Here is a 56,661-nt window from a genome sequence, read left to right on the forward strand (position 1 = left end):
AATAGCTACTTTATCGAGCAGTGGACGCGTGACGGTTTTCCAGAAGAGCGTCAGGCTGAAGTAGAAATCTATCTATCGCGCATGATGGACCAGTTGGGTACCGAACTTCTGTTTATTGCCGCGCAATACCAGGGCCGTGGCTACTACTTTCAGTATCGTGATGGCGAGTTTTTACAGCGTACCCTTGAGCCTACTGGAGGCGCCGACGATTGGTATTATCAGTTCACTGACAACGGGGAACTTTTTGAGCTGAATTTAGACAATGACACGTTCTCGACAGAGGAGGCCTTTGTCTTTTTGAACTTCCGTAGCACTCAAAACGCCGTCAATGGCCGCCCGCTGCTGGTAGCGGGCGCAGGTCTTGATTTGTCACGCCTTGCTCTTCTGATTGAAAACTTCCGTCTGGGAAAAACGGGCCGTGCTGCCCTGCTAAACGCTGAAGGCGAACTGCTGGTGCGTAGCGATGAAACCGATATTGAGGCGCTGCGTAGCCAAACGCCTGAGCAACTGGCACAACAGGGCAATACCTCAACGGTGTACGAGATTGAACGCGACAACCATGTCTATTTGATGAGTACGGTGTGGCTGCCGCAGCTACAGCGCTACTTAAAGGTGGAAGTCTCCAAGTCAGAGTACTTAACAGCCTCCCGTGAGCGCTTTTTAGCTTCAACAGGGATTGGGTTATTAATCCTGTTGATCGGCCTAGTGATCCTCTACCCGCTCACCGGCAGGCTCATTCGACCGCTTATTCACTTTCAGCGTCAGTTAAAGCAAATTACTCATAGCCTGGATCTTTCCCGGCGTGTTGAAACGGACGACCGAGCGGAGCTTGGTGATTTGGCCAACCAAACCAATGCGCTGTTAGAGCGTTTATCACGGGCGATTCTGGCCGTTTCCAATAATGCTCATGCGCTGACGCGAGTAGCTGACCAACTGGCTCAAACGGCCGGATTGTCAGGCGTTCATGGCGGCGACATTACCCATGAAGCCAATCAGACCATGGCCGCCGCCGTTGAAGAAATGGCCTCATCGGTTGCCGAGATCACCTCGACCATGGAAGAGCTTTCCACATCGTCGACCCAAATTGCCGATCATTCCCAGTCGGTGGTAGACGTTGCCAATCACACCCTTGAGCGTAGCCGTAAAGGCAGCACGGCCATGCAGCTGCTGCAGGTAAAAATGCAGAATATACGTAGTGACAGCGAGCATAGCCTGGCGGAAATTGTCGCGTTAGGCGCCAAATCTAAACAGATCAACAAGGTGATGGAGCTGATCAATACACTGGCGGCCCAAACCAAGCTAATTGCGTTTAACGCAGCACTTGAAGCGTCAAGTGCCGGTGAGTCAGGCCGCCGGTTCTCGGTCGTGGCAAGTGAAATTCGCCGCTTAGCAGATAGCGTGACGGACTCCACCCAGGAGATCGAGAGCCACACTGACGATATCCAGAGCGCCATCAACCGTTTGGTGGTGGCCTCTGAGAAAGGCGCCTCTTCTATTGAAGAAGGCGTTGAAGTCAGCATGAGTACCGCGCAGGATCTAGATGCCCTGCTCAAGGCAGCAAGCCAGACCAGCAGCGCGGCTCAGCAGATATCGCTGTCCACGCAGCAGCAAAAAACCGCCAGTAATCAGGTAGTCATTGCGCTGCGCGATATTGATATGGCCAGTTCCCGCAGTGCTCAATCGGTACGCAGTATTACTGAGATCAGCCAAGAGATGATTCAAATGTCAGCGGAACTCAACTCGTTGGTACAAGAGTTTACTCTGGCACAACAAGGAGCAGATAATTCACGCCGCTCATGAGGACGCCACGATGAGAGCCATTCGGGTTGTGATTGCAGATGATAGCCGCGTGGCTCGCGATGTGTTGCGCGCGATTCTCACTCGTGATGGCGATATTGAAATTGTCGGCGAAGCAAGCAACGGCCTTGAAGCCGTCGAGCTTGCCCGACGCTTATCACCACAGCTGATTACCATGGATCTCAACATGCCCGATATGGACGGCATGAGCGCTATCGAAGAGATCATGCACACCAAAGGAGTGCCAATTTTGGTGGTCAGCGATCGCGCGGATGCCCAAACGGCTTATCAAGCGCTTGAGGTGGGCGCGCTTGAGGTCATGCCCAAGCCCATGCTGGAAAGTGACGATGCTGAATGGCTGCTGGCGCGGGTGCGGCTATTATCAGGCGTGGCAGTAATTACTCGGCTGCGCCGCCGCTATACCACCCCACCACCCCCGGTGCGGACTGCCACGACGGCCGTCAATGCAACTGCGTCCCGAGGTTTTCGACGGATTATCGCGATTGCTTGCTCAACGGGCGGTCCTCAAGCCCTGGCGCGTCTGCTTAACCGCTTGCCAGCCACGTTTCCCGCCCCGATCGTGATCGCCCAGCATATCAGCCACGGGTTTATTGAAGGCATGGCGCGGTGGCTAGCAACACTATGCGCCATGCCGGTCAGTGTTGGCCGGCACGGCGAGCGCCTGCTGCCTGGAAGGGTGTACTTATCGCCATCAGAAAGCGATCTCTGCGTTACCTCACAACACCGCTTTCAGCTTCAGGAAAGCCCGGCCAATGCGCTTTATCATCCCTGCGGCGACATACTGCTGACGAGCGTTGCCAACGTATATGGAGCAGATGCGATAGGCCTAATTCTAACGGGCATGGGACGCGATGGGGTAAGCGGCATGCGCTCAATTCAGCTGGCGGGCGGTCAAACGCTTGCTCAGGATGAAGCTAGCTCGGTGATTTATGGCATGAATCAGGAAGCGGTTAACGCAGGCGTCATTCAACATATATTGGCTCTTGAAGATCTGCCTGACCGCTTGCTTTGTGAAGTGCGCGGCAACGAGCCTCTATGGCAAGCACCGTTATGAACACGCTGCCCCTGTTTAAAGCGCTAGTGTTAAAGCGTTGTGGGTTACAGCTGGAAGGTGTCGCAGAAGCCCGGCTAAGCAAAGCCATTGAAATACTCTCCAGTATAACGGGGCTAAGCGATGCAGCTTTAATGATCGCCAAGCTTGAGCTGGATGACGCCCTGTTTGATACGTTTATTAGCCACCTGACGATTAACGAAACGTACTTCTTCCGCGAGCCCAAGGCCCTTAACTGGCTGGTTGACACCTACTTGCCCCAACGTTTGGCCGAGAAAGGCGCGCCGCTTGCTATTCTAAGTGCAGGGTGTTCATCGGGCGAGGAGCCTTATAGCTTGGCAATGGCGCTATTTGAGCGCTACGGCGAACGTGCCACCCAGCTATTCACCCTATCGGGAGGCGATGTAGACCAGCAAGTGCTGGCCAAGGCGCGCCAGGGTATCTATAGCGGCTTGGCGTTTCGCGCACTGCATCCGGCGCTCAAGCAACGCTATTTCAGTCATCATCAAAACCATTATAAGATCTGCGAGTCATTACGCTCCTGGGTAACGTTCCACCCTTTTAATCTACTACAGCCTGAAAGCGTTAATGCGCATGGCCCTTTTGACGTTATTCTTTTTCGTAACGTTTCTATCTATTTCGATGAGCCAACGCGGCGACGTATCCAACAACATTTACATCAGCGGCTTGCCCCTGAAGGCATTCTGCTGTGCGGTGTTACGGAAACGCTGGGTAACGACTTAGGCGTATTAGAACTGGTTCAGACTCAAGGCCTTTTCTATTTTCAGCCTTTCAAAATTTCTGCTCTCCCGTCCAGTGTTGAGCCTCAGATTGAGTCTCGGGTTGAGCCTGAACGGCAAATACTTACCCACACAGCACCGGCTATTACTGTTGTTACAAATAGTCCTGCGGCTTTTGAAGAAGTGCCGTCGCCTTCAGATGCGTCTTTTAGTAACCAGCTCCAACGTGCCCACCAACTGCTTAATCAAAATGCTTTTCAGGAAGCCGCCGACCTACTTGAAGAGCTGTTGGCCCAACACCCCTGGTCTGTGGACACACTGCTTCTGGCTGGGCTTGTGGCGCGGTGGCGAAACGCGTTTGAGGAGGCTTACACGTTTTTCAAACGGGCTATCTATGTCGCCCCTGACTGCTGGCCAGCGCATTTTTATAAAGCCGAGCTTTTTCGTCAGGGCGAACTAACCGATGACCCTATTCAGCGCCAGCAGGGCTATAGCACGGTTGTCCGATTACTCAATGAAACGCCCACTGCAAACGGTAGCCTACAGACCATCGCGTCACCTCTTCCTCCAGGCGATGCGTATTTTTTAGCAAAGCGCTACCTAAACACAATGCTTGCCACACAGGGAGTGGGCTAATGGCACTGGATATCCGGCGATTTATACAACGGTTTATAGAAGAAGCCGCAGATCACCTGCCCCGTCTACGCAAGGGAATTAATGCGTTAGAACAGGGCCAGGCCGACCAGGAGTTGATTAACGAGCTGTTTCGCTCCGCGCATACGCTTAAAGGCTCCTCACGGATGCTTAAGCTTTTTCCGATCACAGCACTTGCGCATAGTACGGAAGAGCTGCTTAGTGCGCTGCGCGATGGCACCCAAACCACCAATGCCCAGGTCATCAGCCTGCTTAACCAAGCGACTGACGGCCTGGCGGACATGATCAATCAGTTAACTCAAGGAGCTGCGCCCGAATCGCTGCCTGAAGCCGATGCAGCGCTCTGTCAGGCGCTTGAACAGGCAGCCAGTAACCGTCAGCCTCTGCCTGAGGGGGCATCTGAAGAGGTTGAGCCACCTCTAGAGATTTCAGCGCCACTGACGGAAGCGCCCGCCCGCTCAACGACACGGGCGAGTTCCAATGCCACGGCTGATTTACGCCTAAGCGATACCGTTCGCGTGCGTCTTGACCGCCTGGACGATGTGATTCGCTTGATGGGCGAAGTACTTTCTGGGCACCATCACCTACACAGCCTAGTGGTCCAGGCGAGTGAATTAAGCGCTACATTACCGGCGGATAAACAGGCTCCGTTTAACGCGTTTAACCGCGAGCTAAAAGATAGCGTTTTAGCCCACGACACCTTGATGAGTGACCTCCACGATCGCGCACTGCAGATGCGAATGCTGCCCCTTAACGTTGTGTTTGACCCACTATCGCAAATGGCCAGAGAGCTTGCCCATTCATTGGGCAAACACGTTGACTGCCGGGTACGAGGTAGTGAAATTGAGCTTGATAGGCAGATGATTGATCGCCTGTCAGATCCGCTCATTCACCTGCTGCGTAACGCACTCGACCATGGCATTGAGTCTCCCCACGAGCGTCAGGCAAAGGGCAAACCGGCGCGTGGCCAGCTGACGCTGGAAGCCTGGCAGGATGGTGGCTGGGTGATCGTTGAAATGCATGATGACGGCGCGGGCATCTGTTTAGAAGCGGTACGCCAAAAAGCGCTTACCAAGCAACTGATCAGCGAAGAAGCGTTAGCGGCACTTAGCGAGCAGGAAACGTTGGATTTGATCTTTCTGCCTGGCTTCTCAACGAAAGCCATGATTACCGATTTCTCGGGCCGTGGTGTAGGCATGGATGTGGTTAAACGCACCGTGGTGGATGAGCTAAGCGGGGATATTCAGTTAAGCAGTGAACCGGGGGACGGCGCTCGTTTCACCCTGCGTCTACCGCTATCGCTTGCCATGATGCGCGTTTTATTAATCAGCGTTGGAGGCCTTACCCTAGGCGTCACCGCGCCTTTTGTAGCAGAACTCGTTAAACGCTCGCCCGAGACGTTTATTGATGCTGCGGGGCAAACCACGCTGATCCTACGCAATGAGTTTGTGCCAGTCATTGCCCTGGCCGACCTGCTCGAGCTTCCCACGCCCCAAGCGCAAGTGCCGGAAGTGCTGTTACTTGTAGTTCACCAACGTCATCAAAAGCTCGCCTTGATGGTCGATGCGCTAGTTGACGAACGTGATATGGTAATTAAACCGTTACCGTTACATTTACGCCATTTACCCCTGGTTTCTGGCATGGTCTCCCAAGGGCGTAACGAGCTGATCAGCCTATTGCATGTACCCGCTCTCATTGAACGCAGTCGACGTTCCACACAGCGCACTGCCTATGAAACAACGCCTTCGCCACAGGCACACCGCATTTTAGTGGTGGATGACTCATTGAATACCCGCGAAATTGAAAAAGACGTGTTAGAGGCCTGGGGTTATCAGGTAACGCTGGCTGAAAACGGCAGAGACGGCCTGTCCAAAGCGCTCGCGGAACCCTTTGATGCCGTACTGACCGATATTGAAATGCCCATCATGGATGGCTTTGCGCTTACCGCCCGACTGCGTGAAAGCGAGCTTTATTCTCATAAGCCAATTATTATTATCACGTCGCGGGAAAAAGAAGCCGACCGTCGGCGCGGTATCGAAGTGGGTGCTGACGCATATATTGTCAAAGGCAGCTTTGACCAAAATAACTTGGTAGATACGCTTAAAGCCTTACTCGGTTAGCGTATTATCTTTCATTTAAATGAGGCATTACATGCATATTCTGGTCGTAGACGACGACCCATTGGCGGGTGAAATTACGGCAGCATACCTTGAAGCGTTAGGCCATGAAGTAGTGATAACCCCCGACGCCATGGAAGCGGTTAGCCAACTGGACAGTACGCCTGATATCGAGCTTATCGTCAGCGATATGCATATGCCGCTGATTGATGGACTCGCCCTTTTAGAGATGCTGCGCGAGCAGGAAGTCACGCTACCGTTTATTTTACTGACCGGAGATGCGCCACCACCCCGCGCCCTGGATAATCCTCATTTAACCGCCTGCTTACAAAAAGATGACAATCTCGATAGCACGTTAGCCCAAGCCATTAATCATGCATTCAGCCATTAGTCGATAACATTTGATATGCTTATGATGTTCGCCCAACTGCTCAGGTAGCCTGATGTCACCACCGGCCCTTTCGCTGCATGAAAAGCTTAACCAACTGCGCCAGCGTTTTATCAACCAACTTCCTGCGCGATTGGAGAAAACCACTGAACAGTGGCAGTTAAGCCTTAAATCAAGCGAGGCAGAGTCACGCCTTGCGCCTGATCTTCATCGCTTTTTCCATAGCCTTAAGGGAACCGGACGGTCATTAGGCTTTGAGCGTATTGCGCTGTTTGCTGAGCAGGCAGAAGAAGCACTGACCACTGACCCTCAAAGGGCCGACATTGATACGCGTATCGTTAATCTTCTTAACCAGTTAAAAGACGAGCTGGTGTACCTGCAAACCCACCAGGGTCAGCAAGCCGCTATGGCAGGTCTCAATAGCGTTGAATTCCCACACCAGCCTGAACAGAAGCGCAGCAAACGCCAACGGCTTATTTATTTATGTGACGATGAACCTGAGCATATTAATTCGCTGATGCACCATTTGCGCTGCTTCGGCCATGAAGTCGTTCACTTTGCCACTACCGAATCATTTTTTAATGCCGTGCTGACCCGCCGCCCCGATGCCGTCATTATGGATGTGCAGTTTCCCCATGGCCAAACGGCGGGTACCGAGACGTTAACCAGTTTAAATAAGCTGACCGGGGAGCAGTTACCATCAATCGTTCTATCCGGCCACGGCGATTTCCATTCACGCCTAAGTGCGGTGCGTGCCGGGTGTGACGGGTATTTCACCAAGCCGGTCAAGCCTCTTGATTTGATGCTCGCAATTGATGAGCTCACCTCCCCCATAAGTGAAGAGCCGCTACGCATTTTAATTGTCGATGATGAGAGCGAGGCGGCCGAATACCATGCGCTGCTGCTTGAAGAAGCTGGCATGGTGGTCCAGCAGGTATATCATCCTAACGATGCGCTCAGTGCACTTGAGCGTTTTTGCCCCGATTTAATGCTGGTGGATGTGTATATGCCGGTTTGCTCGGGCGAAGAGCTGGCGACCATTATTCGCCAGCAGCCCGAACATGTTGGCCTACCGATTATTTATCTTTCCAGCGAAACCGATAGCCAGAAGCAAATGTCGGCGATGACGGCGGGGGTTGAGGCATTTATTACCAAGCCTGTCATACCCGCCGAGCTCGTTTCAGCGGTCCACTTGCGCGCTGAGCGCCTGCGCCTGCTACGCTCGCTCATGACCCAAGATAGTATGACCGGCCTTTACAATCACAGCACGACGACTGATTTAATCAATAAAGCGTTAATCCAGGCGCACCGCAATGGCCGCCAACACGCCATGGCAATGATCGATATCGATCATTTTAAAGAAGTGAACGATACCTATGGTCATCTAGCCGGTGATCAAGTCATTATCACCTTGGCAAGGCTACTGAAAACACGCTTTCGGCTATCTGATATTATTGGCCGGTATGGAGGCGAAGAATTCGTCGTTTTGCTAAAGGACGTAAGCACCGAGCAAGCGGTTAAATTAATGGACAACTTGCGCAATGACTTTGGACAAGTGGATTTTTATGCTGGCGAAGTGAGCTTTCGCTGTACCTTTAGCGTTGGGATCAGTGACTTCCCCGCCCATCCCTCTACCCAGTCACTGCGCTTAGCCGCCGACCAAGCGCTTTACCGCGCAAAACGTCAAGGACGCAACCAGGTAACGACCAGCCAGGAGTTAGATCATGACGCCTCCGCCTGCGAATGAGCCCGGCAGCCTCACGCTTGAGCAGGCGCTTGCCGAGCATGATGAAAACGTATCTATTGTCGATGTAGAAGAACCTAGCCAACAGCTGGTGCTATTTAGAGTAGCCGGTCAACGATTTGCGCTCCCTGGCGGTGTGGTTAAAGAAATTATTAGCCATGATCAACCCGTGTATTTTGTTCCTGGCTTACCCACTACGACAGAAGGCGTGCTGCATCTACGCGGACATATTGAGTCGGTCATTCAACTCAACGTTTTGCTGGGTTTACCCTTACCCAGCGGCACCCAGCCAGGAATGATCTTACTGGTATCGGCAGCAGGCATTTGCAGCGGCGTGCGTATTGAACAGCTAGATGATGTATGCGATGTGCCTACCAGCCTGCTTCAACCGCCACCGGATACGCTTTCAAGTGCGCTGCGCCCGTATGTCAGCGCTCTTTGGCAACTCGACGAAGGCGTCACTGCCGTACTGCTGGATGCTGAAACCTTGTTCAAGGCTTATCAGGACGGGCTGGGATAGCCATGCCTTTGGAGCTGCTTAGTAATAGCGCACCTCAAGGCGCTGTGCCAATGGTGTTGTTCAGCGCAGGGGCATTCCGGGCGGCCTTGGAAGCCCGCCATGTCATGAGTATGTCAGACCAGCCTCGTGCCTCTCGTTATATAGAGGCCGCCGCGCTACTGTTTCAACATACTGCGCCCGCCACTCACTGGCTCACGCTTAACGACACCGAGGGTAGTTGGCAATTAGGCGTTAGTCATCCGGTGACGTTGCACTCATTTGCAGCCAGCGAACTACATCCCTTGCCGCCACTTTTGAAAGCACGCCGCCCTCATGCTGCCTTGTGCGGGGCTACTTTTGAGCAGCAAACGCTTGTACTGCTATTGGATGCACACTTGCTTACACCGCAAGCCACAAACAGTTAACGGTATCGCCTTGCCTGACCTGATCATTAGGCGGAATGACCGCAAAAGCATCGGCCTCAATACACGACGACAGCACACCGGAGTTCTGGTCGGCAAACGCATCGGCCACTAAGCCCACGGGCGTGAAGCGCAGAGAAACGCGCATATAGTGCTGGCGCGGCCCGGTCGATGTATCAAAATTTGCCGTCGCCGTTAGCGCGGGTAACTCAGCAAGCGCGGGACAGGCCATCAGCACTCCCATAAGCGGGCGCAAAAAAAGCCAGGCACCCACAAACCCCGATACCGGATTGCCTGGCAAGCCGATAAACCGAGCTTCACTTCCATCGTCCCGGGGCACGCGGCCTAATGCCAAAGGCTTGCCTGGGCGTATGGCTAGGCGCCATAAATCCATCTGCCCCAACTGCTCAAGCGCTGCTTTAACGTGGTCCTCTTCGCCTACGCTTACGCCCCCGGTACTAACGACCACATCCGCCTCGGCGGCCGCCTGGGTTAATAGCGCCACTGTCTGGGTGTAGTCATCCGGCACGCTCATTACCCGCACAACGTCAGCTCCAAAATTCTCAAGCAGACGCTTTAACATCGGCCGATTAGAGTTATAAATCTGACCCGGCGCCAACGGCGTGCCCGGGTCAACGATCTCATCGCCGGTTGAGAGCAGCGCAACCCGCGGGCGAGAACGCACGCTAACATGGGTGATGCCCTGCCCTGCCAAATGCCCGAGCGCCGCCGCTTCCAAGCGTAGCCCCTTCTTGAGTAGACATTCGCCCTGACGAACATCACGCCCTTGGCGGCGCACGTTGTCATCCACCGGGATATTCGCCGGTATCAAGGCCTTGTCAGCCTCAACGCTGACGCGCTCCTGCATCACCACACAGTCAGCCCCTTCAGGCAGCTCACCGCCGGTAAAAATCCGTGCGCAGCTGCCAGGGGCAAGCGGGGCGGACTTTGCGCCTGCTGCAATACGCTGGCTAATCGGCAGCCACTGGCCGGCATCGCTGGCACGCAGCGCATAGCCATCCATTGCGCTATTATCAAAGGGCGGCACGTTCAACGTCGCCATCACATCGGCGGCAAGTACTCGCCCAGCGGCGGCGTCAAGCGACACGCTTTCAGCCTCAACAGGGTTTACACCGGCCAGCAACGCTTCAAGGGCGGCACTTATCGACTGCAAATCAGCCATGCTGACCTCGGCCAGGGATGACCAGATTGGCAAAGTTACATGGCTTGTGGCGGCTATCCAGCTGTTCCTTCAAAATTTTCTCCCAGCCCGTACGGCAGGCACCGGTTGACCCTGGCAGGCAAAATAGTACGGTCGCGTTGGCTAACCCACCCAGACATCGGCTTTGAATGGTCGAGCTGCCGATCTCATCGCCGCTTAGCTGACGAAAGCGTTCACCAAACCCTTCGATGCGTTTATCCAGCAGCACCGATACGGCTTCCGGCGTGGAATCTCGGCCGGTAAAGCCGGTGCCGCCAGTGGTAATAACGACCTGCACTTCGGCATCGGCAATCCACTGGGCCACGACCGCACGAATCTGATAGATATCGTCTGGCACAATGCGCTTATCGGCAAGCTGATGGCCCGCTGCTGTCAAACACTCGACCAGCAGTTGGCCTGAACGATCGCTCTCTTCAGTACGCGTATCTGAAATGGTCAGTATGGCTATTTTAAGCGCAACCATCGGCTCCATAGGCTTACTCCTGATATTCTTTCTTGGCTTGACGGGCTTCCAGCGCGGCCAGCTGCTCAGGCGTTGCTTTTGCCTGATAGTGCTCTTTCCACTCGCTGTAGGGCATGCCGTAAACGTATTCACGGGCGGCTTCATAATCCAGCGACTTACCGCGCTCTTCCGCCGCGTTTACCATCCACTTTGAAAGGCAGTTACGACAAAAATCCGCCAGGATCATCAGATCGATATTCTGAACATCCTTGTTGTCGTCCAGATGGCGCAGTAAGCGACGAAAGGCGGCAGCCTCAAGCTCGGTGCGGGTACCCTGATCAAGCTCGTTAAAATCTGACATTAGCGTTCTCCGTATGAAAAGTAACTTTCGTGCAGCATACCAAAAGACAACGCTTATCGGCGCTGTTCACTTAGATAACCTAGGCAGGCGAACCCGCTGATTGATATGGGTCATCGTGCTTACCATCAATTATCTAACGCATAGACAAATAAGGTCCCTGCCCGCCATCATAGCGATAAGGGATCTACACTTAGAAGTGGCGCGGCTGATTGACCAATCTTGTTAATCCTCGCCCATTGTTACAGGAGGCATGCCGATGATCACGACCCAGGCGTTAACCGGCATGGTGCTTGCTGGCGGTGAAGGCCGCCGCATGGGCGGGCGCGATAAGGGCCTGGAGCCCTTTGCAGGGCTGCCCCTATTTGCCCATACGGCCGCCAAGCTTGAAGGACAAGTCGCTGAACTGCTGATTAGCGCTAACCGCAATATTGATGCCTACCGCCTATTTGGCCGCGTGATCAGCGATGTAGAAGCCGGCTTTCACGGCCCGTTAATGGGCATTTATAGCGGACTGTGTGCTGCAAGTACGCCGTGGCTTCTAATAGCTCCTTGCGATACGCCTCTGCTTCCAGATAACGTGGTCGCAAGAATGCTGGCAGGCCTCCAAAACGCCGATATCGCAGTGGCGTTCGATGGCCAGCGTCTTCACCCAACCGTTGCCTTAATACGCACAGCGCTTGCTGATGATCTACATATGGCGCTTAAAAGCGGCGAGCGTAAAGTCCAACAGTGGTATAAACGCCATGCACTTAGCCAGGTGGATATGTCTGACTGCCCAAATGCCTTTACCAATCTGAATACGCAAGAAGATAAAATTCGCCTGGAAGCGCAGCTGATGGCGCCCAAGGGGGCATTGTGACGCTCTCCTGCTTTGAGCTTGGCGAACACATGTTAAGTGTGGAAGAGGCTCGCCAAGCGCTGTCCGCGCTGATTGAAAAGTCCCTGCCCAGTGAAGTTATCGATTTAAGTCAGGCCCACGGGCGGCGCTTGGCACAGGACGTTATAGCGCCAATTAACGTCCCGCAAAATACCAATGCCGCGATGGATGGCGTAGCACTTGCCTGGCCCGATACGCCTCAACATCAATGGCCGCTTATCGGCAGCTCGCTCGCCGGGCGCGCTTTTGACACACACGTACCGCCTGGGGCCTGCGTGCATATCACCACCGGTGCCCCACTACCGCTAGGTACCGACACGGTCATCATGGGCGAGCAGCTCACCGAGCATGCCCAGCACCTTACAATTAATACGCCTGAGCGTGTTAAGCGTGGCCAGAACGTGCGCATGGCAGGGGAAGATATTGCGGCAGGCAGCATGGCGCTGGCTAAGGGAAAACGTTTGGATGCCCCCGCGATGGGTCTGCTCGCCTCACTAGGGGTGGCCAGTATCGCGGTCGTCAAGCAGCCAACCGTTGCGCTGTTTTCCACGGGCGATGAGGTCACGGCTCCTGGCGAGCCGCTCGAAAGCGCCAGCATTTATGATGCCAATCGATTTACCCTGATGGGCTTATTAACCGAGCAGAATGCAAAGGTTATCGATCTAGGCATTCTTCCGGATAACCCGCAGGCGATACAGGCGGCACTCTCAGAGGCCGCCCAAGTGAGCGACCTGGTATTGACCAGTGGCGGCGTATCGGCGGGCCAGGCTGATTTTACCCGGGCAGCGCTTGAACAACTGGGGCAGCTGGCTTTCTGGCGGGTAGCGTTACGCCCAGGGCGCCCCCTGGCCTGTGGCTGGCTGGGCGAGTCGCGCACGCCCTTTATGGGCTTGCCCGGTAATCCGGTGGCTGTCATGGTAACCTTTTACCAGTTTGTAGTCCCCCTATTACACCACCTGCAGGCATTGGCCATTACCCCGCCCCCTAGGCTATACGCTGTCGCTGATGAAGTGCTTAAAAGCCGCTACCAGCGCACCGATTTTTTGCGCGGCGTTTATCATAGCGATACACAGGGTGTGCTCCATGTACGCACCACCGGTGCTCAGGGGTCAGGCATTTTAAGTTCGATGGTCGCCGCTAACTGTCTGATCGAACTACCCGCGGATCAGGACGGTGCGCAAGCTGGCGAGATCGTCTGCATTCAACCACTTTTGAGATGGCAATGACCGAGCAACTAATTGATGACTTTGGTCGCCGGGTTAGCTATGTCCGCATCTCGGTGACCGACCGCTGCGATTTCCGCTGCGTGTACTGCATGAGTGAAGAAATGACCTTTCTCCCGCGTGCGCAGGTGCTAACGCTTGAGGAGATCAGCCAGATTGCCCGCGCGTTTACCGAGCTGGGCGTGGAAAAAATCCGCCTGACCGGTGGCGAACCCCTGGTGCGCCGCGGTATCGAGCAGCTTGTGGACGAAATAGGCGCGCTCCCAGGGCTTAACGACTTCACAATGACGACCAATGGCGCCAGCCTTCGCAAACATGCCAGCAGGCTTTATGCCAGCGGGCTGCGTCGCCTCAATATCAGCCTTGACTCGCTTGATCCTGAACGCTTTAAGAAGCTCACCCGCACCGGGGATTTAGCGCGTGTGATTGACGGTATTCACGCCGCTCAGGAAGCCGGATTTACGCGCATCAAGCTGAACGCAGTCATTCTCAAAGGCCGCAATGACGATGAAGTGCTGGATCTGGTCGATTTTGCGCGTAATGAAGGGCTGGATATCAGCTTCATTGAAGAAATGCCGCTGGGCGACGTGTCCGACCACTCCCGGGCGGAAACTTTTTATTCAAGTGATGACGTTCAAGCGCTGATTGAAAAGCGTTACGCCTTAACGCCTACGACTGAAACCACCCCAGGCCCATCGCGCTATTTTAAAATGGCCGATAGCAACAGCCGGGTTGGCTTTATTTCCCCGCACAGCCACAATTTTTGCGACACCTGCAACCGTGTCCGGGTCACCGTTGAAGGCCGCCTTCTGCTCTGTTTAGGCAATGAGCATTCGGTCGATTTGCGCGCAGTAATGCGCCGCTACCCCGGTGATATAGCGCGGCTCAAAGAAGCTATAGTCAACGCGCTACCGCTTAAACCAGAGCGCCACCACTTCACGACCGACGGTGACGTTCAGGTCGTGCGCTTTATGAATATGACCGGAGGTTAACGCGTGGCAGCGTCAAAAAAAGTGCCGGTGCATATCATTACCGGCTTTTTAGGCAGTGGCAAAACCACGCTTATTCACAGCCTGATTGAGCAAAAACCGGCGGATGAAAAGTGGGCCATTCTAGTCAATGAGTTTGGCCAAATTGGCATTGATCAGGCCATGTTTGATCAGCGCGACGATGTCGTTATCAAAGGCCTGCCCGGTGGCTGCCTGTGCTGTCAGCTTGCCTTTGTACTCCAGGCGGCGTTGGTGAATCTGCTCGCACGAAGTAAACCTGACCGCGTGATTATTGAACCCTCGGGGCTCGGTCATCCGGCGGGGTTACTCGACCTGTTACGTGGCGAAGCTTTCCATGATGTGGTCGAGGTACACGATATTATTGCCACGTTAGACCCTCGCCGCCTGGACGACCCGCGTGCACGAACGCACGAAACGTTTCAAGATCAGCTGGCCATAGCGGATGCCGTGGCGCTTACCATGTTTGATCAGTGCACAAGCCAACAGCAACAAGCTGCCCAGCAGTTTGTTGAAGCGCTCTGGCCGCCACGCAAATGGATTGAACAGATCGCTAACGGCAGCCTGCCGCTGGAGCGCTTAACGGGCAGTGGCCAAAGTGATGCACATGAGTTAGCCATGCCTGAAGCGCACCGCACACTTATTGCCCCGCCCAGTCTTGACGGTGGTTTTTTTGATTTTCCACCGGCCAAGGGCGCGCCGCAGCAGGAAACCGGCACTGCTCTTGGCTATATAAGCCTGGGCTTACGCTGGCACCCGAACGAGTGTTTTGATATCGATCACTTAGCGCATTGCCTGGGAGAGTTACCCCGACAGGCGCGGATCAAAGGGGTTTTTCATACCTCTAGCGGCTGGCAGCGGCTTAACCGTGCCGATGGCGCGCTGGAAATAGACAGCAGCACCTGGCGCCAGGACTCTCGCCTGGAAGTGATTATTCCTGAAGCCTTTGGTAACGCCGTGCCGAATATCCAGACACTCGCGACACAGCTTGGCGCCTCGGCAGTGCATCAAGATAGTTAGAACTGCATAAAAATAGTTAGAATTATGCAGCAGCAAGCTGCGCTTCGAATTCTTCAAGCGTAACAGGACGACCAAACAGGTAACCCTGGTAAGCACAGCAGCCATGGGCCAATAGCCATGCCTGCTGTGCTCGGGTTTCTACCCCTTCGGCAATAATCTCCAGATCAAGGCTTTCCGCCAGTACGATAGTACTCTCGACAATCGCCGCGTTAGCGCTACTGGTCAGCACCTGCTGCACAAAAGTTTGGTCGATCTTGAGCTGATCCAATGGCAGCTGCGCCAAATAGGCAAGTGATGAGTAGCCAGTGCCAAAATCGTCCAGTGAGAAGCGCACGCCCAGCGCTTTTAAACTAAGCATTTTATCGTGCGCGTTGTCATCTGGCTCTAAAAAGAGCGACTCCGTCACTTCAAGCTTTAAGCGTTCAAGCGGGGCCTTGGAGCGGTTAAAAATAGCCTTAACATGGGGGATAAATTCAATATCGTGAAACTGCAGCGGGCTAATATTAACCGACATGGTCAAATGACACAGCTGGTCATTCTGCGCCCAAAGCGCCAACTGGTAACAGGCTTTTTCTAGCACCCATGCGCCTACTTCACTGATCAGGCCGGTACTCTCTAACAAAGGAATAAACTCTTCTGGAGAGACGAGACCACGCTCTGGATGCTGCCAACGTAACAGCGCCTCAGCACCAATGGCATTCCCATTGATATCGACCTGGAGTTGGTAGTAAAGCTGCCATTGATGAAGTACTAGCGCTTGGCGTAAATCGCGCTCCAAATGAATTGAGGCCAACAGGGCGGCCTGCATCACGGGGTCAAAAAAGCACAGCGTGTCGCGCCCCTTCGCCTTCGCCTGAAAGAGCGCCATATCAGCCTGCTGAAGGTACTCATCTTGCCCGGTTGGCGAGTGGCTTAAAAGCGTAATGCCTATGCTGGCGCTCACGCTGATGGAGTGATCGATCAGCGTACTGGTACGCCGTATTGTTGCCATCAGCTTATGGGCTATGCGCTCTGCAAGCTGTGCGGCTTTGACCGGGTCGTTATCCAGGGACTGTATCAGTACCGCAAATTCGTCTCCGCCCAATCGCGCCAGTGTATCGCTTTCACGCAGCTGTTGGCTGAGCTGACGCGCGACCCCCTTAAGCAGATGATCACCGATGGGATGGCCCAAAACATCGTTAATTTGCTTAAAATGGTCAATATCGATAAACAGCAGCGCCCCATAGCTGCGGTGGCGAACCACCTCTTTAAGCGCAACCTCCAAGCGGTCCATAAACAGCCGACGGTTCGCAAGTCCCGTGACAGAATCAAAAAATGCCAGCTGATGGATTTCCTGTTCGGCCGCTTTACGCTCACTGATATCTACGATGGTCGCCACGTAATGGGTCAATTGGTTATCAGCATTACTAATTGAACTAATCGCCAACCATTCGGGGAATACATCACCGTTTTTACGCTGACTCCACACTTCACCTTCCCAGCGCCCATATTTTTTTACGCTGCGCCATAACTGATGGTAGAAGCTAGGCCCATGGTGCCTCACGCCAAACATATCGGGATTATGACCAATTACCTCGTCTTCGGCATAGCCGGTAATTTGGGTGAACGTAGGGTTTGCTTTAAGTATCGTGCCTTGGGCATCGGTGATAATAATGCCCAAATGGGCTTGAAACGATGCCGCAGCAATGCTCAGTTCTATTTCGCTCTTTTTCGCTTCCGTGATATCCCGCGCCACCACCAATGTACCCGAGAAGCTGCCATCGGCACGCACCAGAGGGCTTACCACTGCCTGAAAAAACAGTTCTCCATTGAGCACCATCAGCGGATATTCAATAGTGACGGCTTTGCGATGCCACTTTACCTGCTCGAACACAGCATTAAAGCGTTTGGTTAAATCAGGCGAAAGAATCTCGTTATAGTGTTTCCCGATCAAGCCAGTGTCGCCCTTTATTGTCATTTCATTATGCAATACATGCATATAGGTAATCCGATCTTGCGTGTTAAAAACAAAAATCAGATCCTGAATAGAGTCAATAAGTGCCTGAAGATGGGCTTCTCCTGCTTGAGCTCGAGCGCGTGCCTGTTCAAGCTCCTGAAGGCGATACTGTAATAACAAGGCGAGTTTTAGCCGATTGACGTAATGACGTACTCCCCAAGCTCCGAGTACGACAATGCAGGCCCAGATGCCAACTAAAATAGCTAATCGCTGATACCACTGTGCCAGAATCTGTTCCATATCCATGCCGACCACTATCCACAACGGATAACCCTGGACTTTCTGTATCCAAAAAAAACGCTCTCGATTATCCAAAGAAGACCACATGGTGTTTGACCAGAGCAATTGACCGCTATCCACAATACGTTGCACGGTGGGTCCATCTAGCTGCGCCCCTATTTGCGTGTGCTCATCTAGGCCAGGGTTCCTGGCGATTAACCTAAGCGTTGGGTCAATCAAGGCGATACTTTCACCGGCCTCTATTTGCATTTGGTTAATGGTATCTGCAAATATTTGAGGGGCTACGCTCGCCACCGCTACGCCCATAAAGGAGCCCGTTTGATCGGTTAAGCGTCGTGCATGATAAAGTACGTACGCAGGCTCCTCCCCCGTCCATTGAAGCGGAGTGACTACGTCTTCCTGACGACTATTATCAGGATTGCTTAAGATCTTAAAGAAATCACTATCACTTAAATTAATCCCCTCATAACGGTTATTGCCACTGCTGGCAAGTACAGTACCCTGAGTATCAAGCAAACTAATCCCTTGGACTAACGGTGCATAGTGACGCCGATCATTTAGCGCTTTTACCATTTGTCCTGCTGTGGCTTCAATGGGCATCCCCTGAAGATCAGCGAGTTCATCAACACTTAAAAGCGCCTGATTACTTTGTGAGAAGACACTTTTCACCCACTCGCTGATAATGCTTGACCGGGCAGCGCTGTGAGACTCTACGGAATTGAGTTCTTGCAGACGCTGCTCGTAAAGTAACCAAGCAAAGAGGCTGCACAGCAACAGCGAAGCAAGAATATATAAAATGTAAACATTGCGGCGCTGACGACGAAAGGAGGTATAAGATATTCTTTCGCGCCCTTTATCTTCATCATACTGAACCAATGCATTCAAAACGGGCATAGTGCATCGACCTTAGTCAACATTAAAAAGAAGGTATAATTAATATATGGCCACAGCCAGCCATAAACTAACGACACCAGTTCTTATCCTGTTAACTGGTTAATTAAATTATTCATAGGAAAAATAAAAACCATACAGCTCATCACGACTGACAATAATAAAGTGGCTTGATTCATCTGAGTATCGTTTTTTTCCAATAGATATCATTTATTTAAATAAAAATCATCTAATATAACTATTGAGAAGCATTGCTCCTTCCAATAAACACTCTGAATCACATTACGTCAACGCAAAATTTAAAACTTAGATATAACTAAAAACAACCAATAAGTAGCATTTTAAATGTCTCGATATGAGTTTTAAAAACGATAACGCAATAACTCTTAATTATTAAATAACAAAAAAAGACTACCTATAAGCAAGCCCTCGCTAAAAGGCCATATGACTTCGTTAACCCCACCGGCATTAGCTTATTGAGAGTCATCTCATAAAAATAGCGCATCTACCTAACACACCGGCAAGCAAGGCAATCTCCTTTACCCTGGAGTGACACAGGCCTCATTGATTAAAATTAAGCTTTTTATTTTAATTTTTTTATATTCATTTTATTTTTCACTTCAGCGGCGTATCAAATTTCGCAACGCGCTGTTCCTCATGTAGATAAAGACAAAGCAGGGCTTCCTTGAGACTATGAGAACATATCTCATATAAAACATCTTCTCATAAAAGGAATATCCATGAAGTCTCAGGTTCTTGCTGCATCGCTGATTTTCACCGCTGTTAGCTCCATTGCTCATGCTCAGGAGCGTATCGCCACCTTCGATTTAGGCAGCTTGGATACGCTTGATGCACTCGGCGCTAGCGAGCAGGTAGTCGGTATTCCCAAGCAAGTACTGCCTGATTACCTTTCAAAATATAACGCTGATGCTTATACCGACCTTGGCGGCCTGCGCGACCCTAATCTTGAAGCTGTCGCGCAAAGCGAGCCAACCCTTATCCTTTACACTGGCCGCCAGGGTGACTGGGAAGCTGAATTTGAAGAGATTGCACCGCTGATGAATACCAGCTTACAAGGTGACGATTACCTGGCTGCCTTTGATGACAACGTACGTCAGATCGCCAGCAAAGTAGAGGCTGAAGAGCGCGCCGAAGAAGCTCTTGAAGCGCTGCATGCCGATATTGAACGTCAGCGCGAGGCGTTGGATGAAGCATTACGCGTACTGGTTGTGACCCATAACGATGGCAATCTGGGCCTAAATACGCATCCGGTCGTGCACGATGTGCTGGGTATCAAAAAACTGGAAATGCCGGACAGCGTCACCAGCGTACAGCGCGGCAACCGCACATTTACACCACTCACCATGGAAGCCATTGGTGAAATCAATCCCGATGTACTGCTCGTAGTGGATCGTAGCGCAGCCATCGGTAACGATGCTGCCGATACACAAGCGCTAGAGCAGGCGTTATCGGATGCAGGCGCGTCAGAGACTCGCCTGGTAGTGCTAACGCCCGCACTTTGGTACCTGTCGGGTGGTGGTCTGCAAAGCCTGAAACTTCAGATCGACGAGGTCGTCGACGCGCTATAAGTCCTATTACGCTGTGAACGTATGCCCCTGCACCGCTATGCGGCCAGGGGCTTTTTCATTAAGCATTAACGTCCCAGGGTATAGAATTCATCGTTTGCGCGCATATTGGTGACATTGGCCATCCGGTTAGACATACCGAAGAAAGCTGTAATCGCGGCAATATCCCACAGATCCTCTTCATCGAAGCCATGCTCCGCCAAGGCAGTAAAGTCGTCTTCGCCTACGGCGTAGGCTTGATCAGTTACTTTCAGAGCAAAATCCAGCATGGCCTTTTGTCGGGCTGAAATATCCGCTTTGCGGTAATTAAGCGCCACCTGATCCGCCACCAGCGGATTTTTAGCGCGAATACGTAAAATAGCGCCATGCGCAATCACACAGTACTGGCACTGATTGGCAGCGCTGGTCGCAACGACAATCATTTCCCGCTCAGCGAGCGTCAAGTTGCCCGTTTTTTCCATCAACGCATCGTGATACGCAAAAAAAGCCCGAAACTCATCAGGGCGGTGCGCCAGAGTAAGAAAGACGTTGGGAATAAACCCGGCTTTCTCCTGTACGCCTTCAATGCGTTCACGAATATCGGCGGGCAGCTCATTCAGGGCAGGAATGTGAAAGCGGCTGACCGGATGACTTACCCGACGGCTTTCGTTCTGTTGTTTATCGGGCTCACTCATCTCTTTATTTGCTCCAGTCATCATGGGACGCCTCATTGTTGTTATCAGGGAGACACGTCACTAACACTAAAGCGGAAGCTGAAAAGACACAATCACTACGCTTGAGGCAATAGAAGCGCAATGCCCGCTAACGCGGGCACCTGGATTGGCTGACTTGGACAAAGCACGTTAACCTACAACTACACCGTCTAAGGAGCCGATAATGAGCCTATTAACCGCTCGCAGTTTTTTAGCAGAACATGCCCCTGATATCGAAATTATCGAGCTGGAGGAGAGCACGGCGACCGTGTCCCTGGCAGCGAAAGCCCATGGGGTTGAGCCCGGACAAATCGCCAAGACGCTTGCTTTCAAAGTGGGCGAGAACCCCTTTTTGATCGTGGCCGCCGGTAACACCCGTATCGATAACGGCAAAATTCGCAATGTTTTCGATGGCAAAGCCAAAATGTTGGATGCCGATACGGTAATGGAACTCACCAGCCATCCGGTAGGCGGCGTATGCCCGTTTGGTCTGGCGACCAGCGTGCCCGTTTATTGTGATGAGTCGCTTTTGGCGTATGACGAAGTACTGCCCGCCGCAGGTTCCTCTAATAGCGCCGTGCGCCTGTGCCCCAAACGGCTTGCCGAGCTGGTAGATGCCGATTGGGTCGATGTGTGTACGCTTTCAGAACCCCACGAGCAGGTCGATTAAACAACGTGCTCGACAAGGTTTAACCTGGCCTCTAGCTGCGCATTCACAATCGGCGTAAGATAGGTAGGCTGCTATGCAGCAATGTTCTCAGGGCGGGGTGAAAGTCCCCACCGGCGGTGATGGTACCTTTCCTAATGAAAGCGGCCTAAGCCCGCGAGCGCTCTTACTGGCTTGCCAGTGAGAGGTCAGCAGATTCGGTGAGAAACCGAAGCCGACGGTGATAGTCCGGATGAAAGAGAACGGCATCAACTCAACGACGTTATTCCATTCGGAAGGCGTGCGTTTTGCCTATTGGCGGATGCCGAATGCCCTGATTCTGGTACCACTTATCCAAGAGAATGACCATGAATCAGACCTTTCCTTTAGCACTCTCCTCACATACTACATCCCAGCGCATTGCGTTTATTCAGGGCCATTGGCACAACGACATCGTCGGCCAGGCCTATCAGGCATTTATTGAGGAAGTGGAGCGTAACGGCTTATCTGCAGACCAAGTGGATACGTTTACCGTTTCAGGCGCGTATGAAATTCCGCTACAGGCCAAAGTATTGGCTGAAAGCGGCCGCTATGGCGCGATTGTCGGCGCAGGCTTTGTGGTGGATGGCGGCATCTACCGCCACGACTTCGTCGCTCACGCAGTCATCGATGGCATGATGCGCGTTCAACTCGACACCCAAGTGCCGGTGATTTCGGTGGTGCTCACGCCGCACCATTTCCATGAGCACAGCACTCATCACGACTTCTACTTCCAGCACTTCCTGGCCAAAGGCAAAGAAGCCGCCCAGGCGTGCCTGAACACCATGGAAAACCTGCACCGCGCCCGCAAGCTTAGCGACGCGTAAGCACTATCCTGGCCCGGTGAATGCTGGGCCAGGAAATCATATCTATCGATTAGCAGCCGCAGGTATTAACACTCGTTTTTGCCAGGTTGCCTGGCAAGTCACCGGTTTGGACTGGATGCCCATCACGACGCCAAAAATCCAGCCCGCCCAGTAGCTCCTTCACTTTCAGCCCTGCGTTGGCAAGCTTCCACGCGCCTTTGGTGGACCCGTTACAGCCGATTCCATCGCAGTACGTTACATAAACACGCGACGCATCAAGCTCCGCCAATCGCTCGGGTGTCATTTCTCGATGCGGCACGCTTATCGCTCCTGGAATATGCCCGGCGCGGTAGTGTTCAAGGCTGCGCGTATCGATCACGACAATGGCGTCGATGCCGTTGGCCAGGTCTTCGGCCACATCCCAGGCATCGGTATAGTGGCAAAGTTTTGCGTACATTATTTGGGCCATATCGGCTGGCGTAGCGGATGGAAACGCTAATACAGAAGACACCGGTTGTTCGGTCATACGCGCTCCTGGCTTACATCCAGCAGGTAGCTATAAAACGCGGTATTACGCTGCCAGCCAAGTGACTCATAAAGGCGTTGTGCGCGCTCATTCTCTACCTGGGTCATCAATACCAGTCTTGCGACGCCGTGGTCCTGGGCCAAATCGGCGGCGGCGCCCATTAACGCCCGGCCTACGCCTTGGCTGCGGTACTCAGGCAGCACGTAAAGATCGTTCAACGTCCACCGTGCATTCATGCCTACCGTCGATAAGCCGGGAAAAAGCTGCACGAAGCCGCTGATTTTCCCCGATGCGTCTTCACTGACCAGAATGAACGAGTCGCCCAACCCAAAGCGCTGGTTTAAAAAGTAGCGAGCGCCCTTTAGGTCGCTTTGTTGCTGATAAAACTGGCGATAGTCATCCAGCAGCACGCTAAGCGCGTCCAAGTCATCAAGTACGGCAGCCCGAACATTATTCACAGTGGCGGTCCTTAAAAAGAGGTGGGAATAGGCAAGTCTCTCGTTATAGTGGCTCTTGGTGAAGAACCAGTTTATTAAATAGCGAGGGAACCAGTGAAGCAGCGAACGCCGTCGAGTGAATGGCTTATTGATGCCTTGGCGCTACAGATTGGCACCCAAGGAACAACCACGCTGGTACATCAGCTTTACAGCGCGCTGCGCCGTTGGATTCAACACGGCGAACTGGCCGCCGGGAGTCATTTGCCCTCTTCACGGCATCTGGCTCACGGCTTGGGTATCAGCCGTAATACCGTATTAGCAGCAATGGACCGCCTCCTAGCCGAGGGGCTGGTGGTTTCTCGGCGGGGCGCAGGCATGTATGTGGCCAACCTACCTACGCTACCGGCTCATCCCAAGCCGCTTTTGGACGCGGCGTTTAGCTACTCAACACGTGGGCAGGCGCTGATTGATCGTTGCGGTACGCTAAGCCAGCACTATCAAGCGTTTGCGCCCGGCGTGCCGGGGCTGGACCTGTTCCCCCACGCGCAGTGGCAACGCCTGTTAAGGCGCCACTATCGCCAGGCCGATACAGCATGGCTTTCCTATCAAACGCATGGCGGCTTGCCCGCGCTTAAAGAGGCATTGGGTGATTACCTGACGCTTTCCCGCGCAGTGCGCTGCCGCCCGAAGCAGATTGTGATCACGCAAGGCGCGCAGCAAGCATTCGAACTGGTGGCCCAGCTGCTGACCGATAGCGGCGATACGGTGTGGATGGAAGAACCCGGCTACGGCGGCGCGCAAACCTGCTTTTTGGCAGCGGGACTGAACATTGTCCCTGTGCCGGTCGATGAAGACGGGCTGAACCCGTTGTGCTGTCCGGCTAATACGCCTGCGCCGCGTTTGATTTACGTGACTCCCTCCCACCAATACCCGAGCGGCGTTACCATGCCGGTTCCTCGGCGCTTGGCCTTACTCGAACACGCCGCCAGGCACGGCGCCTGGCTCATCGAGGATGACTACGACAGCGAGTTTCGCTACGACACGCCGCCCACGCCGTCGCTTCAGGGCTTGTCGGAACAGGCATCCGTCATCTATATCGGCACATTCAGCAAGGTGCTCTATCCAGGCCTTAGACTGGGCTATATCGTGCTGCCCGAGGCGTTGGCCGATACGTTTCGGTTGGCTCACGCCCGCCTACACCGCGAAGGCAACTATCCCATTCAGTCGGCGCTTGCTGAGTTCATTGCCAAAGGTGACTTTTCACGCCATATCGCCCGAATGCGCATGAGCTATCGCCAGCGCCAGGCCTGCCTGCGTCGTGCACTGGCCCCTGCTACTGACGCCGGGTTAAAGCTCTCCTCAGGCCATGCGGGCATGCACCTGGTCGCCGAGTTGGAGAATTTAAATCAGGAAGCGCGCCTGGTTGAACTGGCCCAACAGGCACGCATTACGCTCTCCCCGCTATCCCGGTATTATCTGGGGCAACCTCAGCGTGCTGGGCTTGTGCTGGGCTATGCGGGCGCGACGGAGGATGAGCTACTACGTGCAGGCCGCTGGCTCAGCCACGCATGGCTAAATCTGACTTCTTTATAAATCCTGACACCTTTATAAATCCTGATATTTTTATAACTAAAACAGGGGAATCACTATGGCGAACGAATTTATCGCCCCCGATGGACAATCACGCTGCTACTGGTGCGGCGGGGCGCCAGAGTTTTTACCCTACCACGATAATGAGTGGGGCTTTCCCGTTGATAACGATCAGCGCCTGTTTGAAAAGCTCTGCCTGGAAAGCTTTCAGTCAGGCTTGAGCTGGCGGACGATTCTCAACAAGCGCGAAAATTTTCGCGCCGCCTTTCATCACTTCGACTTTCATCAGGTCGCACGTTTTGATGAGCGAGACGTGCAGCGCTTACTGCAAGACGCGGGCATTATTCGCCATCGCGGCAAAATTGAGGCGGCGATCAATAACGCGCAACGGGCACAGGAATTAGTCGAACAGGAGGGTTCACTGGCAGCCTTTTTCTGGCGTTTTGAGCCAGCACACGATGCGTTAAAAGCGCCGCAAACCCAAACCGTCTCGCCTGAATCTATCGCGCTCTCCAAAGCGCTGAAGAAACGCGGCTGGAAATTTATTGGCCCCACTACGGCCTTTGCGTTGATGCAGGCGATGGGGCTACTTAATGACCACTCACTTACCTGCGTAACGCGTGAACGCGCCGAGCAGGCACGCCTGCAGTTTCAGCGGCCCGTTTAGGGCTTATACATACGTTAGGACTCTTACTATCGCCTAGCGGATAACACGATAAACGGCCATGCTAAGAGTATCTCAACGGCCTGCGTGTTCTCGGTGCGCCTTCTTGTAGTAGTGTATTGACTGACACGCTCATCCATACACCAAACAGCAGCAGAACATGACGTTCTCAACGGGGTTTAATGTGGCTCAACCGCTCTCTTCGCAAGCAGACTCCCACGCATCGCGATGCAAGGCATGGAGCGTACATGCTCTCACCGCTAGCGGCGTACTGCTGGGCGTCATGGCGCTATTGGCCCTGATCGATGACAACCCGGTGGCTTGTCTGCTTTGGCTGGGGGCGGCGATGATGGTCGATGGCTTCGACGGCACGTTGGCACGCAAGTACGAAGTGAAAACCATCCTGCCGCACTTCGATGGCTCAACGCTGGATATGGTCATTGATTATCTTACCTGGGCGTTTATTCCCGCCCTGTTTATCTACTACTTTATCGATTTGCCGGCCGGTTTCTCACTGCTGGCGGTGTTTATTATCCTGCTCTCGTCGATGTTCTGTTTCTGTAACACCAATATGAAAAGCCAGGACAACTACTTTGTCGGCTTTCCCGCGGCGTGGAATATCGCCGCCGCTTATTTTTATATTCTCGATTTCCCACCCTGGATCACGTTTACCGCGATTATCGGCCTGGCCATTCTCACCGTTACGCGCATGAAGTTCCTTCACCCTTTCCGGGTACGCAAGTTCATGCCGCTCAACATCGCCATTACGCTTGTGTGGTGCCTCTGCGCAACATTTCTCATCCTCTCGAGCCCCGAGCATGCCGTTTGGGCTCTATGGGGATGGGGTCTTACATCCGTCTATTTTTTCGGCATGTGCTTATGGCGCACGGCTCAGGAATGGTTTGACTAAACCAAGCGATGGGAACCAACAAGGAGGTTGAACAATGTCACTGACCCCGGCTCAGGAGAAAAAATTCAGAGCGCTGGCGGCCGAGATAGAAGGAATCGATGTCGAGGTCTACGAGCGCTTCGAGCGCGACCCGCTCGAGCCCATCATCGGCCTTGGCAAGCCGAACCTGCGCATCGGCTTTTTCGGGCGCGACCCGGGCCGTGAGGAAGTCCGCTACCAGGAGCCCTTTATCGGCGCTGGCGGACAGTTGGTGAGAAAGGCGCTTCATGAACGACTATATGGCGAGAAGATGCCGGACTTCGAGGCCTCCCGCGCCGTGGGCGAGCACTTTTTCTGGATCAATACCGTGCCCTACAAGCCGGTAGGCAACAAGGCGTGGTCGATGAAGGTGAAGCGCCATTTTCACGACCTGATGAACGAGGTGCTGATCTCGAGCTGGGAGGGCAAGCACCTGATCACGCTGGGACGCGAGGCTTTCCTGTGGTTTGGCATTGGCCGCTCAAAAGAAGAACGCGACCGCCTGGAGGCGTTCTGGAAAAGTGACGAGCGCTTTGAAAGCAGCATCGAGGTAACGCTCGAAGATGCCCAAGGCGAGGCGCGCAATTTTACGCTCTACCCGCTCCCCCACCCCTCGCCGCTCAACCAGACCTGGTACGCCCGCTTCCCAGAGCTTTTGAAAAGTCGTCTGGAACAGCTGGATGTACGCCAGGGAAATCTGACGCTATAGACCTTGATTCGAACACAGGCCGTCGCGCTTTTTAATGAACGCCCGATCCGGACCAGTGGGTCGGGCGCGTGTCGGTTTTTTTACGGCCGCCACCGGGCTATGATCATCACCAGTACCACAGCAAAACCTAGCCTTGCAGCTAATATGATAAAAATATCCGCCCCAAGCATTACAAACAACAGCGTATCTTCGATAACGCTATGACAAAGACTTAGAAAACAGAGCGCCAGCACGCTATCGCGTTTGCTTAAAATACCGTTTTTGACATCCCGAATTAATAACCCCGCGCCGTAGCTAAGGCCCAATGTGAAGCCAATGACCGTGATACTGGCAGCTTGCGGCCCGATACCTAACAGCTTGAGCAAAGGGTTCAGGCCGCGGTGTATCCAACGTTCTACACCCCAGCGTTTCAGCACATCAAGCAGCGCCACCAGCGCAATGATCACCACCCAAATAGCAGCTAGTGTTTGAAGCTGTGAGACCGTCCACACAAGAATGTCAGGTTCTACCGTTGTCGAGGGCCGCCAGCCAAGCGACGCTGGGCCTTGTAAAACGTTGGCGTAGCGACAAAAAACATGGACTAGCCAGGCAAACAAGAGTGCGCCGCCCACGCGTAGCAACAGCGTCGCACGCCACGAAACGCCGGCGTATTTAGCAACGGCGCCTTCAACCGGGAGCGAATGGCCGATGAGTAAAAGGCTTCCCATTACAGATATCTGCGCCACGCTTAGCGGCGTATCGCCTACCGTTTGATAAAAAATAGCAATCGCTGTGTAAAGGTTGGTCATTAGCGCCGCGGCCCACACCAATCCCATGAAATCCGGCAAGCCCAGAAGCCCCATCAAGGGCGCAAGCGCCCCACCTATCCACTGGACCAGGCCCAGTTGCTGAAGAATCTTTACGACCACCAGTGCAGGCACCAGGATTTTTAACAGCCTGACGTAAACCTGCCACGACTGGTGGCTAATACTTCTAGCCCAATCAACTATCCGATAATTTTGGTGCTGCATGTCTCCCCCATTGCCATTGTTTTAACAACGGTTATAGTAATTGGAGCTATGCAGAATCTTCGTTCCAAGATGGCCAAATAAATCAATATTTGTTCTTAATCGACCAGGATTTTAAATTAAATTTCATGGATAGCCTTGATCGCCGCATTCTCAATCAGCTTCAGTTAGATGCTGGCATGACTAATCAAGCGTTGGCTGACGCGATAGGGCTTTCACCCTCGGCCTGTCTTAAAAGAGTCAATCGACTGCGCGCGGCGGGAATCATTGATCGTGAAGTAGCGCTTTTAAACCCTAATGCCTTGGGTCAGTGTCTGCATATGGTGGTAGAGGTCACCATGGAACGGGATAATAAAGCGCTCTATCAGCGGTTTTTAAACTCGGCGCTCAGTGCCCCAGAAGTAAAGCAGTGCTACCAGGTTACCGGCGAGTCCGATTTCATCTTGATCATGATCGTGAAAGACCTGGACGAATATGACCGCTTTTGTGACCAGGTACTTTACAGCGACGACAACATGCGTAAATTTCGCACCTTGCTTTCACGTAAGCGGCACAAGTTTGATATTTCCCTGCCACTTGGCGACTAGCTAAGCTAGGCCAGCAGGAAAACTTGAAACACATGCATGATGCCATCACCCGTTTCTAATCTTGATATGGCGTGTGAAAGCACGGTTTTATCCGGCGTAAAAATGCTCGCTTTTATCAAAAGCGAGCATTCAAGGCTTCTAAGTCGGCCCTAAATATGCCGATGCATCAAGAATCACTCAGCTTCGAAAACCACGGGAAACTCGCTGGCCTCGTCTTCACACGCCTCGACAGCGCGATACTCGGTCAGCCGGAAATTGCCGTCCTGCCACTGCCAGGTGCGCTCGCCGCCGCAGCCACCGGCGCCCCGGTCCTTGTACTGGTCGGTCAGTACGCCAGTTTCGGGGTCGAATTCAGGGTTGAAAAGTAACTCGGTGCCGGTCCAGCTGCCATCACGCCACAGGGCGAACAGCAACTTGCGCGGTTCGGCATCTTCGGGTTGATAAATCGCCTCATAAGAAATCTGGTAAGCACCTGCATTACACGGCACGAGCCACAGGTCGCCGCCTATCTCATCGTCGATCGCATAGTGCTGGGGCGCAATACCCAGCGATTCATCAATAGAGGCACAGGTAGCGCTCACTTGCGCGGCGACCGCTTCCGGCATTGTTGACGCCTCTTCGCTCGCTGGCTCCGCGCCGGCATGGGCGCTGGCGAAACCGATCGACAGGCCCATGGCCGCCGCCGTCATCCAACCCAGTGAACGTAACATCATGACCACCTCCTTCGTACGGTTCGCGCGACGTGTTTTCCACTCGCCACGACTTGAAAATGCGCGCTTGAAAACATCGCTACTTGATACTCCGATTTCGCCCAGGCCGCCATCCCCAAGCCGCCTGTTGCACCGTCGTTTCTCATTTCATACCCGTTAAGGTAACCGCGTGTTCGCACACCTGCGCGACTTTCTCGGTGGCCAGCGCGCTTGCGGGGAATGGCGCGCCTGGGCTCGGCTGGCAGAAAGAAATATCGGTTCATCCCCGCGCCTGCGGGGAACGGGAGATTGCCGAAGCGCTGGGCAACAACCCCAACGGTTCATCCCCGCGTCTCCGGGGAACGGGATGCTACGCCTGCCAGCCTATGGACTGGCCCCGGTTTATCCCCGCGCCTGCGGGGAACGGCTCCTGCCGGTCAGCCTACCCTTTCCCATCCTCGGTTCATCCCCGCGCCTGCGGGGAACGGCGGTCGAGCGCTTGCGTACCATGGCCCATGCACGGTTCATCCCCGCGCCTGCGGGGAACGGGATTCGCGGTTTGTTCGTCACCATCACAGCCCCGGTTCATCCCCGCGCCTGCGGGGAACGGCAGTGGCGACTACGTCTTCCCAGAGCACTACGCGGTTCATCCCCGCGCCTGCGGGGAACGGGCAGCGCGCTATTGATCTGCTCGAGCAGCATGGCGGTTCATCCCCGCGCCTGCGGGGAACGGCGTCTATCGAAGGCGTCGCCCATGTAATGGCTCGGTTCATCCCCGCGCCTGCGGGGAACGGCTCGCTCAATCTGGCGCACTACAGGTTCATTGCGGTTCATCCCCGCGCCTGCGGGGAACGGGAGGACTGAATTGTCCTGTTCATGGCCGTAGGCGGTTCATCCCCGCGCCTGCGGGGAACGGGGGCTACCGCGAAGGCTGGACGATGTACCAGGCGGTTCATCCCCGCGCCTGCGGGGAACGGGTACAGTGGACAGGCCAGCGTCACATTGCTGCCGGTTCATCCCCGCGCCTGCGGGGAACGGCCATTTCCTCTCCCCTTCTCTGCGTATAGTGACGGTTCATCCCCGCGCCTGCGGGGAACGGGGCTACTGTCAGTTTGTCACGCAGGCGGAACACGGTTCATCCCCGCGCCTGCGGGGAACGGGTGGCGTATCGCAACGACGAGAACGAAGTGCAGCGGTTCATCCCCGCGCCTGCGGGGAACGGTCTAATTGTAGTCAATTGTTTTCAAAAAGAAAAATCGCCAGTGGAAAATCCACCGGCGATTTTGGTCATTTTTTGAACAGCTCTATATTATTAAAGAGCATTAAAAACAGCTACTTATCCATGGGTGGCAAAAAACGCACCAAGCGTAGTCCGTCATGGTCGATGGGAACGCGGCGGTTATCGCCGAAGGTCTGAAACTCGAAGCCGGATTCGTGATTACTGGCCCAGGCCATGGCGACGTTGCCGCCCTCCTCGGCCAAGACCTCGATCTGCTCCCAGATCATTTCGCGGATACGCTTACTGACATCCCCCACATAGACACCGGCGCGAATCTCCAGCAACCAGACGGCGAGCCGCCCACGCAAGCGGGGTGGCACTGCTTCGGTGACGACGACGAGCATGGCCATGTTAATGACTCCTGTGGCCGCTATCGCCTATTGATGTCGGCTCGGGGATGGCAGGCGGCACGGCATCGGCCGGTGGTGGTGGCGGTTCGACCTCGCCTGCCGCCAGCACCTCTTCGATCATGGGAATAATGCGCTGGAGCAGCCGGGTCTGCTTGAAGGCATCGCGGCAAGCAATGCGTACCTCGCGCTCCGGCATGGGCGGGTTCTTGGCCGCGATGCGAAACGCCGCCGGGACCACGGTTTCGAATTTGACGATATCGGCGATGTCATAGACGAAGCTCAACGGCTTGCCGGTATGTAAAAAGCCGATGGCCGGGGCGTAGCCCGCGGCTAGAATCGCCGCTTCGGTAATCCCATAGAGGCAGGCAGTGGCCGCCGAGAGGCACTGGTTGGCCACGTCCGAGGCGTCCCACTGCTTCGGATCATAACGCCGCCCCTGCCATTTCAGGCCGTACTGCTTGGCAAGCATCTGGTAGGTCTTGCGTACCCGTGCGCCTTCGATGCCACGTAGCTGTTCGACGCTGCGCCGGGAAGGCGGCTCCTCGCCAAAGCGCAGCTCGAACATCTTGCGCACGACCTTGAGCCGCAAGCTTTCATCCAGCGCCAGCTGGGCCTGATAGAGCAGCTTATCGGAACGCGCGCCGCCGGGCTGGCCGGCGCTGTAGAGCCGCACGCCCGCATCGCCCACCCAAATTAGCAGCGTGCCTACCACCGCTGCCAGCTTGACCGCCGCATGAGAGACCCGCGTGCCGGGTTCGAGCAGTAAACACGCCACCGAGCCCACGGGAATGTGCATGCGCTCGCCGTTGACCTCGTCGATGACGACGAACGCGCCGTCGCGCACGTCGATCTGGCCCATGCCGACGAAGATCATCGACATGCGATCCTTGAGGGGGATGGGCTTGAGGGGAATGAAGCTCATGGGTCACTCCGGTACGCGGCGCAGCAACAGCATTCCACAACCAAACGCCTTGGCACGGCCAATGCCGTGTTGCAGCGCTTCATTGAGCAGCGCGGGGTCGGTCACTTCCAGCAGGCCTTCGTAGTCCACACTGGAGTAGCGGATAGGTTGCCCGCCCTCTTTCTTGCTCAGCGCGTGCTGGCGGTAAGCACCTACTTCTGGCCTGACCGGCAGCGTGAAACCGAAGCTTTCAGCACGGCTTTTAAGCCACTGGCGCGCCGCCGCGTCCATTGCCTCGATGCAGGCCTGGCTCGTCCGCTCCCCTTTTGGGAAGGGGTAGCGCGCATCCATCAACACATCGGCGCGGCAAGAGCGACGGCCCTCGCCCGCCGGTTTCGCGATGGTGGGGTTAACACGCAGACGAAAGGCCAGTCGTTCACCTTTAACGAGCTGAGGCGAGAACGCCTTGCACTGCACCTCAAACCCATCCATGGCTTCCGGAGCCTGGGTCGAGTAGACATAGAATCGCGGCAACCCGGCGCTTTTACCGTTGGCGTCTTCTTCCATTTCCTGGCGAAAGATAAACGGCCGCTCGCCTTTGGGTACCTCGGGAAATAGCTGCCAGAGCAACTGGTGAGCGGTATAAGCGCCGCCTTCCAGTACATCAAACAGCTCGGCGCGGGTGAGGCTATTGAGATCCAGCCTGACACTTGAAAGATACATTAGCGCTCTCCTTCCACTTTCTCGGTGCGCCGGTGTTCAAGGCGGGGGCCGAACTGCCAGCGCCGGCGGTGCAGCGGCTCGTCCCACACCTCGCTAGATTCGTTGGCTGTATCGCTGCCATCGAGTGCATCGGCATCGCCTTCCCAGGCGTAAAGCACTTGCTCGGGCAGGCGTAATAGTTGCTGGTCCTTCTTCTCGTTACCGATCATCGCAAGCCAGGTGCGCTCCGGGTCCAATGCGCTTTCAAAGCGGTGATCCAGCGCCTGGCGCCAATGGCTGGCCTCAACCACTGTGGGTAACAAAGGCGCGGCCAGAGGGCACGCCTTGCGGCCGAGATAGAGCGGAAAACGGGGCTTTTCCAGCGCCGCCTTTAATTCCCCCAGCGACCAGGAGGCATGCGCGGTAAGCCGCACCGCCACGCTCCATAACCCGTCGCAGCGGTAGTCTCTTGAGGAGAGAATGGTATTGAGCGCTTCTTTAGGCACCGCCAACTCCTCGCGGCGGGTGCGGTGGGTTACCTTTGATTGCGAAGAAGGCATCTGCACGGTGTGATAATCGCGCATTAAAAGCCCCGGAGAGCGCTGCTTGACCGCGACCTGAAGGCCTTCGCGCAGGCGGCGCTGACCGTCATCGTCGTCGCGTTTGATACCCAGCGCCGCCCCGATCAGCCCCAGAATGGCGCTACGGCTTGGGTAGGTGGCCGTCGGCCGCGTCTCGCCAACGGCGGCCTCGCCCCAGCTCGCCATGGGCGCATAGAGGCGAAAAACCAGATGGTGTGGCATATCGCCTCCGCTTAGTCGTCGCCCTTGAGGAAGGTCAGCAACGCTTGCAGGTTGCCGCGCTGAATGTCGCCTTTCAGGGCTGGCGTTTCGTACTCGGGCGTTGCCGAGAGAATAAAGCGCCGATCCGCGCCTGCGCCGTAAGCGTCATCAAATGCCTGGGCCTGGGTTTCCAGTTTTCTAATCGCTTCGACGCCCTGACCTTCGCTCATGACAGGCTGCAGAAACGATGCCGACAGCGAACGCGGCTGCTGATCGCCCTTTTCCGCCAAGACGTAGCTGGCGTGGGCACGAGAGCCGTAGCTGTTCTGCTTACCCTTGGGGGAGATCTTGACGGCAGATTCCACCAGCGCGCCAATGGCACGGTCGGCCAGATCGGTATTTCCCTGGAGGTTCGCGATCAGAAGATCCCGATCAATACAGAGGTAGAGGTAGAACAGACCGGCGGCGAACCCGGCTTCGCCAATATGTGCCGCACCGCGGTCTTCATCGCCGCTGTTGAGGTCATCGACGGCGGTGAAATAGTCGTCCTCTACCTCGGCGGCGTGCACGGTAATGGCGTGGGCAACCTGGCAGGCCGCTTCGACGTTATAGCTCGGCGCGCCAGCAAGCATCCGCCCAAACAGCGCCACATCGACGGCGGTGGGCCGCCGGGCAAGCAGGGCCTTAAGCTCTTCGTCGGTCGGCTCACGTTTCTCTGCGGCCAGGGTATCGGCAAGCGCTTCCAGCGCAGCCACTTCTTCCGGGCCGACGTGGACCAGTTGCTCGATTTCGTACTCGTGCTTTTCGCCCTTGTCGACCTTGCGCAGCTTGCCGAAGACGCCGGCGATCTTCTCCGCACTGTTACCCGCCAGCTTTTCGTCGGCGCCAGCAGCTCTCATACGCTTGAAAACCTCTCCCCCCAAGCGCTTGGTGCGCGTGCCCTTGTGACTATCGACCGCCGCTTCAAACAGATCAGAAGTGCGCCAGTTGCGTTTGAGGCTTTGCGAGGAGACACGCAACCGTCGGGCGCCGCCCATGAACGCCGTCTTGGGGCGGCCCAGGTCGTCGCGGTTGAGGTTGGAAGGCGGGTAAGAGGTCAGAAGGTGAAGCTGGATAAAGTGGCTCATGATGGGATTCCTGAATAAAAAATGTGCCGAATGCCGAAACAGTGGTTGTTGATAAGTGACCGTTGCCGTTCAGTCGCCCGTGGTCGGCTTTAACGCTCGCGCCTGGAAATAGGCATCGCTCATGACGAAGGCGAAGCGTTGGGTGGCCTCGGCGCGGTACTGCCCGCGCTGCTCGCGATCCCAGAGCGCGACCATATCGGCCAGACGCACCACGCTGACGCCGGCGTTATCCGCGAGCTTGAGCGCCCGTCGAAAACGGCGAATCAGTTCCTCAGAGGCATGGCAATCGAGCAGCTGCTGAAAGCGCAGATCACTCATTCGCGGGGTATCACCGGTATTGGGGCGCTTCTCGCCCAGGCGTTTGCCCAGAGGAGCATCGAACGTTTCGGCGCGCAGCTCACTCGCGACGGCGGCAATAGTCGCCCATACCTCAAGACGCTGAGCACGCTGTCGGTTTGATCTCCCCGTTGGCGTCTCTTTCCATGCCTTCGACTCAAGCGCCTGCCAGAGATGACGGAATGCTTCGGTCAGCATGACCGACTCGATGGTGTCGCAGCGGCGCAACGCGGCGCGTACGCCTCGCAGATAGCCGGGTGCCTCGGTGATCTTTTTCAACGCAGGAGGGTCGAGCGTCAGCCGCTGCCACCAGCGACGCAGCATATATGCCTCATCAGGGGTAAGCGCGTAGCAGTAATCTTCTACCGCATCGCCCTTTGTGGCCTTTTCATCCGGCGCTTGCGGCGGCGTTTTTTCTACCTCACTCATGCAGGGCTCTCCTCATTGCGTTCAATCCTGGGCGCCTTCAGATCAAAATCGCCGATCTCGGCAAATGTCTGCACCGTCTTGCCAACCTTTTTGCCACTGCCGTTCAGATACGCCAGCAGATAGCGCCGCGCGCTGGTGATGCGCTCGAGCTGCTGCATCTTCATGCCTTCCAGCGGACCGCTGATGGCCTGGGCATCGAACAGCGCCACTGTTTCACGCTTGAGCGCCAGGTACCACTGGCGATGAGTCTCGGGCGAGAGCATCGGCGTTTCATCGAGTAGCGCCTCCCCCATCTCGCGCAGCGCGCTGAAAAATGCCAGCTGAGTCGCCTCGAAAAACTGGGCGTCGATCTGGCTCATATCACCCTTGGCATCTTCAGGGCGTTTGAACCAGGCGCGCTTGAGCTGATTGCGCAGCGTCCAGCTGATCTCCGAGGCCAAGTCGACGAAGCGCTTGGCCCAGCCGCGCAGCGTTTCCTGCTGCCCCTCGGGCACGCCCACCAGCGGCATTTCCACGCTGTACCAGCCGCGCGGCTTCATGTTGTCCATGTCATAACCGAACACCCAGAGCCGGGTACGCTTGAACAGCGCTTCGAACGCTTCGCCATCGTCGCGCGCGGCCTCCACCTGGCGATACTTTTGCAGATGGTGAGTGACCACGCGGGCGGGCAGCGCGCCGCTAACGGCTTCATCTTCCAGCACCAGCCCCGGCCAGTGGCGGTAGCCAAGCCCCCCGGGCTGGCCCTTGCTGGAAAGCGGTAGCTCATCGAGCTTTTTAGGATTAAGGCGGCGATAAGGTGTGAGCGGGTGGCGCCAGGGGCCGTCGTAGTTGGCGCCCTGCTTCTTGGCGCGCAGGCGGCGCACCGGGTGTGTCGCCTCGCGGCCGCAAAGGTCGCACTCGCCCGGCGTCTCGTCGAATAGCAGCCTATAGCGCCTGGGCATCGACCAAAAAGCGTGCAAGGGGTGCACCTGCTCGGGCAAAACCTCGGTGCCTTTCTTGTCGCTGACACGGGTATCCTTCATCCAGAAGAACAGATCGCTATCGCAGGCTTCAGGCGCGCGCCATGTCTGCCCCGGCTGGCCCACCGCATCCGCGGGCATGACGTTGGGCCAGAGGCGCGCCCACAGTGGTTTGCTGTCGTCTTCCGGCAGAATCAGCGTGGTCAGCGGCCCGCCGCCGCGCAGGCCAACGCGAATGCCCGCGCCACCGGCGGGCGCGTTGATCTGCATGGTATAAAGCGCCAGCGCCGCGCACTCGGGGCAAGCAGTTTCCACCCGGCCGCGCTTGACGAAGAAATCGGTATTGTTCTTGATGCCGTTGGCGCCGGGCGAGTCGATCAAAAGGCCGGCAACCGGCGCGTCCTTGACGTCGTCCAACGGGTCCAGGTCCTGCATGAATCGCGGGCCGTCGCCATCCAGCTCGAAGGCAGAGGCAAAGGGCGCTAACAGATCATCGAGCTTTGCCATGCTGGGCGGCGTCTGATAATAATCCAGCCAGGCGTCGGTATTTTTGGGCGTCATCGCCGTCTGCAGCAGCGCGATCAAAAACTGCCAGGCCGCGCCCTGGAAATCGGCGCGAGGAAGTGCGAGGTCGAGCACATTCGGGTCGGCGAGGGCCGAGGGTGGGCGGTAGGCGATTCGGCCATCGCCATCGCGATACCGAAAGGGCAACCAGGGGTCTGTGAGTAGATTCATCGGCACCTCACGTGCGTTAATTTTGGCGTTAAGCGTTCTTTTGATTACCTTGTATCACTTGTCTTTCAGTGAAATGGCAACGTCTATTTTTGTTCAAAACTCACACCCCACTGTGCGTCGTAACCACAAGTATCCTCCTCCTCAGGCAGCCACGGCTGCACGAAGCGCAGCCCGCGGTGGCGCTGCTGTAGCGTTTCCCACTGCTCGGTATAGCGCTCCGGCAGTTGAGCTAGTTTCCTGGCCTGGCTTTCCGTCAGGCGACATCGGCTCAGTCGGTCGGCGTGGCGGTGATCTTCTACCCAGAGCACCAGCTCATCTTCCCGACGCTTGAGTAGCACGACCTCGACACTTTGCTCGTCGCTGAGCCGAGTGCCCATCTCGCGCTCCTCCTGCCACGGGTCAAAATCGCCATTGAGGCGGTAGCCATCTTCCAGATTCAGGGCGTTATGGGTGGCCACCGAGACCGCGTATTTATCCATACCGGTGCGCTCGAAGTGCGCCAGGTCAAACGCTTCCGGGAGGTCCTCCGTCGAGGCGGCGTAAACGCCCTCGATCAAGCTGCGCGCCTCACCCGGCATGGTGATGGCGCCCTGCTCGCGCAGCACGCGCTGGGTCAGCCAGATCAACGAGGTGTCTTTATAAACCGCCTGGGTGCCGCGGTGCGCTTGGCTCAACCAGTCCACATCGGGGGTATCGCTCCACGCGGGCGCGAGTACCTGCAGCACGGGCGCGGAACGTTCGCCGCGCTGGTGGCGCTGCAACCGACCGGCGCGCTGGATCAAGAGGTCAATGGGCGCGATGTCACTGACCATCTGGTCAGCATCACAGTCCAAGCTCTCTTGGAAAACCTGCGTTGTAACAATCACTTGCCCACGCCTCAGTGACGGCGTGGACTCCTTGCCGAAGCGACGAATCACCTCGGACTCGATCCGCTGGCGGTCTAGCATCGCAAAGCGTGCGTGGAAAAGCAGGCAGCGTTCGGGCTCGGGGTGGTGCTCACGCAGTTGCTGGAAGGCGCGGATGGCGTCGTCGACGGTGTTGCGCACCCAAACGATGCACTCGCCCGCTTCTACGGCGGCCAGTACACGCTCGATAGCCTCGTCTTCGCTTTCCAGCCAGTCGACTGCCACACGGCGTGCGACTTCCGGACGTGTCTTGACGGGCACTTCGTGGGTAGCGCTCCTTCCGCAATGGGTTAGCAGAGGGTAGTCGTGTGCTTCAAGTGGGCTGGTTTCAACCCCAAGACCGTGGCGCCACGCCGCCGTAAGCGACTCGCGCATGGCGTGTGGCAGCGTGGCCGTCAACAGGATAACGCTACCGCCCTGGCGGGCGTGGTGGGCCAGTAGCTGATGCAGCAGGGTTTGCATGTAGTGGTCGAAGGCGTGGACTTCGTCGATGATCAGCACCTTGCGCGCCAGCCCCAGCAAGCGCATCGACTGGTGGCGAAACGGTAAGCCGCCCATCAGCGCCTGGTCGATAGTGCCCACCCCCACATCGGCCAACAGCGCCTTCTTGTTGGAGTCCGCCAGCCAACGATTGCACTGGGTCGAGGCGCTTGCATCAAGAGCATCGTAATCGTCGTTTTCTGGCTGGGTGGCCGTCACCGCGCGCTCGAAATCCTCATTGAGCTCGCGCGCCCCGTGGGCAAGCACCAACGAAGGCTTTGATGCGCTGCTGTAAAAGTGATGATGAAGATTGCCCAGGCGGGCGTACATGGCGTTGGAGGTGGCCATGGTGGGCAAGGCAAAATAGAGGCCCTCGCCGTGGCCCGCGGCCAGCAGGCGCTGGGCTAGAATGCAGGCGGCTTCGGTCTTGCCTGCGCCGGTCACGTCTTCAAGGATGAACAGCTGCGGTCCGGCCTGGAGCGGCAGATCTTCTGCCTTCTTCTGCAGCGGGGTCGGTGTCACCTTGCCTGCAAACCACTGATCGAGGCCTGCGTAGGGGGTCGGCGTGGGCGGGCGACCAAACCCGGTGGCCCTCAGCACCGCCTCGGCCTGGAAAAGCGCTTTAGGCCAGTAATCGCCCAGCGCCATCGCCTTTTGGCAGTAGGGAAAGTAGTCGCGGTGCGAGCCCAGCCAGTCGCTAAGCGTCGCCCAGCCGGCTATTGTCCAGCTCAAAGTCTTGAAACGCGCCAGCCACTCTTCATCCAGCAGTTTTTCAACCGGCCAGTCGGGCTCGACCAATGCGGCCCAGTCGGCGACGAAACTGCCTGCAGCCACAGCATCGTCAAGCTCGCCGTCGTTGACGAAAAAGTCCGCAAACGCCAGTTGACCGGTGGCTACAGGGCGACCATGGTGGCCGAAAAACGGTGCCATCAAACTATCTATTGGTTCCAACAACTTTCTGGCAGGCGCCTCCCTTTCTGGCCAGTGCAATACACCCTCCTTGCGCCACGCTTTCCAGCAAGCATCCCAGAGCAACACACCCAAACGGTCGTGACGCTGCTGATAGGGCTTGCCTTGCGGCGGCGCCATACCGTCGAGCGAGAGTTTCAGCACCTCCTGAAAGGCGCGGGAGAACTTGCCCAGGTCGTGAAGCCCCAATAAAAAAACCATCAGCTGCCGTAATGGCTCGGGCTCGATGCCCAGCTGCGCGGCCAGCTGCTTCGTCAAGGGGCGCTCAGGCGCAAGTAGCTGCCAACCAACGGCCGCTACATCCAGGCTATGCCAGGCCAGCAGATGGCAAGCATCTCCCGCCTGCCCCGGCAGGGCCTTGCCGGCATAGCGGTGATAGACCGGCAAACGTGAAGATCGAGTCGGCATGGCCAGAACATTCTCCCTTGATCAGGATGACAGCCACGCTCGCTCAGTAAAATTAGCGAACTGACCAAAACCGACGATAGCGTGTCTACAAGTTGAAGGGAAGGTCCAAAACGACCGTTGGGTGAACGCGTTGCGTCATCATGAAAAAACCCGCTCTCGGTCGAGAGCGGGTTTTCCATTTGGCCTGCGGCTTCAGCGTCGCCACATCAATACGCCTGCCTCATTGAGTCAGGCTATTCGTTACGCGTGGGTCAGCTTTTCCAATGCCGCCGAGGCAATGAACGCAGAGCGGCTTTTAATACCGTGCGTAGTAACGTATTTGTCGATCTGGCGGATGACATGACCTGGCAGCGTCACATTCACCTTTTTGGTTTTACCCAGGTAGGGAGAGATATCAATATCGATAATCCCCCAGCCATACCCCTCAAACTCTGGATTCTTACGATGCTCCGCAATGCTGCGGGGCATGGGGATATCTTTATTTTCGTTGGCTAATTCTTCCAGCTGGATATGGGCCACTTCCACCGCCATTTCATAGGCGTGTTCGGTCGTGTCAACCGCGGTCACGGCCCCGGGAATATCCGGATATGACGATACCGGTGGCGGTGTGCTCATCACCCCATTCGATAGCAATCGGATATTGCATGGTTTACTTCCTGAACGACCGGGCTACCTGAGTCGCCATCCATGCCGGAGGGCGACCCATGAAGAGCGGTTCATCCCCACGTCTGTGAGGAACGGATTATCTATAACCCTCTTCTTCCAGTCGTTCTCTTTCTTCTGCCATGACTTTGGCTAGTGAATAGGCATCATACGCTATCTGCCCATGGTCGAAATCGATTGCAAGTTCATTGTCGGTATCAGGAATTGCTGCATTGCCAAACCTGCAAAATAGTCGAGCCTATCAACGTTCATATAGCCTCCATTATCTAGTTCCCAAGCAAAAAAAGCCCAACGGCACGATCCGTTGAGCTTTAAACTGGTGAATTAGTAACTTACTAATTCAAACAGCAGCGATTCTTTCAATATGATTTTGCTCTTTATGCTCGGCTTGCCATAGGTCGTAGTTGGTCTGCATGGTCATCCAGTGCTTAGCGTTACCAATACCGCCATGCTCAAGCCTAACCGCAAAATCAGGGGAAATGCTGGCATGCTCATGCAAAACGCGGGATACCGCTGTGCGGGACATACCTAGTTTCTTGGAAAAATCAGTGACATTCAGCCCCAGCGCGGGCACGATCCGGCGGCGTAACAAGCTGCCTGGGTGCGGCGGATTCATCATTGTCATCACGTTATCCTCATCATCATCATGCACAATATTTTTAATCTGTATATTTAGAGGCTGTGCAATCGTGGCTACCGCTCAAGTGGCGAAACCATCCCATTCGGTGGACCTTGATAACCGTATCGTATCGGTTATCAAGGAGCGCCGCCGTCAGTGGTAGTCTAAATAGTCAACAAGGTGTGCATCTTCCCCATCAAACGTAAATATCACTACCCAATTACCGTTTACATGCACTGAAAAAAAGCCCTTCTTATCACCTTTCAAGCCATGGAAATCAAAACCTGGTAAATCCATATCGTTTGGCTTGGTTGCGGCATCCAGTGCTGCCAGTATGTCTCTTAAATCGTCTACATGGTTAGGCTGTACTCCTTGGGGCTCCCCCCGCTCATAAAGCCGTTTCAGGCCTTTGTGCTTGATTTTCTTTATCATCGCATCGCTTTGCCTCCCTTGCCGCCGAGCCTGCATAAATTGTAGCGCGTAACGCCACACGCATCAATAATGAATAGGCATTATGTGTACACCCTTATACCCCTTCTTTTTATATATACGGTTCATCCCCACGCCTGTGGGGAACGGGGTCATGCGAAGCCGCTCCAGCTATATCCTTGCGGTTCATCCCCACGCCTGTGGGGAACGGACTCGGGGTGAGCTGTGAAATTATCATTCCTGCGGTTCATCCCCACGCCTGTGGGGAACGGTCTAATTGTAGATAACTGTTCTGCAAGATAAAAATAGACAGCAGAAAATCTACCAGCGATTCAGGTCAATTTTTGACCAAAAGAATATTATTAAAGAACAGTAAAATCAGAACGTTGCAGGAAGCTATAAAAATCGCACCAAGCAGCGTTTTTTAAGAAGCGTGGCCTCTCTTATAGCATACGCATTCGTCAACGGCGGATTACTCGCGAAGGGCGCTCATCTGGTGTGCTTGCTGGCTGATTCCGTCGCTTTCAGACAAGCGACGCCCGCGACTCTTCCACCATCTTGCCGGCTAATTCCCCTACCGTGCGTACCGCGGTTTCAATTGCAGGCGTCAGGGTAAAGGCATAGTTAAGGCGCAGACACTGGCGAAACTTGCCGGAAGCGGAAAACAGCGAGCCGGGGGCGACGTGCACGTCATGCTGCGCCAGGAGCTCGTTGAGGCGCACGCAGTCCACCGCAGCGGGCAGCTCCACCCACAGCAGAAAGCTGCCTTGCGGGTAGCTGATGCCCGAGCCTTCCGGAAAGTAGCGTTGCACCCAGTCGATCATCACATCGCGCTGGCGCTGATACTGGCGAATGGCCACGCGCAGATGGCGCTCGTAGTGCCCTTTGGTAACGAACTCGGCCACTGCCAGTTGGGGCAGCGTGGCCGACGCTCCGGTGGAGACGTACTTCATGTGCAGCGCCTGATCCCGGTAGCGCCCCGGCGCCATCCACCCGACCCGCAGCCCCGGCCCCAACGTTTTGGAAAAGCCGCTGCACAGCAGTACGCGCCCGTCGTCATCGAACGATTTAATGGTGGGCGGCCGGGGCTGAGTAAACGACAGGTCGCCATAGATATCGTCTTCGATAATCGCTACGTCAAAACGCTGGGCAAGCTGGAACAGCGCGCGTTTGCGCGCCGGCGGCATGGTGTAGCCCAGCGGATTGTTGAAAGTCGGCGTTACCTGAATGGCGCGGATCGGCCACTGCTCCAGCGCAAGCTCGAGCGCTTCCAGGCTGATGCCGGTTTGCGGGTCGGTGGGAATCTCCAGCGCCTTCAGGCCGCTGGCTTTCAATATCTGCATGGTGCCGTAGAAACTCGGCGAATCAACCGCAACCACATCGCCCGGCTGGGTCAGGGTGCGCAGCGCAATGGAAAGTGCTTCCTGACAGCCCGTGGTGATCAAAATATCATCCGGGTGAAGCAAGCAGCCTGATGCCACGGCAAGCTTGGCCACCTGCTGGCGAAGCTCGGGGCTGCCGCTTAGTTTGTCGTAGTTGAAGCCATGCAGATCGACACTTCTGTGCAACCCACCCAGAATTTTGGACAGTGGCCTGAGCGACGCATACTCAAGATTGGGCACACCGCGCCCGAGCAAAAGCCGGTTGTCGTCACGCTGGGTGGCGACGAGTTCCAGCACCTGGTCCCACTGCGACACATCCAGCGGCCGCTGAGCCGGGCGGGATATCGAAGGCAGTACCGACGGCGCCCGGCCAGGTAGCACGAAGTAGCCCGACTTGGGCCGCGACTCGATCAGCGTTGCATCCATTAGCTGACGATACGCCTCTTGCGCGGTCGAGATGCTCACCTCCATTTCAAGGCAGACGGCGCGAATGGAGGGCAGGCGGTCCCCCGGGCGGTAGATGCCGTGCTCGATACGCTCGCGCAATACAGCGCCGACCTCTTCATAGCGCGTCATGGCTTTTCCTCTCTTGACGCCATACAGTTGATGGCTAAAACAAGCATACAGCGGCACAACATAGGCTATCTGTATCCCTGAAATACATAATCCTATATCTGTATCATGAATCACTTACTGAGTAACCTGAAATGGCCAACCATCGGAGAGATCACCATGCCCCGTTTCAGTCTCGCTCAGCTTCGCTACCGGCTGCGCTGTTACCGTGAATGTCGCCGCAGCCGCCGCCAGTTACTGACACTCGATGACCGCTTGCTCAAGGATATCGGCATCAGCCGCGCCCAGGCCCATCAAGAGGGCCGGAGAACCTTCTGGCAACACACAACGTTCAACAAGGAGCGTTCATGAACCGCGCCGAGTACTACCTTCTGGATGTGTTTACCGATACACCGTTTGCAGGCAATCAGCTAGCGGTCTTTCTGGAAGCCGACAGCCTTGAAACCGCGACCATGCAGGCCGTGGCCCGTGAGCTTAATCTGGCGGAAACGGTATTTCTTGGCGCGGCAAGCGCGGCCAACCACTACCCGATGCGCATCTTCACGCCAACGCAGGAGCTCGATTTTGCCGGCCACCCCACCGTAGGCACCGCGCAACTGCTGGCCGAGCTTGGCCTGGTAAACCGCGAGCAGACGCTGATTCTACAACCGCCGGTCGGCGAGCTGCTCGTCAGCTTTTCGGACCGTAAAGCCACTTTCACCACTGCCCGGCCCGCCAGTATCAGCTCAAGTCCACTGGACCAATCCAGCGCCGCGGCCCTACTCGGCCTGCAACGCCATCAGGTCGTCGGCACACCCGTCATTTCTTCCTGTGGGTTGGCTTTTCACTTGGTTGAGCTTGGCGATCTCACGGCTCTGCAAAACATACACATATCTGGGGCCGAGTGGGCCAACACGGTGACGCCCAGCGGTGCCGAGCAGGTATACCTGTATGTGGCCGAGTCATCGGGCGGTGCAGAAACCGTGCTTCGCAGCCGCATGTTCTCAAGAGAGCATGGCCTTTGCGAAGACCCGGCGACCGGGAGCGCGGCGGCGGCGCTGAGCGGTTACCTGGCAACCACAGGTGAAGCCAAGCGCTGGATGATTCATCAGGGAGTGGAAATGGGTCGGCCCAGCGTGATTGAAACCGCCATGGATGGCGAGCGGGTTCAGGTGGGCGGCAACGCCGTGCTGGTGGGTAAGGGGGAGATTTACCTAAGGGATTGATACTCGTTTGCCCACCCGCCAAGCCGCTTTCAGCGGTCGACGAGGCTAAGCTATCTACTTTCAATCCAACCCCGCATGTTCGCGACCTCGGCCATGAAGCACTACCTACCTACCTACCTACCTACCTACCGCGGAGGACACCACTCAATAGAGGATTGATCTGCCCTCGCGCCAGCTCAGCAAACTGCTTGCGCGAGGGTTTGAACCCCACGCCCTCAGGCCAGGCAAGCCAAGCATCCGGCACCATGAAGCCGGGTAGCGCTTCGCGTACCCAGGCACCTAGCGTGCGTTCCGACACGGGTTCATGGTGCCAATCGATAAACGCCACCGGTCGCTCGCCCCACTCACTATGGGGCACCGGCACCACTAATGCCTGAGCGATACCAGGGTGATCGACCAGACGCTGTTCAATAGCTTCCGGCTGGATATTTTCACCACCGGAAATAAAGGCGTTATCGAGCCGCCCTTCCACTACCAGCGCGCCTTGCGGAGTAAAATGACCCTTGTCGCGGGTGGCAAACCAGCCTTCATCGTTGAGGGCCGAATCAACCACGCCGTTATTCAGATAGCCGCTGAACAGGGTGTCACCCCGCACCTGTATCTCTCCTTCATCCACTCTCACCTCGCGACCCGGTAGCGGCGCGCCCACAACGCCAGGTGCTGCCGGGATACCGGTGCAGACCTGGCTGGCCATCTCGGACAGCCCATAGCTGACCTTCGGTGTCAGCCCCAGCGCGGTCATTTTGGCCACCAGCGGCGCAGGAATCGCCGCGCCGCCCAGCAGCAATTCGCGCAGCTGTGTGCGCTGGGGTGTAAAACCCGCTTGCAGCAACCGCCAAAGCTGGGTGGGCACCAGTGACAGATGGGTGATCGACTGCTGCTCAAGACGCGCAGACAACGTATGCGGCGCATCATCGAGAATCACCCGCCCGCCGGCGAGAAAGACGCGAAACGCGATAGCGTAGCCACCGATATGAAATAACGGCAGCGAGAGCAGCCAGCCACTGTCCTGATCGACGGGGATAAACGACGCCGAGCCACGCGCCGACGCCAGGTGATTGCCCACACGATGGAGCACCGCCTTGGGCGTACCGCTGGAGCCGGAGGTAAAGATCGTGTTGCACAGCTGATTGCCATCAAGCACCGGCGACGAGCTCACCTCGGTTTCTGAGAGAAAATCGAGAATGACCGGCACAAGCTCCGAGGGATAAGCATGGTCACTCTCCGGTTGGCAGACGCGATCAGCCTGAAGTCGCTTGGCCAGACCCAACTGCTGGGTTACGGGAAACGCGGGATTGAGCGGACAGAAAATCAGCCCGGCGCGTAGGCAAGCCCAGGCGAGCAGCAAGGAATCAAGCGAGCCTTTGGCGGGAACCACTAGTCGATCCCCGGCCACGAACCCTTGCCGCGCCAGCTGCTGTGCTAACGACGCTACGCGGCGATCGAGCGTGCGATAATCAAGGCATACAGAGCCAGCCTCTATGGCGATTTTCTCAGGGGTCTCTTTAGCCCAAAAGTGTATGGGGCAGGTATCGATCACGCTGAGTGCTCCTGTTGATGGCTATGAGGGTTTATATCGACGAGGCCCGATAGAGGCAGCGCAGTGAGTGTGTCATTACTTCTCCCGAGACATGGGTAACCCGCGCCGTCAGCCAGTGGCCTGTGTCCAGCCCCGGCGGTTCATTGGGCGCCCACTGGCTGGCTAACCGGCCCAGCAGTCCAAGGCCCAGATCGGATTCAAAGCTCGAGGAAATCACCACACGCAGGTTGCCTTCGCTTGCTCGCTGAACGAGTGCTTCGCAGGCATTTAGCGAGCCGATTAACGTAGGCTTGATGACCAGCGCTTTTAGCTGCGGGTGGCAGTGCCACGCGGCTCCGCGGGAAAGCGTTTCATCCAGCGCCACGCCCACCCCCGTGGCTTCCGCGACCGCGATCGTGTCAGCAAAGCTAGCACAAGGCTCTTCCAGGTAGTCAATCTGTTCCAGCGTCAGGCGCTCGCAGAAGCGCTGGGCGTCTGCCCGTGTCCAGCCTCCGTTGGCATCCAGAATCAGTTGGGTGGTGGGGAAGTGCTTGCCAAGCTGTTCGATCAGCGCCAGTTCCTCTGCCATGGCGTAGCGTGCCACCTTGAGCTTGAGTCTTTTCGGCGGCGACGCCTGCCAATGGGAGGCTGAAAGCGACGGCATCAGAGACGCGGGCGTGCCCTGAAGCAGCGGATAGGCTGGCAAAGGGTCAGGAAGATCAGCGGGCCACGCGCGCTGGGCGCAGTCGAACCCGAACTGCACCGACGGTAGCGCCGGGCAGGTGGTGTCGCCGCGCTTTAATGCAGCCAGGCAGGCAAGGCTTTCCGCTTCTGCTTCCGCCAGGGTTTCCATCGAGAAGCCAGGCAGCGGCGCGACCTCGCCCCATTGCCCATTGATGGAAACCAGCAGCCCTTCCCGGTTCTTGAGCCTATGCCCTTTAAACATCAGCGGCTGGCGCAACGGGAGGGAGTAGCGGTAAAGCGACAGCTGCATCAGGGGTTACGCGGATAGCGAGAGAAATCCGGGCGGCGTTTTTCGTTGAACGCGTTACGCCCCTCCTGGCCCTCTTCGGTCATGTAGTAGAGCATGGTGGCGTTACCGGCCAGCTCCTGAAGCCCGGCCTGGCCGTCGCAGTCGGCATTGAGCGAGGCTTTCAGGCAGCGCAGCGCCATAGGGCTGTGCTGGAGCATCTCGCGGCACCAGCGAACACTCTCTTTTTCGAGCTCGGCAAGCGGTACGACGTGGTTGACCAACCCCATGTCGAGGGCCTGGGCGGCGCTATACTGACGGCACAGAAACCAGATTTCCCGGGCCTTTTTCTGACCGACAATACGGGCCAGGTACGAGGCGCCGTAGCCACCATCAAACGAGCCAACCTTGGGGCCGGTCTGGCCAAATACCGCGTTATCGGCGGCAATGGTCAAGTCACACATCAGGTGCAGCACGTGGCCACCGCCGATGGCGTAGCCCGCCACCATGGCGACGACTGGCTTGGGGCAGGTACGAATATCACGCTGGAAATCCAGCACGTTGAGGTGATGGGTACCCTCTTCGTCCTGGTAGCCGCCATAGTCACCGCGAATGCGCTGGTCGCCGCCGGAGCAGAACGCTTTATCACCGGCGCCGGTGAGTAGAATGGCGCCGATAGCGCTGTCGTGGCGGGCGCGGTTGAGTGCCTGGGCCATTTCATTGACCGTTTGCGGGCGAAAGGCGTTGCGCACCTCGGGGCGGTTGATGGTGATACGAGCCACGCCCTCGCTCGAGGTGTGATACAGAATATCCTGGTAGTCTGCGGAGTCGTCCTGCCACGCGATGGGGGCATAGAGTTCTGATTCAGTCAGTCCGTCAATCATGTCAGTCTCTTTTAATCGGTTAAGGCGTTCTGCGTCCCGGTCAGCTCAGCATACCGGCCACCACCAGGCCTAATGCCAGCATACTCAGCAGCGCAGCCGCGCCGTACATCAGTTTCTTGTTGAAGCCGTCGCGGCCCACGCTTATATCGAACAGGCCATGGCGCAGCCGGTGAGCGGCATGAAAGAGCGGCAGGCACACCACTGCGCCGACAAACAAAAAGCCCGGTACGCTGAACAGTAGCGCCGTGGCCCGCTCGTAGCTTAGCGCGTCGGCGGGCAGCAGCCCAAGCGGCAACAAAACGCCAATAAACAGGATGACGGCGGGCAAAAGGACCGCAAAACAGACGCCGCCCGCGCTGAAAAGCCCCCACCAAAGCGGCTCATCGAAGGCTTGTTGGTGGGATGCCGCCTGTGGGCTGCCGGGTTTACTCATGGCTTGCTTGCTCATATTCAGGCCCTCCCCAATAACCAGAAGAACAGCAGCGCGACGACCACCACGCCTGCCCACTGCCCCGCCACGATCATGTTGTCAGGCAGGCTGCGGCCAGCGATGCGCAGCGGCATGACCCGTGGAAACAGCACAAAGAACGTGGCGGCGTGATAAAGGCTGGCGGCAAGCGCCAGAAGGTTCAGCGCCAGCACCACCGGCGAGCCCATGAAGCCCACCCAGCCCTGCCAGCTATCCGCCCCCTGAACGAGCGCCACCATTCCCGCCATCAAACAAAGCAGAAAAAACACCAGCGGCAAAACCGTGGCTTCGCGCAGCATATAAAGTTTGAAAAACCGATGCTTTAGCCACCAGTTGCGTTTCAGTGGCGGCAAGCGTTGCGATGATGTTTTATTCATGCGCCTTCCCCTCGCCGTTCATCTCATCGCCTTTGAACAAGGCGATCAAGGTATGCTTGGCCGCTTCGACCTTGCCCTGGTTCACCGCCGCAGCGGGGTCGACGTGCTTCGGGCACACCTTCGAGCAAAAGCCGACAAAGGTGCAGCTCCACACGCCCTCGTGGCGGTTAAGCTCCGCCATACGCTGCTTTTTGCCGTGGTCGCGGCTGTCCTGGTTGTAACGGTGGGCCAGCGCGATCGCCGCCGGGCCCCGAAACTCCGGGTTGAGCCCGAACTGCGGGCACGCCGAGTAGCAGAGCCCGCAGTTGATGCAGTTGGCGAACTGCTTGTAGCGGGCCAACTGCGCCGGCGACTGGCGATAGGTTTCCGGCGCTTGGGGGTCGAAGGGTTTGACCGGGTCGTCATCGATTAGATAGGGCTTCACCGCCGCCAGGTGCTCGAGAAAGATCTCCATGTCCACGACCAGGTCGCGCTGTACCGGAAAGTGGGCGAGCGGCTCGATACGGATCTCGCCGTCATAATCGCGCAAAAAGGTTTTGCAGCCGAGCTTGGGAATGCCGTTCACCATCACCCCACAGGAGCCGCAGATCGCCATGCGACACGACCAGCGGTAGCTCAGCGTGCTATCCAACTGCTCTTTTATATGGTTGAGGGCGTCCAGTAGCGACGTGCTGTCATCAACCGGCAGCTCAAAGGCCTGCCAGTAGGACTCCGCCGCGTTATCGGGTACGTAGCGCTTAACGCTGATGGTCTTGTTCATACCTTGTCCCCTTTACCGGCGTCCCCATAGGCCCGTTCTGCCGGGGCGGAAAAGCGTACATCGACCTCCTGCCAGTGCAGCCTGGCAGGCGCCTCGCCTTGATAAAATACCTGGCTGTGCTTGAGGTAGTTAACGTCGTCCCGCGTTTGCATCCCTTCGTCCAGACGCTGGTGGGCACCGCGGGATTCACGCCGCTCCAGGGCACCAAGGCACGAGGCTTCGGCGATATCCAGTCCACACCCAAGCTCGAGGCACTCCAAAAGCTCGGTATTGAATATCTTGCTGGCATCGTTGACGCGAATCTCGCGGTAGCGCGCGCGCAGCTTTCGAATTTGTGCCAACGCCTGGGCCATGCTTTCCTCGGTGCGGTAGATACCACAGCCGCTTTCCATGGCCTGCACCATGGCGTGCTTGAGATCCACCCAGTTCTCGCCGCTGCGGTTGCCATCGCAAAGGCGCGCAAGCGTGGCCTGTTGGCGCTCGGCCTGGGCGTGTAGAAGAGCGCTATCGGCCCACTCGGTGTGTGCCGCACGCCGGCTTGCCTGTTCACCGGCCAGGCGGCCAAACACCAGCAGTTCGGTGAGCGAGTTGGAGCCCAGCCGATTGGCGCCATGCAAGCCGACCGAGGCACACTCCCCTGCGGCATAGAGCCCAGTGATCGAGGTTTCGCACTGCGGGTTGGTTTCGATCCCGCCCATGGTGTAGTGAACGGCGGGGCGAATGGGGATGGGTTCCTTCACCGGGTCGACGTTGATATAGGATTTGGCCAGCTCGCAGATGAACGGCAGGCGCTCGAGGATGGTTTTCTCACCCAGGTGGCGAAGGTCGAGATACACCACGTCGCTGTCGCCGAACTTGCCGGTGCGCCCGGCCTGCTGCTCCTGCCAAAACGCCTGGGAAAGCTTGTCCCGCGGGCCCAGCTCCATGTACTTGTTTTCCGGTTGGCCCAGCGGTGTTTCCGGGCCCAGGCCGTAATCCTGCAAGTAACGGTAGCCGTCCTTATTAAGAAGAATCCCGCCTTCGCCGCGGCACGCTTCGGTAATCAGAATGCCGGAACCGGGCAACCCGGTAGGGTGGTACTGCACGAACTCCATATCGCGCAGCGCCACGCCGTGGCGGTAGGCCATCGCCATGCCGTCGCCGGTGACGATGCCCGCATTGGTATTGAAGCGAAACAGGCGCCCGGCGCCGCCGGTGGCCAGAATCACTGCCTTGGCGCGCAGCAGGGTCAGCTCGCCGGTCGCGATTTGCAGCGCAATGACGCCGATGACCGCGCCTTCGTGAACGGCCAGGTCGAGCACGAAATACTCATCAAAGCGCTCGATCTCCGGGTATTTGAGCGAGGTCTGAAAGAGCGTATGCAGCATGTGAAAGCCGGTTTTATCCGCGGCAAACCAGGTGCGGGCGGTTTTCATGCCACCAAAACGGCGCACCTGCACTTGGCCGTCGTCCTTACGACTCCAGGGGCAGCCCCAGCGCTCCATCTGCACCAGCTCCTGGTAGGCATGATGAACGAAATAGTCCACCACGCCCTGCTCGACCAGCCAGTCGCCGCCGGAGACGGTGTCATCGAAGTGTGCCTGGTGAGTGTCGTCGCTGCTGGTAACCGCCGCCGCGCCACCTTCGGCGGCTACGGTATGCGAGCGCATGGGATAGACCTTGGAAAGCATTGCGATGCGCTGCGAGGCGCCCTGCTCTTTGGCAGCCTCGGCCGCGCCTATCGCAGCGCGCAACCCCGCACCGCCGCCCCCTACGATGACAATATCGAAATCCTGCTGGCGCATGGCACCCTCCCGCTGGTCAGGTTAAAAGACTACCGATACAACGCCCTCTTCTGGTTTGAAATTACCATACCCCTGAAAGGCAAAGTATTGATCTCGCACCAATCTAAAGAACTATTGACACACATCAAACAACGGGCAGCGACACACGTATTACAGTCATATCTCCACCCATCGAGACGTTGCGCCGGCGTCTTTCAGGCAGCGCACAAGGAGGCCACTCACCCCCACTTTTTCCTCCCGTGAATGATTTACGGGTAATTTTCTGACCTGACCCGCTATAAGAGAGGGCAACATGACCAGCCGTGCTCAACCCGTGCCGTTATGGAAGTTGTTAGCACCCGTTTTCGTCGCCATCGTCGTTGCCTTGATACCCGCGCCATCGGGACTGGCACCGCATGCGTGGTACTTTTTTGCCATTTTTCTGGGCTGTGTGGTCGGGCTGATACTCGAGCCCCTGCCCGGTGCAGTCATTGGCCTACTCGGGGTGACGCTGGCCGCGCTACTTTCGCAATGGGTACTGTTTTCGCCGGAGCAGATGGCAGTGGAAGGCTTCAATGCGGCCAATCAGGCCTTCGCCTGGGCGGTCTCGGGCTTCACCAACTCGACCGTTTGGCTGATTTTTGGCGCCTTCATGTTTGCCCTTGGCTATGAGAAAACCGGCCTGGGGCGGCGCATCTCGCTTTGGCTGGTGAAATCCATGGGCAAACGCACCCTAACGCTGGGTTACGCGGTCATGATCGCGGATGCGATTCTGGCGCCGTTTACCCCTTCCAACACCGCGCGCAGCGGCGGCACCATCTACCCGGTGATTCGTAACCTGCCGCCGCTTTATGATTCCCACCCCAACGACCCCAGCATGAAGCGCATGGGCAGCTTTTTGATGTGGACGGCCATCGTGTCCACCTGTGTCACAAGCTCCCTGTTTCTGACCGCACTGGCCCCCAACCTGCTGGCCATCGCGCTGACCGAAAGCGCCACCGGCCTGCATATCCACTGGGGGCAGTGGTTCATGGCGGTCGCGCCGGTGGGTATTTTCCTGCTACTCCTGGTGCCCTTGCTGTGCTACTGGCTGTGCGCCCCAGAGGTAAAAGCGGGTAATGAAATTTCCGACTGGGCCGGCCAGGAACTGGCCAAGCTGGGACGCTTGACCCGCCATGAAATCCTTTTGGTCGTCATGGTGGCCACGGCCTTGCTGCTGTGGATCTTCGGCGGCGATATCATTTCGGCGTCCCTGGTGGGCCTGGTGGTCATTTGTGCCATGCTGCTGACCGGCATCATCGACTGGAACGATATTCTCGATAACCGCGCGGCCTGGAATACCTTTGTCTGGTTTGCCACCCTGGTGGCCCTGGCCGGCGGGCTTAGCCAGGTCGGGTTCGTCAACTGGTTCGGTGGCGTGGTCGGCGGGCAGATCAGCGGCTTCAACCCCGTGATGGCCATGGTCGCGCTCACCGTGATTTTCTATCTGCTCCACTACCTGTTTGCCAGCGTCACCGCCCACGTGACGGCTTTACTGCCGGTCATGCTGGCGGCGGCTTCGGGCATCGCGGGGCTGGATATGGAGCTGTTCGTTTTGCTGCTGCTCCCCACGCTCGGTTTCATGGGCATTCTGACTCCTTACGGCACCGGCCCAAGCCCGGTCTACTACGGCAGCGGCTACCTGCCGAGCGGCCTTTGGTGGCGGCTGGGGGCGGTCTTTGGTCTGCTGTTTCTGGTGGTCTGGCTGGCGGTCGGGCTTCCGTGGCTGCTGCTGATCCACTGAGCAAGGGGCCCTTAAAGGAGCGCGCGATACCAGCTTTCCAGCTGCCGCGCGACCTGGCCGGGCTGCTCGGAATGCAGATTGTGCCCCCCTTCGAGGGGGGCATGCGCTATATGGGGCGCCGCCGCTGCCAGGCGTGTCGCCAGGCCGCTGAATTTGGCGTCGTGAAGGCCGGACAGATAGCCGACCGGCAACGAGGTATTCGCCAGCCACGGCCACTGAGAGGGCTGATGCCCCAGCGACGTGGCCCGCAACATGCAAGCTACGGACTTACCAATATTGTGCCCCCGGCGCTTGCACTGCTGGCTGCGCGCCGCGGTGGAGAGATCGGCAAATACGGGCTGCTGGTACCAGTTGGCGAGCACGTTTTGAAGCGGTTCCTGCTCGAAGCGTATTGCCCAGCGTTCATCATGCGCAAGACGCCCCGGCCGCTCGCTTTCGGGTAGCCCGGGGTGGGCACTCTCCAGCCATAGCGCCTGAAGCCCCGGCGGTTGGCGGCTGGCGTGATAAAGCGCCAGCCGCCCGCCCAGAGAATACCCTAGCAAGCAGTAGCGGTCGATGCCCCGGGCGTTCAAGGTATCGCCCAACCAGTGATGAAACGCGTCGAAAGAGCTTACCTGCACGCCGTGGTTCTCGCCGTGGCCGGGCAGGTCCAGTGCCAGCGTCGGGATACCCTTCCCCTCCAACTGGTCACGGACCTTTATCCAGTCGTGCCGGTCGCCTAACAGGCCATGCAGCATTATCAGGATCGGGTTGGAAAAATGGCTGGAAGGATGGTTGGAAGAGTCGCTCACGTCAGGCCTCTCGAATCGCTACGCCCAGGGCCGCCAGCTCATCCGCTACCTGCTGATGAGGCAAGCTGATTTCGATCAGCGTAACGCCGACCTCGAGGGCCTGCTGGTAGGCTGCGGTAAAGGCATCGAGCGAATCCGGCGCGGCGTACGCAAGCCCGAACATCAACGCCGCATGTTCAAAGTTCAGCCCGTGGGGCTGGCGAAAATAGCGCTCCAGCTGCTCGCCTTCTTTGGGCACCGGCAGCATATGAAAAATGCTGCCGCCATCGTTATTGAGAATGACCACCACCAAGGGGTGCGCCGCCTGTTTCAGCAGCGCCAGGCTGTTGAGGTCGTGCAGGGCGCTGGTGTCCCCCAGCACGAGGGTGGTGGGCCCTGGATGGGTACAACTGAGGCCGTAGGCCGTGGCCGTCAGACCATCGATGCCGGAAGCGCCGCGATTGGTGAATACCCGCAGGGGCATTTCGCGGTAGGTGCCCAGCATATTCATCAGCCGCGCCACCAGGCTATTGCCGACCACCAGCTGCCCTTTCGCCTGTTGCGCTAATTGGTGGCACACCCCCAGTTCGGAAAACGCAGCACATCGCGCCTCGACACACTGGCGGGTGCGCCGCTGAAGGCGATCCAGCCGGTGCCAGGGCGGCCGCTCGGCGGGCGTGGGCAACGCTTCAATGAACGCGTCGGGCGGGCTGACCCAGCGGCGCTTGATAACGTAATCGGGGTCGAGCCGGTGCGGCAGCGGATCGACCAGCCAGGTGTCCTGCCAGGGCTTTTGCGCGATAAAGCCGGTCAACCGCTTGGAAATCAGCCGCCCGCCGAACTGCAGCAGCACCTCGGCCTGGGCAAGCTCTTCGTAAAACTGCGGGTCATGAAGGGCCAGGTCGAAATACACCAGGTTCTGCGGATCGAAGCGAATCTGGCTTTGCAGGTCCGCCAATAAAGGCCAGCCCAACTGTTTGGAGAGCTCGACGATTTTCGCTACCTGATGGGGGGCATGCGCGCTTCCCTCGATATTGCCCACGACAATCACGCCCTGCTTTCGAGAAAATACCTCCCACTCGCTATCGCACGCGCTCGTGTGTGAAGGGGTTTCCACCGGCGCCTGCCAATCACTCCAGGGGGCGGGGCCTGCCTGCCAGCGGCCTAGCGGGGCAAGGTAGTGGGTGGCATCGAGTAAGTCGCGGCCTGGGTAGAGCGGTTCGCGATACCGGCAGTTAATGTGGATAGGCCCAGGCGTGCGGCGCTGTCGATCGACACAGTGGTCAATGGTACTCAGCAAAAAAGCCGCTTGCATCTCTGCGGCTGGCGGCGGCAAATCCCGGTGCTCGACCGTGTGGCGGGCGAAAATATCCCGCTGATCGATCGCCTGGTTGCTGCCGTTATCCAATAGCTCGATCGGCCGGTCGGCGGAGAGCACCACCAGCGGCACGCCGGTCAATTTGGCTTCCACGATCGCCGGATAGAGATTGGCGACCGCCGTCCCCGAGGTCGTGATGATCACGACCGGCCGATGGCTGCCTCGGGCCATGCCGAGTGCGAGAAAGCCAAGCCCGCGTTCGTCGAAATGGCAGTGGCAGTTTAACCCCGCATGTTCGCTGGCCGCCGCCGTCAACGGGGCCGAGCGCGAACCCGGCGCCAGCACGACATCGCGCACTCCCAGGCGATAAAGCTCCTCCAGCATCAGAGCGGCCCAGAGGTGATTGAAGGTAGCGTGATGCGTTGCAAAGCCAGGCATTGAAGCAGGCGCGGTCATGTCTTACCCCATTCCCAAAAGCGTCATGATATCGGCAATTTTACTATCCAGCTCGCGCCACTCCGCGTCTGGTTCAGAACCTTTCACGATCCCCGCACCGGCGTAGAGCCGAATCGAGTCTTTACCGACATGGGCACAGCGAATGGCCACTGCCAGGTCACTGCTGGCGTGGCTGATTCGACCAAAGACACCCGCGTACCAGCCGCGCCGGTGGTGCTCATGCTGGCGGATGAAGGCCAACGCCGCCTGGCGGGGTACGCCTCCGACGGCTGGCGTTGGAGGCAAGGTTTCGAGCAGTTGCCGGTCGCTCACTTCAGGGTGTAGCTTGGCGTGAATCAGGCGGCGAATGTGCAGCACCGAGCGCAGCGTGACAATATGTGCCTCGCCCATGTCGATCCGATGCGAAAGCGGTTCAAGCTGGCTCAGCAGCTGTTGATACACGCACCGATTTTCCAGGCCGTTCTTGGTATCTGAAAGCAGCCTGATGGCAAGTTCACCATCTTGCTGGGCTGTGCGCCCGCGAGGCGTCGTCCCAGCCAGTGCCTCGCTAGCCAAGTGAGAACCTTTGCGCCTGTAAAGCCGCTCCGGAGGGCAGCCAATAAACGCTTCATGGGGTGTGAATTGGATACCCAACTGGAAACAGTCAGCAGCCCCTGCCTGCCAGTGTGACAGTAGCGCCCAAGGGCTGGGTATTTCAGCACTGCGTAGGCATGTTTCCCGCGAAAGAACCACCTTGGGGGT

Annotated in this window: 54 protein-coding genes, 1 CRISPR repeat array and 1 riboswitch (1 of these 56 only partly in view); of the genes, 23 read left to right on the top strand and 31 right to left on the bottom strand. The window is 56.8% G+C overall.

Going from position 1 to position 56,661, the window contains the following annotated elements:
* From ACT3XD_RS03235 to ACT3XD_RS03270, 8 genes are all read left to right on the top strand, one after another.
* A partial coding sequence (locus ACT3XD_RS03235) for a methyl-accepting chemotaxis protein (protein WP_444280540.1) occupies positions 1–1,800 on the top strand: 1,800 nt, incomplete at its 5' end.
* Between the two features lie 10 nt (positions 1,801–1,810).
* Positions 1,811–2,872 carry a chemotaxis-specific protein-glutamate methyltransferase CheB gene (gene cheB, locus ACT3XD_RS03240; protein WP_192536562.1) on the top strand — a complete coding sequence of 354 codons (1,062 nt, stop codon included), beginning with the start codon at positions 1,811–1,813 and terminating at the stop codon, positions 2,870–2,872.
* Entirely contained in the window at positions 2,869–4,245 is a 1,377-nt protein-coding gene (locus tag ACT3XD_RS03245; protein ID WP_192536714.1) for a CheR family methyltransferase, read from the top strand. The genes cheB and ACT3XD_RS03245 overlap by 4 nt, the downstream gene beginning before the upstream one ends.
* The gene (locus tag ACT3XD_RS03250; RefSeq protein WP_192536563.1) at positions 4,245–6,383 is read left to right on the top strand and encodes a hybrid sensor histidine kinase/response regulator; all 2,139 of its coding nucleotides are present in this window, start codon (positions 4,245–4,247) and stop codon (positions 6,381–6,383) included. Before ACT3XD_RS03245 ends, ACT3XD_RS03250 begins: the two co-directional genes overlap by 1 nt.
* Positions 6,384–6,414: 31 nt before the next feature.
* Positions 6,415–6,771: a response regulator gene (locus ACT3XD_RS03255; RefSeq protein WP_192536564.1), complete on the top strand. Its 357-nt coding sequence runs from the start codon at positions 6,415–6,417 to the stop codon at positions 6,769–6,771.
* A 52-nt stretch (positions 6,772–6,823) separates the two neighbouring features.
* Complete coding sequence (locus ACT3XD_RS03260; RefSeq protein ID WP_192536565.1) at positions 6,824–8,515, top strand: diguanylate cyclase; 1,692 nt, start codon at positions 6,824–6,826, stop codon at positions 8,513–8,515.
* On the top strand, positions 8,493–9,032 hold the full coding sequence (locus ACT3XD_RS03265) for a chemotaxis protein CheW (protein WP_192536566.1): 540 nt from the start codon (positions 8,493–8,495) through the stop codon (positions 9,030–9,032). The genes ACT3XD_RS03260 and ACT3XD_RS03265 overlap by 23 nt, the downstream gene beginning before the upstream one ends.
* 50 nt (positions 9,033–9,082) lie before the next feature.
* Entirely contained in the window at positions 9,083–9,436 is a 354-nt protein-coding gene (locus tag ACT3XD_RS03270) for a hypothetical protein (protein ID WP_225735995.1), read from the top strand.
* Here ACT3XD_RS03270 and ACT3XD_RS03275 read toward each other — a convergent pair.
* The 3 genes from ACT3XD_RS03275 to ACT3XD_RS03285 are packed head-to-tail and all read right to left on the bottom strand — an operon-like array spanning position 9,411 to position 11,458.
* Positions 9,411–10,616 carry a molybdopterin molybdotransferase MoeA gene (locus ACT3XD_RS03275; protein WP_192536568.1) on the bottom strand — a complete coding sequence of 402 codons (1,206 nt, stop codon included), beginning with the start codon at positions 10,614–10,616 and terminating at the stop codon, positions 9,411–9,413. The two genes, ACT3XD_RS03270 and ACT3XD_RS03275, sit on opposite strands and share 26 nt — an antisense overlap.
* Entirely contained in the window at positions 10,609–11,127 is a 519-nt protein-coding gene (moaB, locus tag ACT3XD_RS03280) for a molybdenum cofactor biosynthesis protein B (RefSeq protein WP_192536569.1), read from the bottom strand. Before moaB ends, ACT3XD_RS03275 begins: the two co-directional genes overlap by 8 nt.
* Before the next feature lie 4 nt (positions 11,128–11,131).
* Positions 11,132–11,458, bottom strand: a complete 327-nt coding sequence (locus tag ACT3XD_RS03285; RefSeq protein WP_192536570.1) for a DUF1244 domain-containing protein — start codon at positions 11,456–11,458, stop codon at positions 11,132–11,134.
* A 256-nt stretch (positions 11,459–11,714) separates the two neighbouring features.
* Here ACT3XD_RS03285 and mobA point away from each other — a divergent pair, with 256 nt between their 5' ends.
* From mobA to ACT3XD_RS03305, 4 genes are read left to right on the top strand one after another with little or no spacing between them, the layout of a single operon-like run.
* Positions 11,715–12,317, top strand: a complete 603-nt coding sequence (mobA, locus tag ACT3XD_RS03290) for a molybdenum cofactor guanylyltransferase MobA (RefSeq protein WP_192536571.1) — start codon at positions 11,715–11,717, stop codon at positions 12,315–12,317.
* Positions 12,314–13,561 (top strand): molybdopterin molybdotransferase MoeA, encoded by a 1,248-nt coding sequence (moeA, locus tag ACT3XD_RS03295; RefSeq protein WP_192536572.1) that lies wholly within the window; start codon positions 12,314–12,316, stop codon positions 13,559–13,561. The genes mobA and moeA overlap by 4 nt, the downstream gene beginning before the upstream one ends.
* Complete coding sequence (moaA, locus tag ACT3XD_RS03300; RefSeq protein WP_192536573.1) at positions 13,558–14,550, top strand: GTP 3',8-cyclase MoaA; 993 nt, start codon at positions 13,558–13,560, stop codon at positions 14,548–14,550. Before moeA ends, moaA begins: the two co-directional genes overlap by 4 nt.
* 3 nt (positions 14,551–14,553) lie before the next feature.
* Positions 14,554–15,585, top strand: a complete 1,032-nt coding sequence (locus ACT3XD_RS03305) for a CobW family GTP-binding protein (RefSeq protein ID WP_192536574.1) — start codon at positions 14,554–14,556, stop codon at positions 15,583–15,585.
* A gap of 22 nt (positions 15,586–15,607) precedes the next feature.
* Here ACT3XD_RS03305 and ACT3XD_RS03310 read toward each other — a convergent pair whose 3' ends face one another.
* Entirely contained in the window at positions 15,608–18,715 is a 3,108-nt protein-coding gene (locus tag ACT3XD_RS03310) for an EAL domain-containing protein (protein ID WP_192536575.1), read from the bottom strand.
* Positions 18,716–19,452: 737 nt separating this feature from the next.
* Here ACT3XD_RS03310 and ACT3XD_RS03315 point away from each other — a divergent pair.
* Positions 19,453–20,301 (top strand): ABC transporter substrate-binding protein, encoded by an 849-nt coding sequence (locus ACT3XD_RS03315; RefSeq protein ID WP_192536576.1) that lies wholly within the window; start codon positions 19,453–19,455, stop codon positions 20,299–20,301.
* A gap of 65 nt (positions 20,302–20,366) precedes the next feature.
* On the opposite strand, the gene ACT3XD_RS03320 is transcribed toward ACT3XD_RS03315, so the two are convergent.
* A complete protein-coding gene (locus tag ACT3XD_RS03320) occupies positions 20,367–20,996 on the bottom strand; it encodes a peroxidase-related enzyme (protein ID WP_407648047.1) in 630 nt (209 codons plus the stop codon).
* Positions 20,997–21,174: 178 nt separating this feature from the next.
* Between ACT3XD_RS03320 and ACT3XD_RS03325 the strand changes: the two genes are divergently transcribed.
* Both ACT3XD_RS03325 and ACT3XD_RS03330 read left to right on the top strand, forming a co-directional pair.
* Entirely contained in the window at positions 21,175–21,660 is a 486-nt protein-coding gene (locus ACT3XD_RS03325) for a YbaK/EbsC family protein (RefSeq protein WP_192536577.1), read from the top strand.
* Positions 21,661–21,739: 79 nt separating this feature from the next.
* A riboswitch (FMN riboswitch) is annotated at positions 21,740–21,905 on the top strand.
* Positions 21,906–22,004: 99 nt separating this feature from the next.
* Positions 22,005–22,502 carry a 6,7-dimethyl-8-ribityllumazine synthase gene (locus ACT3XD_RS03330; RefSeq protein ID WP_018917075.1) on the top strand — a complete coding sequence of 166 codons (498 nt, stop codon included), beginning with the start codon at positions 22,005–22,007 and terminating at the stop codon, positions 22,500–22,502.
* Between the two features lie 49 nt (positions 22,503–22,551).
* Here the strand turns inward: ACT3XD_RS03330 and ACT3XD_RS03335 are convergent, their stop codons facing one another.
* On the bottom strand, positions 22,552–23,007 hold the full coding sequence (locus tag ACT3XD_RS03335) for a rhodanese-like domain-containing protein (protein ID WP_192536578.1): 456 nt from the start codon (positions 23,005–23,007) through the stop codon (positions 22,552–22,554).
* Positions 23,004–23,465, bottom strand: coding sequence for a GNAT family N-acetyltransferase (locus ACT3XD_RS03340; protein WP_192536579.1), 462 nt, complete (start codon positions 23,463–23,465; stop codon positions 23,004–23,006). Before ACT3XD_RS03340 ends, ACT3XD_RS03335 begins: the two co-directional genes overlap by 4 nt.
* A gap of 93 nt (positions 23,466–23,558) precedes the next feature.
* On the opposite strand from ACT3XD_RS03340, the gene pdxR reads away from it, so the two are divergent.
* From pdxR to ACT3XD_RS03360, 4 genes are all read left to right on the top strand, one after another.
* Entirely contained in the window at positions 23,559–25,037 is a 1,479-nt protein-coding gene (pdxR, locus tag ACT3XD_RS03345) for a MocR-like pyridoxine biosynthesis transcription factor PdxR (RefSeq protein WP_192536580.1), read from the top strand.
* A 55-nt stretch (positions 25,038–25,092) separates the two neighbouring features.
* On the top strand, positions 25,093–25,701 hold the full coding sequence (locus ACT3XD_RS03350; RefSeq protein WP_018917071.1) for a DNA-3-methyladenine glycosylase I: 609 nt from the start codon (positions 25,093–25,095) through the stop codon (positions 25,699–25,701).
* A gap of 157 nt (positions 25,702–25,858) precedes the next feature.
* Positions 25,859–26,608, top strand: coding sequence for a phosphatidylcholine synthase (gene pcsA, locus ACT3XD_RS03355; RefSeq protein WP_018917070.1), 750 nt, complete (start codon positions 25,859–25,861; stop codon positions 26,606–26,608).
* A gap of 34 nt (positions 26,609–26,642) precedes the next feature.
* The gene (locus tag ACT3XD_RS03360) at positions 26,643–27,335 is read left to right on the top strand and encodes a uracil-DNA glycosylase family protein (RefSeq protein ID WP_192536581.1); all 693 of its coding nucleotides are present in this window, start codon (positions 26,643–26,645) and stop codon (positions 27,333–27,335) included.
* Between the two features lie 80 nt (positions 27,336–27,415).
* On the opposite strand, the gene ACT3XD_RS03365 is transcribed toward ACT3XD_RS03360, so the two are convergent.
* The gene (locus ACT3XD_RS03365; RefSeq protein ID WP_192536582.1) at positions 27,416–28,345 is read right to left on the bottom strand and encodes a nucleoside recognition domain-containing protein; all 930 of its coding nucleotides are present in this window, start codon (positions 28,343–28,345) and stop codon (positions 27,416–27,418) included.
* Between the two features lie 125 nt (positions 28,346–28,470).
* Between ACT3XD_RS03365 and ACT3XD_RS03370 the strand changes: the two genes are divergently transcribed.
* Entirely contained in the window at positions 28,471–28,929 is a 459-nt protein-coding gene (locus ACT3XD_RS03370) for an Lrp/AsnC family transcriptional regulator (protein WP_192536583.1), read from the top strand.
* A 173-nt stretch (positions 28,930–29,102) separates the two neighbouring features.
* Here the strand turns inward: ACT3XD_RS03370 and ACT3XD_RS03375 are convergent, their stop codons facing one another.
* The 13 genes from ACT3XD_RS03375 to ACT3XD_RS03435 all read right to left on the bottom strand — a co-directional run bounded on the left by ACT3XD_RS03375 (position 29,103) and on the right by ACT3XD_RS03435 (position 43,649).
* The gene (locus ACT3XD_RS03375; RefSeq protein ID WP_192536584.1) at positions 29,103–29,642 is read right to left on the bottom strand and encodes a DUF1176 domain-containing protein; all 540 of its coding nucleotides are present in this window, start codon (positions 29,640–29,642) and stop codon (positions 29,103–29,105) included.
* A 252-nt stretch (positions 29,643–29,894) separates the two neighbouring features.
* A CRISPR array of direct repeats spans positions 29,895–30,840; the repeat unit is 29 nt; unit sequence CGGTTCATCCCCGCGCCTGCGGGGAACGG.
* Between the two features lie 110 nt (positions 30,841–30,950).
* Complete coding sequence (cas2e, locus tag ACT3XD_RS03380; protein ID WP_106375122.1) at positions 30,951–31,247, bottom strand: type I-E CRISPR-associated endoribonuclease Cas2e; 297 nt, start codon at positions 31,245–31,247, stop codon at positions 30,951–30,953.
* A gap of 1 nt (position 31,248) precedes the next feature.
* Positions 31,249–32,169, bottom strand: a complete 921-nt coding sequence (gene cas1e / locus ACT3XD_RS03385) for a type I-E CRISPR-associated endonuclease Cas1e (protein ID WP_192536585.1) — start codon at positions 32,167–32,169, stop codon at positions 31,249–31,251.
* A gap of 3 nt (positions 32,170–32,172) precedes the next feature.
* Positions 32,173–32,871, bottom strand: a complete 699-nt coding sequence (gene cas6e, locus ACT3XD_RS03390) for a type I-E CRISPR-associated protein Cas6/Cse3/CasE (protein ID WP_192536586.1) — start codon at positions 32,869–32,871, stop codon at positions 32,173–32,175.
* Positions 32,871–33,653: a type I-E CRISPR-associated protein Cas5/CasD gene (gene cas5e / locus ACT3XD_RS03395; protein WP_192536587.1), complete on the bottom strand. Its 783-nt coding sequence runs from the start codon at positions 33,651–33,653 to the stop codon at positions 32,871–32,873. Before cas5e ends, cas6e begins: the two co-directional genes overlap by 1 nt.
* A gap of 11 nt (positions 33,654–33,664) precedes the next feature.
* Positions 33,665–34,759: a type I-E CRISPR-associated protein Cas7/Cse4/CasC gene (cas7e, locus tag ACT3XD_RS03400; RefSeq protein ID WP_192536588.1), complete on the bottom strand. Its 1,095-nt coding sequence runs from the start codon at positions 34,757–34,759 to the stop codon at positions 33,665–33,667.
* Between the two features lie 69 nt (positions 34,760–34,828).
* The gene (gene casB / locus ACT3XD_RS03405) at positions 34,829–35,524 is read right to left on the bottom strand and encodes a type I-E CRISPR-associated protein Cse2/CasB (protein WP_192536589.1); all 696 of its coding nucleotides are present in this window, start codon (positions 35,522–35,524) and stop codon (positions 34,829–34,831) included.
* On the bottom strand, positions 35,521–37,218 hold the full coding sequence (gene casA / locus ACT3XD_RS03410; protein ID WP_192536590.1) for a type I-E CRISPR-associated protein Cse1/CasA: 1,698 nt from the start codon (positions 37,216–37,218) through the stop codon (positions 35,521–35,523). Before casA ends, casB begins: the two co-directional genes overlap by 4 nt.
* A gap of 83 nt (positions 37,219–37,301) precedes the next feature.
* Positions 37,302–39,980 (bottom strand): CRISPR-associated helicase Cas3', encoded by a 2,679-nt coding sequence (gene cas3 / locus ACT3XD_RS03415; protein ID WP_192536591.1) that lies wholly within the window; start codon positions 39,978–39,980, stop codon positions 37,302–37,304.
* A 240-nt stretch (positions 39,981–40,220) separates the two neighbouring features.
* A complete protein-coding gene (locus ACT3XD_RS03420) occupies positions 40,221–40,595 on the bottom strand; it encodes a type II toxin-antitoxin system HicB family antitoxin (protein WP_225735996.1) in 375 nt (124 codons plus the stop codon).
* A gap of 388 nt (positions 40,596–40,983) precedes the next feature.
* Positions 40,984–41,268 (bottom strand): HigA family addiction module antitoxin, encoded by a 285-nt coding sequence (locus tag ACT3XD_RS03425; protein ID WP_225735997.1) that lies wholly within the window; start codon positions 41,266–41,268, stop codon positions 40,984–40,986.
* Positions 41,269–41,415: 147 nt separating this feature from the next.
* A complete protein-coding gene (locus ACT3XD_RS03430; RefSeq protein WP_192528222.1) occupies positions 41,416–41,694 on the bottom strand; it encodes a type II toxin-antitoxin system RelE/ParE family toxin in 279 nt (92 codons plus the stop codon).
* Positions 41,695–42,215: 521 nt separating this feature from the next.
* Positions 42,216–43,649: an aminotransferase-like domain-containing protein gene (locus ACT3XD_RS03435; RefSeq protein WP_192536592.1), complete on the bottom strand. Its 1,434-nt coding sequence runs from the start codon at positions 43,647–43,649 to the stop codon at positions 42,216–42,218.
* Between the two features lie 156 nt (positions 43,650–43,805).
* On the opposite strand from ACT3XD_RS03435, the gene ACT3XD_RS03440 reads away from it, so the two are divergent.
* Together ACT3XD_RS03440 and ACT3XD_RS03445 are read left to right on the top strand one after the other, a co-directional pair.
* Positions 43,806–43,997, top strand: coding sequence for a DUF1127 domain-containing protein (locus ACT3XD_RS03440; protein ID WP_192536593.1), 192 nt, complete (start codon positions 43,806–43,808; stop codon positions 43,995–43,997).
* Complete coding sequence (locus ACT3XD_RS03445; protein WP_192536594.1) at positions 43,994–44,851, top strand: PhzF family phenazine biosynthesis protein; 858 nt, start codon at positions 43,994–43,996, stop codon at positions 44,849–44,851. Before ACT3XD_RS03440 ends, ACT3XD_RS03445 begins: the two co-directional genes overlap by 4 nt.
* 121 nt (positions 44,852–44,972) lie before the next feature.
* Here ACT3XD_RS03445 and menE read toward each other — a convergent pair whose 3' ends face one another.
* The 7 genes from menE to frdA are packed head-to-tail and all read right to left on the bottom strand — an operon-like array spanning position 44,973 to position 51,614.
* Positions 44,973–46,391 carry an o-succinylbenzoate--CoA ligase gene (gene menE / locus ACT3XD_RS03450; RefSeq protein ID WP_192536595.1) on the bottom strand — a complete coding sequence of 473 codons (1,419 nt, stop codon included), beginning with the start codon at positions 46,389–46,391 and terminating at the stop codon, positions 44,973–44,975.
* A gap of 31 nt (positions 46,392–46,422) precedes the next feature.
* Positions 46,423–47,364, bottom strand: coding sequence for an o-succinylbenzoate synthase (gene menC / locus ACT3XD_RS03455; protein ID WP_192536596.1), 942 nt, complete (start codon positions 47,362–47,364; stop codon positions 46,423–46,425).
* Entirely contained in the window at positions 47,364–48,224 is an 861-nt protein-coding gene (gene menB / locus ACT3XD_RS03460) for a 1,4-dihydroxy-2-naphthoyl-CoA synthase (RefSeq protein WP_192536597.1), read from the bottom strand. The genes menC and menB overlap by 1 nt, the downstream gene beginning before the upstream one ends.
* Positions 48,225–48,264: 40 nt before the next feature.
* Positions 48,265–48,672 (bottom strand): fumarate reductase subunit FrdD, encoded by a 408-nt coding sequence (gene frdD, locus ACT3XD_RS03465; RefSeq protein ID WP_192536598.1) that lies wholly within the window; start codon positions 48,670–48,672, stop codon positions 48,265–48,267.
* A 2-nt stretch (positions 48,673–48,674) separates the two neighbouring features.
* The gene (locus tag ACT3XD_RS03470; protein ID WP_192536599.1) at positions 48,675–49,070 is read right to left on the bottom strand and encodes a fumarate reductase subunit C; all 396 of its coding nucleotides are present in this window, start codon (positions 49,068–49,070) and stop codon (positions 48,675–48,677) included.
* Positions 49,063–49,830 (bottom strand): succinate dehydrogenase/fumarate reductase iron-sulfur subunit, encoded by a 768-nt coding sequence (locus tag ACT3XD_RS03475; protein WP_192536600.1) that lies wholly within the window; start codon positions 49,828–49,830, stop codon positions 49,063–49,065. Before ACT3XD_RS03475 ends, ACT3XD_RS03470 begins: the two co-directional genes overlap by 8 nt.
* Positions 49,827–51,614, bottom strand: a complete 1,788-nt coding sequence (frdA, locus tag ACT3XD_RS03480) for a fumarate reductase (quinol) flavoprotein subunit (RefSeq protein WP_192536601.1) — start codon at positions 51,612–51,614, stop codon at positions 49,827–49,829. Before frdA ends, ACT3XD_RS03475 begins: the two co-directional genes overlap by 4 nt.
* Before the next feature lie 292 nt (positions 51,615–51,906).
* Between frdA and ACT3XD_RS03485 the strand changes: the two genes are divergently transcribed.
* The gene (locus ACT3XD_RS03485) at positions 51,907–53,376 is read left to right on the top strand and encodes an anion permease (protein ID WP_192536602.1); all 1,470 of its coding nucleotides are present in this window, start codon (positions 51,907–51,909) and stop codon (positions 53,374–53,376) included.
* An 11-nt stretch (positions 53,377–53,387) separates the two neighbouring features.
* On the opposite strand, the gene menH is transcribed toward ACT3XD_RS03485, so the two are convergent.
* The 3 genes in view from menH to ACT3XD_RS03500 are tightly spaced (at most 3 nt apart) and all read right to left on the bottom strand, a layout consistent with a single transcriptional unit that may run on beyond the window.
* Positions 53,388–54,167 carry a 2-succinyl-6-hydroxy-2,4-cyclohexadiene-1-carboxylate synthase gene (gene menH / locus ACT3XD_RS03490; RefSeq protein WP_318782728.1) on the bottom strand — a complete coding sequence of 260 codons (780 nt, stop codon included), beginning with the start codon at positions 54,165–54,167 and terminating at the stop codon, positions 53,388–53,390.
* 1 nt (position 54,168) lies between these two features.
* Entirely contained in the window at positions 54,169–55,920 is a 1,752-nt protein-coding gene (gene menD / locus ACT3XD_RS03495) for a 2-succinyl-5-enolpyruvyl-6-hydroxy-3-cyclohexene-1-carboxylic-acid synthase (protein ID WP_192536603.1), read from the bottom strand.
* Between the two features lie 3 nt (positions 55,921–55,923).
* On the bottom strand, positions 55,924–56,661 hold the 3' portion of the coding sequence (locus ACT3XD_RS03500) for an isochorismate synthase (protein WP_192536604.1). 591 nt of this gene lie beyond the right edge of the window; 738 of the gene's 1,329 nt are visible here — the last part of the coding sequence; its start codon lies beyond the right edge, outside the window; its stop codon occupies positions 55,924–55,926.

Source organism: Halomonas sp. AOP7-B1-5, from assembly GCF_052353045.1.
In the GTDB taxonomy this organism is placed as follows: Bacteria; Pseudomonadota; Gammaproteobacteria; order Pseudomonadales; family Halomonadaceae; genus Vreelandella; species Vreelandella colorata.

Bases quoted from the DNA above. Each gene is read 5' to 3' on its own strand.
- cheB (WP_192536562.1), top strand. From the start codon at position 1,811: ATGAGAGCCATTCGGGTTGTGATTGCAGATGATAGCCGCGTGGCTCGC.
- ACT3XD_RS03245 (WP_192536714.1), top strand. From the start codon at position 2,869: ATGAACACGCTGCCCCTGTTTAAAGCGCTAGTGTTAAAGCGTTGTGGG.
- ACT3XD_RS03250 (WP_192536563.1), top strand. From the start codon at position 4,245: ATGGCACTGGATATCCGGCGATTTATACAACGGTTTATAGAAGAAGCC.
- ACT3XD_RS03255 (WP_192536564.1), top strand. From the start codon at position 6,415: ATGCATATTCTGGTCGTAGACGACGACCCATTGGCGGGTGAAATTACG.
- ACT3XD_RS03260 (WP_192536565.1), top strand. From the start codon at position 6,824: ATGTCACCACCGGCCCTTTCGCTGCATGAAAAGCTTAACCAACTGCGC.
- ACT3XD_RS03265 (WP_192536566.1), top strand. From the start codon at position 8,493: ATGACGCCTCCGCCTGCGAATGAGCCCGGCAGCCTCACGCTTGAGCAG.
- ACT3XD_RS03270 (WP_225735995.1), top strand. From the start codon at position 9,083: ATGGTGTTGTTCAGCGCAGGGGCATTCCGGGCGGCCTTGGAAGCCCGC.
- ACT3XD_RS03275 (WP_192536568.1), bottom strand. From the start codon at position 10,616: ATGGCTGATTTGCAGTCGATAAGTGCCGCCCTTGAAGCGTTGCTGGCC.
- moaB (WP_192536569.1), bottom strand. From the start codon at position 11,127: ATGGAGCCGATGGTTGCGCTTAAAATAGCCATACTGACCATTTCAGAT.
- ACT3XD_RS03285 (WP_192536570.1), bottom strand. From the start codon at position 11,458: ATGTCAGATTTTAACGAGCTTGATCAGGGTACCCGCACCGAGCTTGAG.
- mobA (WP_192536571.1), top strand. From the start codon at position 11,715: ATGATCACGACCCAGGCGTTAACCGGCATGGTGCTTGCTGGCGGTGAA.
- moaA (WP_192536573.1), top strand. From the start codon at position 13,558: ATGACCGAGCAACTAATTGATGACTTTGGTCGCCGGGTTAGCTATGTC.
- ACT3XD_RS03310 (WP_192536575.1), bottom strand. From the start codon at position 18,715: ATGCCCGTTTTGAATGCATTGGTTCAGTATGATGAAGATAAAGGGCGC.
- ACT3XD_RS03315 (WP_192536576.1), top strand. From the start codon at position 19,453: ATGAAGTCTCAGGTTCTTGCTGCATCGCTGATTTTCACCGCTGTTAGC.
- ACT3XD_RS03320 (WP_407648047.1), bottom strand. From the start codon at position 20,996: ATGATGACTGGAGCAAATAAAGAGATGAGTGAGCCCGATAAACAACAG.
- ACT3XD_RS03325 (WP_192536577.1), top strand. From the start codon at position 21,175: ATGAGCCTATTAACCGCTCGCAGTTTTTTAGCAGAACATGCCCCTGAT.
- ACT3XD_RS03330 (WP_018917075.1), top strand. From the start codon at position 22,005: ATGAATCAGACCTTTCCTTTAGCACTCTCCTCACATACTACATCCCAG.
- ACT3XD_RS03335 (WP_192536578.1), bottom strand. From the start codon at position 23,007: ATGACCGAACAACCGGTGTCTTCTGTATTAGCGTTTCCATCCGCTACG.
- ACT3XD_RS03350 (WP_018917071.1), top strand. From the start codon at position 25,093: ATGGCGAACGAATTTATCGCCCCCGATGGACAATCACGCTGCTACTGG.
- pcsA (WP_018917070.1), top strand. From the start codon at position 25,859: ATGACGTTCTCAACGGGGTTTAATGTGGCTCAACCGCTCTCTTCGCAA.
- ACT3XD_RS03360 (WP_192536581.1), top strand. From the start codon at position 26,643: ATGTCACTGACCCCGGCTCAGGAGAAAAAATTCAGAGCGCTGGCGGCC.
- ACT3XD_RS03365 (WP_192536582.1), bottom strand. From the start codon at position 28,345: ATGCAGCACCAAAATTATCGGATAGTTGATTGGGCTAGAAGTATTAGC.
- ACT3XD_RS03370 (WP_192536583.1), top strand. From the start codon at position 28,471: ATGGATAGCCTTGATCGCCGCATTCTCAATCAGCTTCAGTTAGATGCT.
- ACT3XD_RS03375 (WP_192536584.1), bottom strand. From the start codon at position 29,642: ATGATGTTACGTTCACTGGGTTGGATGACGGCGGCGGCCATGGGCCTG.
- cas2e (WP_106375122.1), bottom strand. From the start codon at position 31,247: ATGGCCATGCTCGTCGTCGTCACCGAAGCAGTGCCACCCCGCTTGCGT.
- cas1e (WP_192536585.1), bottom strand. From the start codon at position 32,169: ATGAGCTTCATTCCCCTCAAGCCCATCCCCCTCAAGGATCGCATGTCG.
- cas6e (WP_192536586.1), bottom strand. From the start codon at position 32,871: ATGTATCTTTCAAGTGTCAGGCTGGATCTCAATAGCCTCACCCGCGCC.
- cas5e (WP_192536587.1), bottom strand. From the start codon at position 33,653: ATGCCACACCATCTGGTTTTTCGCCTCTATGCGCCCATGGCGAGCTGG.
- cas7e (WP_192536588.1), bottom strand. From the start codon at position 34,759: ATGAGCCACTTTATCCAGCTTCACCTTCTGACCTCTTACCCGCCTTCC.
- casB (WP_192536589.1), bottom strand. From the start codon at position 35,524: ATGAGTGAGGTAGAAAAAACGCCGCCGCAAGCGCCGGATGAAAAGGCC.
- casA (WP_192536590.1), bottom strand. From the start codon at position 37,218: ATGAATCTACTCACAGACCCCTGGTTGCCCTTTCGGTATCGCGATGGC.
- cas3 (WP_192536591.1), bottom strand. From the start codon at position 39,980: ATGCCGACTCGATCTTCACGTTTGCCGGTCTATCACCGCTATGCCGGC.
- ACT3XD_RS03420 (WP_225735996.1), bottom strand. From the start codon at position 40,595: ATGAGCACACCGCCACCGGTATCGTCATATCCGGATATTCCCGGGGCC.
- ACT3XD_RS03425 (WP_225735997.1), bottom strand. From the start codon at position 41,268: ATGACAATGATGAATCCGCCGCACCCAGGCAGCTTGTTACGCCGCCGG.
- ACT3XD_RS03430 (WP_192528222.1), bottom strand. From the start codon at position 41,694: ATGATAAAGAAAATCAAGCACAAAGGCCTGAAACGGCTTTATGAGCGG.
- ACT3XD_RS03435 (WP_192536592.1), bottom strand. From the start codon at position 43,649: ATGACGCGCTATGAAGAGGTCGGCGCTGTATTGCGCGAGCGTATCGAG.
- ACT3XD_RS03440 (WP_192536593.1), top strand. From the start codon at position 43,806: ATGCCCCGTTTCAGTCTCGCTCAGCTTCGCTACCGGCTGCGCTGTTAC.
- ACT3XD_RS03445 (WP_192536594.1), top strand. From the start codon at position 43,994: ATGAACCGCGCCGAGTACTACCTTCTGGATGTGTTTACCGATACACCG.
- menC (WP_192536596.1), bottom strand. From the start codon at position 47,364: ATGCAGCTGTCGCTTTACCGCTACTCCCTCCCGTTGCGCCAGCCGCTG.
- menB (WP_192536597.1), bottom strand. From the start codon at position 48,224: ATGATTGACGGACTGACTGAATCAGAACTCTATGCCCCCATCGCGTGG.
- frdD (WP_192536598.1), bottom strand. From the start codon at position 48,672: ATGAGCAAGCAAGCCATGAGTAAACCCGGCAGCCCACAGGCGGCATCC.
- ACT3XD_RS03470 (WP_192536599.1), bottom strand. From the start codon at position 49,070: ATGAATAAAACATCATCGCAACGCTTGCCGCCACTGAAACGCAACTGG.
- ACT3XD_RS03475 (WP_192536600.1), bottom strand. From the start codon at position 49,830: ATGAACAAGACCATCAGCGTTAAGCGCTACGTACCCGATAACGCGGCG.
- frdA (WP_192536601.1), bottom strand. From the start codon at position 51,614: ATGCGCCAGCAGGATTTCGATATTGTCATCGTAGGGGGCGGCGGTGCG.
- ACT3XD_RS03485 (WP_192536602.1), top strand. From the start codon at position 51,907: ATGACCAGCCGTGCTCAACCCGTGCCGTTATGGAAGTTGTTAGCACCC.
- menD (WP_192536603.1), bottom strand. From the start codon at position 55,920: ATGACCGCGCCTGCTTCAATGCCTGGCTTTGCAACGCATCACGCTACC.